Annotated in this window: 51 protein-coding genes (1 of these 51 running past the window's edge); 28 read left to right on the forward strand and 23 right to left on the reverse strand. The window is 63.1% G+C overall.

From position 1 onward, the window contains the following. Positions 1-13 precede the first annotated feature (13 nt). On the reverse strand, positions 14-313 hold the full coding sequence (locus tag AC0L2K_RS14885; protein ID WP_473531681.1) for a hypothetical protein: 300 nt from the start codon (positions 311-313) through the stop codon (positions 14-16). Between the two features lie 55 nt (positions 314-368). On the opposite strand from AC0L2K_RS14885, the gene AC0L2K_RS14890 reads away from it, so the two are divergent. Further along, entirely contained in the window at positions 369-1,067 is a 699-nt protein-coding gene (locus AC0L2K_RS14890; RefSeq protein ID WP_287062186.1) for a HisA/HisF-related TIM barrel protein, read from the forward strand. Between the two features lie 267 nt (positions 1,068-1,334). Here AC0L2K_RS14890 and fae read toward each other — a convergent pair whose 3' ends face one another. The 7 genes from fae to AC0L2K_RS14925 form a co-directional block, all read right to left on the reverse strand. Then, positions 1,335-1,841, reverse strand: a complete 507-nt coding sequence (fae, locus tag AC0L2K_RS14895) for a formaldehyde-activating enzyme (protein ID WP_023797737.1) — start codon at positions 1,839-1,841, stop codon at positions 1,335-1,337. A 168-nt stretch (positions 1,842-2,009) separates the two neighbouring features. Continuing rightward, on the reverse strand, positions 2,010-2,894 hold the full coding sequence (locus AC0L2K_RS14900) for a triphosphoribosyl-dephospho-CoA synthase (RefSeq protein WP_473531682.1): 885 nt from the start codon (positions 2,892-2,894) through the stop codon (positions 2,010-2,012). Further along, a complete protein-coding gene (locus tag AC0L2K_RS14905) occupies positions 2,891-3,859 on the reverse strand; it encodes an ATP-grasp domain-containing protein (RefSeq protein WP_287062185.1) in 969 nt (322 codons plus the stop codon). Before AC0L2K_RS14905 ends, AC0L2K_RS14900 begins: the two co-directional genes overlap by 4 nt. 86 nt (positions 3,860-3,945) lie before the next feature. After that, positions 3,946-4,902, reverse strand: coding sequence for a methenyltetrahydromethanopterin cyclohydrolase (mch, locus tag AC0L2K_RS14910; RefSeq protein WP_023797740.1), 957 nt, complete (start codon positions 4,900-4,902; stop codon positions 3,946-3,948). Beyond that, the gene (locus tag AC0L2K_RS14915; RefSeq protein ID WP_473522851.1) at positions 4,899-6,047 is read right to left on the reverse strand and encodes an ATP-grasp domain-containing protein; all 1,149 of its coding nucleotides are present in this window, start codon (positions 6,045-6,047) and stop codon (positions 4,899-4,901) included. Before AC0L2K_RS14915 ends, mch begins: the two co-directional genes overlap by 4 nt. After that, positions 6,025-6,918, reverse strand: coding sequence for an NAD(P)-dependent methylenetetrahydromethanopterin dehydrogenase (locus AC0L2K_RS14920; RefSeq protein ID WP_287062181.1), 894 nt, complete (start codon positions 6,916-6,918; stop codon positions 6,025-6,027). Before AC0L2K_RS14920 ends, AC0L2K_RS14915 begins: the two co-directional genes overlap by 23 nt. Before the next feature lie 41 nt (positions 6,919-6,959). Next, on the reverse strand, positions 6,960-7,928 hold the full coding sequence (locus AC0L2K_RS14925; protein ID WP_287062180.1) for a beta-ribofuranosylaminobenzene 5'-phosphate synthase family protein: 969 nt from the start codon (positions 7,926-7,928) through the stop codon (positions 6,960-6,962). Positions 7,929-8,087: 159 nt separating this feature from the next. On the opposite strand from AC0L2K_RS14925, the gene AC0L2K_RS14930 reads away from it, so the two are divergent. The 5 genes from AC0L2K_RS14930 (at position 8,088) to AC0L2K_RS14950 (ending at position 13,020) form a co-directional block, all read left to right on the forward strand. Continuing rightward, positions 8,088-8,468, forward strand: a complete 381-nt coding sequence (locus tag AC0L2K_RS14930) for a 4a-hydroxytetrahydrobiopterin dehydratase (protein WP_287062177.1) — start codon at positions 8,088-8,090, stop codon at positions 8,466-8,468. Between the two features lie 118 nt (positions 8,469-8,586). Further along, positions 8,587-9,693: a molybdopterin-binding domain-containing protein gene (locus AC0L2K_RS14935; protein ID WP_287062176.1), complete on the forward strand. Its 1,107-nt coding sequence runs from the start codon at positions 8,587-8,589 to the stop codon at positions 9,691-9,693. Beyond that, a complete protein-coding gene (locus tag AC0L2K_RS14940; protein WP_287062174.1) occupies positions 9,687-11,318 on the forward strand; it encodes a formylmethanofuran dehydrogenase subunit A in 1,632 nt (543 codons plus the stop codon). Before AC0L2K_RS14935 ends, AC0L2K_RS14940 begins: the two co-directional genes overlap by 7 nt. Next, entirely contained in the window at positions 11,306-12,214 is a 909-nt protein-coding gene (fhcD, locus tag AC0L2K_RS14945) for a formylmethanofuran--tetrahydromethanopterin N-formyltransferase (protein WP_128173308.1), read from the forward strand. The genes AC0L2K_RS14940 and fhcD overlap by 13 nt, the downstream gene beginning before the upstream one ends. Next, a complete protein-coding gene (locus tag AC0L2K_RS14950) occupies positions 12,211-13,020 on the forward strand; it encodes a formylmethanofuran dehydrogenase subunit C (protein WP_128173307.1) in 810 nt (269 codons plus the stop codon). The genes fhcD and AC0L2K_RS14950 overlap by 4 nt, the downstream gene beginning before the upstream one ends. A gap of 61 nt (positions 13,021-13,081) precedes the next feature. Here AC0L2K_RS14950 and AC0L2K_RS14955 read toward each other — a convergent pair whose 3' ends face one another. Genes AC0L2K_RS14955 through AC0L2K_RS14965 form a run of 3 tightly spaced genes read right to left on the reverse strand, consistent with a single transcriptional unit; the run spans position 13,082 to position 16,650 of the window. Next, entirely contained in the window at positions 13,082-13,906 is an 825-nt protein-coding gene (locus AC0L2K_RS14955; protein ID WP_287225732.1) for an alpha/beta hydrolase, read from the reverse strand. A gap of 11 nt (positions 13,907-13,917) precedes the next feature. Next, positions 13,918-15,405 carry an NAD-dependent succinate-semialdehyde dehydrogenase gene (locus AC0L2K_RS14960; protein ID WP_473531683.1) on the reverse strand — a complete coding sequence of 496 codons (1,488 nt, stop codon included), beginning with the start codon at positions 15,403-15,405 and terminating at the stop codon, positions 13,918-13,920. Between the two features lie 18 nt (positions 15,406-15,423). Further along, the gene (locus AC0L2K_RS14965; RefSeq protein ID WP_287062167.1) at positions 15,424-16,650 is read right to left on the reverse strand and encodes an iron-containing alcohol dehydrogenase; all 1,227 of its coding nucleotides are present in this window, start codon (positions 16,648-16,650) and stop codon (positions 15,424-15,426) included. Positions 16,651-16,791: 141 nt separating this feature from the next. Here AC0L2K_RS14965 and AC0L2K_RS14970 point away from each other — a divergent pair, with 141 nt between their 5' ends. The 7 genes from AC0L2K_RS14970 to AC0L2K_RS15000 all read left to right on the forward strand — a co-directional run bounded on the left by AC0L2K_RS14970 (position 16,792) and on the right by AC0L2K_RS15000 (position 25,463). Further along, complete coding sequence (locus AC0L2K_RS14970; RefSeq protein ID WP_287062165.1) at positions 16,792-17,493, forward strand: GntR family transcriptional regulator; 702 nt, start codon at positions 16,792-16,794, stop codon at positions 17,491-17,493. A 137-nt stretch (positions 17,494-17,630) separates the two neighbouring features. Continuing rightward, entirely contained in the window at positions 17,631-18,224 is a 594-nt protein-coding gene (locus tag AC0L2K_RS14975; protein ID WP_287057360.1) for a DJ-1/PfpI family protein, read from the forward strand. 253 nt (positions 18,225-18,477) lie between these two features. After that, positions 18,478-19,374: a substrate-binding domain-containing protein gene (locus tag AC0L2K_RS14980; protein ID WP_473522848.1), complete on the forward strand. Its 897-nt coding sequence runs from the start codon at positions 18,478-18,480 to the stop codon at positions 19,372-19,374. Next, positions 19,371-20,828, forward strand: a complete 1,458-nt coding sequence (locus AC0L2K_RS14985) for a sensor histidine kinase (protein ID WP_473522847.1) — start codon at positions 19,371-19,373, stop codon at positions 20,826-20,828. Before AC0L2K_RS14980 ends, AC0L2K_RS14985 begins: the two co-directional genes overlap by 4 nt. Continuing rightward, complete coding sequence (locus tag AC0L2K_RS14990) at positions 20,818-22,161, forward strand: sigma-54-dependent transcriptional regulator (RefSeq protein ID WP_473522846.1); 1,344 nt, start codon at positions 20,818-20,820, stop codon at positions 22,159-22,161. Before AC0L2K_RS14985 ends, AC0L2K_RS14990 begins: the two co-directional genes overlap by 11 nt. A gap of 152 nt (positions 22,162-22,313) precedes the next feature. Next, the gene (locus AC0L2K_RS14995; RefSeq protein ID WP_236390977.1) at positions 22,314-22,841 is read left to right on the forward strand and encodes an arsenate reductase (azurin) small subunit; all 528 of its coding nucleotides are present in this window, start codon (positions 22,314-22,316) and stop codon (positions 22,839-22,841) included. 12 nt (positions 22,842-22,853) lie between these two features. Continuing rightward, entirely contained in the window at positions 22,854-25,463 is a 2,610-nt protein-coding gene (locus AC0L2K_RS15000; protein ID WP_473531684.1) for an arsenate reductase (azurin) large subunit, read from the forward strand. A gap of 153 nt (positions 25,464-25,616) precedes the next feature. Here AC0L2K_RS15000 and AC0L2K_RS15005 read toward each other — a convergent pair whose 3' ends face one another. From AC0L2K_RS15005 to AC0L2K_RS15015, 3 genes are all read right to left on the reverse strand, one after another. Beyond that, the gene (locus AC0L2K_RS15005; RefSeq protein WP_473496633.1) at positions 25,617-27,140 is read right to left on the reverse strand and encodes a xylulokinase; all 1,524 of its coding nucleotides are present in this window, start codon (positions 27,138-27,140) and stop codon (positions 25,617-25,619) included. Positions 27,141-27,222: 82 nt separating this feature from the next. Beyond that, a complete protein-coding gene (locus AC0L2K_RS15010; protein ID WP_473531685.1) occupies positions 27,223-28,191 on the reverse strand; it encodes a shikimate dehydrogenase family protein in 969 nt (322 codons plus the stop codon). Between the two features lie 34 nt (positions 28,192-28,225). Beyond that, positions 28,226-28,867 carry a glucose-6-phosphate isomerase gene (locus tag AC0L2K_RS15015; RefSeq protein ID WP_473496635.1) on the reverse strand — a complete coding sequence of 214 codons (642 nt, stop codon included), beginning with the start codon at positions 28,865-28,867 and terminating at the stop codon, positions 28,226-28,228. Positions 28,868-28,972: 105 nt separating this feature from the next. Between AC0L2K_RS15015 and AC0L2K_RS15020 the strand changes: the two genes are divergently transcribed. From AC0L2K_RS15020 to AC0L2K_RS15045, 6 genes are all read left to right on the forward strand, one after another. After that, positions 28,973-29,746, forward strand: a complete 774-nt coding sequence (locus AC0L2K_RS15020) for an orotidine 5'-phosphate decarboxylase / HUMPS family protein (protein WP_473531686.1) — start codon at positions 28,973-28,975, stop codon at positions 29,744-29,746. Next, positions 29,731-30,237, forward strand: coding sequence for an SIS domain-containing protein (locus AC0L2K_RS15025; RefSeq protein ID WP_473531687.1), 507 nt, complete (start codon positions 29,731-29,733; stop codon positions 30,235-30,237). The genes AC0L2K_RS15020 and AC0L2K_RS15025 overlap by 16 nt, the downstream gene beginning before the upstream one ends. A gap of 314 nt (positions 30,238-30,551) precedes the next feature. Beyond that, positions 30,552-32,024, forward strand: a complete 1,473-nt coding sequence (locus AC0L2K_RS15030; RefSeq protein WP_473531688.1) for an ABC transporter substrate-binding protein — start codon at positions 30,552-30,554, stop codon at positions 32,022-32,024. 74 nt (positions 32,025-32,098) lie between these two features. Further along, positions 32,099-33,235, forward strand: a complete 1,137-nt coding sequence (locus tag AC0L2K_RS15035; protein ID WP_473522840.1) for a carbohydrate ABC transporter permease — start codon at positions 32,099-32,101, stop codon at positions 33,233-33,235. Then, positions 33,232-34,278, forward strand: a complete 1,047-nt coding sequence (locus tag AC0L2K_RS15040) for a carbohydrate ABC transporter permease (RefSeq protein ID WP_473522839.1) — start codon at positions 33,232-33,234, stop codon at positions 34,276-34,278. The genes AC0L2K_RS15035 and AC0L2K_RS15040 overlap by 4 nt, the downstream gene beginning before the upstream one ends. Positions 34,279-34,283: 5 nt before the next feature. Next, positions 34,284-35,360, forward strand: coding sequence for an ABC transporter ATP-binding protein (locus tag AC0L2K_RS15045; RefSeq protein WP_128184032.1), 1,077 nt, complete (start codon positions 34,284-34,286; stop codon positions 35,358-35,360). A gap of 90 nt (positions 35,361-35,450) precedes the next feature. Here AC0L2K_RS15045 and AC0L2K_RS15050 read toward each other — a convergent pair whose 3' ends face one another. The 6 genes from AC0L2K_RS15050 to AC0L2K_RS15075 form a co-directional block, all read right to left on the reverse strand. Next, positions 35,451-36,959, reverse strand: a complete 1,509-nt coding sequence (locus AC0L2K_RS15050) for a tripartite tricarboxylate transporter permease (protein ID WP_236390992.1) — start codon at positions 36,957-36,959, stop codon at positions 35,451-35,453. Positions 36,960-36,969: 10 nt separating this feature from the next. Beyond that, positions 36,970-37,431, reverse strand: coding sequence for a tripartite tricarboxylate transporter TctB family protein (locus AC0L2K_RS15055; protein WP_023797766.1), 462 nt, complete (start codon positions 37,429-37,431; stop codon positions 36,970-36,972). 100 nt (positions 37,432-37,531) lie between these two features. Continuing rightward, positions 37,532-38,506, reverse strand: coding sequence for a tripartite tricarboxylate transporter substrate-binding protein (locus AC0L2K_RS15060; protein WP_128246209.1), 975 nt, complete (start codon positions 38,504-38,506; stop codon positions 37,532-37,534). A gap of 260 nt (positions 38,507-38,766) precedes the next feature. Beyond that, positions 38,767-39,999 carry a mannonate dehydratase gene (uxuA, locus tag AC0L2K_RS15065; protein WP_128246208.1) on the reverse strand — a complete coding sequence of 411 codons (1,233 nt, stop codon included), beginning with the start codon at positions 39,997-39,999 and terminating at the stop codon, positions 38,767-38,769. Between the two features lie 251 nt (positions 40,000-40,250). Next, complete coding sequence (locus tag AC0L2K_RS15070; RefSeq protein ID WP_128246207.1) at positions 40,251-41,357, reverse strand: glycosyltransferase; 1,107 nt, start codon at positions 41,355-41,357, stop codon at positions 40,251-40,253. Positions 41,358-41,365: 8 nt separating this feature from the next. Continuing rightward, positions 41,366-42,811 carry a GumC family protein gene (locus AC0L2K_RS15075; RefSeq protein ID WP_473531689.1) on the reverse strand — a complete coding sequence of 482 codons (1,446 nt, stop codon included), beginning with the start codon at positions 42,809-42,811 and terminating at the stop codon, positions 41,366-41,368. Here AC0L2K_RS15075 and AC0L2K_RS15080 point away from each other — a divergent pair. Beyond that, positions 42,810-43,106: a hypothetical protein gene (locus AC0L2K_RS15080; protein WP_473522834.1), complete on the forward strand. Its 297-nt coding sequence runs from the start codon at positions 42,810-42,812 to the stop codon at positions 43,104-43,106. The two genes, AC0L2K_RS15075 and AC0L2K_RS15080, sit on opposite strands and share 2 nt — an antisense overlap. Then, positions 43,103-44,410, forward strand: coding sequence for a VpsF family polysaccharide biosynthesis protein (locus AC0L2K_RS15085; RefSeq protein ID WP_473522833.1), 1,308 nt, complete (start codon positions 43,103-43,105; stop codon positions 44,408-44,410). Before AC0L2K_RS15080 ends, AC0L2K_RS15085 begins: the two co-directional genes overlap by 4 nt. Before the next feature lie 17 nt (positions 44,411-44,427). Here AC0L2K_RS15085 and AC0L2K_RS15090 read toward each other — a convergent pair whose 3' ends face one another. After that, the gene (locus tag AC0L2K_RS15090) at positions 44,428-45,870 is read right to left on the reverse strand and encodes a glucosamine inositolphosphorylceramide transferase family protein (protein ID WP_473522832.1); all 1,443 of its coding nucleotides are present in this window, start codon (positions 45,868-45,870) and stop codon (positions 44,428-44,430) included. A 198-nt stretch (positions 45,871-46,068) separates the two neighbouring features. Here AC0L2K_RS15090 and wecB point away from each other — a divergent pair, with 198 nt between their 5' ends. Genes wecB through AC0L2K_RS15105 form a run of 3 tightly spaced genes read left to right on the forward strand, consistent with a single transcriptional unit; the run spans position 46,069 to position 49,347 of the window. Further along, positions 46,069-47,223 carry a non-hydrolyzing UDP-N-acetylglucosamine 2-epimerase gene (gene wecB, locus AC0L2K_RS15095; protein WP_473522831.1) on the forward strand — a complete coding sequence of 385 codons (1,155 nt, stop codon included), beginning with the start codon at positions 46,069-46,071 and terminating at the stop codon, positions 47,221-47,223. Next, positions 47,216-48,547 carry a UDP-N-acetyl-D-mannosamine dehydrogenase gene (wecC, locus tag AC0L2K_RS15100; protein ID WP_128173288.1) on the forward strand — a complete coding sequence of 444 codons (1,332 nt, stop codon included), beginning with the start codon at positions 47,216-47,218 and terminating at the stop codon, positions 48,545-48,547. Before wecB ends, wecC begins: the two co-directional genes overlap by 8 nt. Next, positions 48,544-49,347: a WecB/TagA/CpsF family glycosyltransferase gene (locus AC0L2K_RS15105; RefSeq protein WP_473531690.1), complete on the forward strand. Its 804-nt coding sequence runs from the start codon at positions 48,544-48,546 to the stop codon at positions 49,345-49,347. Before wecC ends, AC0L2K_RS15105 begins: the two co-directional genes overlap by 4 nt. Positions 49,348-49,450: 103 nt before the next feature. Here AC0L2K_RS15105 and AC0L2K_RS15110 read toward each other — a convergent pair whose 3' ends face one another. Beyond that, positions 49,451-50,890 carry a lipopolysaccharide biosynthesis protein gene (locus AC0L2K_RS15110; protein WP_473531691.1) on the reverse strand — a complete coding sequence of 480 codons (1,440 nt, stop codon included), beginning with the start codon at positions 50,888-50,890 and terminating at the stop codon, positions 49,451-49,453. Between the two features lie 165 nt (positions 50,891-51,055). Here AC0L2K_RS15110 and AC0L2K_RS15115 point away from each other — a divergent pair, with 165 nt between their 5' ends. Beyond that, positions 51,056-52,183, forward strand: a complete 1,128-nt coding sequence (locus AC0L2K_RS15115; protein ID WP_473522829.1) for a glycosyltransferase family 4 protein — start codon at positions 51,056-51,058, stop codon at positions 52,181-52,183. After that, positions 52,170-53,588: a phenylacetate--CoA ligase family protein gene (locus tag AC0L2K_RS15120; RefSeq protein WP_473522828.1), complete on the forward strand. Its 1,419-nt coding sequence runs from the start codon at positions 52,170-52,172 to the stop codon at positions 53,586-53,588. Before AC0L2K_RS15115 ends, AC0L2K_RS15120 begins: the two co-directional genes overlap by 14 nt. On the opposite strand, the gene AC0L2K_RS15125 is transcribed toward AC0L2K_RS15120, so the two are convergent. After that, positions 53,582-54,826: a glycoside hydrolase family 5 protein gene (locus AC0L2K_RS15125; protein WP_031254412.1), complete on the reverse strand. Its 1,245-nt coding sequence runs from the start codon at positions 54,824-54,826 to the stop codon at positions 53,582-53,584. The genes AC0L2K_RS15120 and AC0L2K_RS15125 overlap by 7 nt on opposite strands. A gap of 116 nt (positions 54,827-54,942) precedes the next feature. Between AC0L2K_RS15125 and AC0L2K_RS15130 the strand changes: the two genes are divergently transcribed. Together AC0L2K_RS15130 and AC0L2K_RS15135 are read left to right on the forward strand one after the other, a co-directional pair. Then, entirely contained in the window at positions 54,943-56,847 is a 1,905-nt protein-coding gene (locus tag AC0L2K_RS15130) for a heparinase II/III family protein (protein ID WP_473522827.1), read from the forward strand. Between the two features lie 240 nt (positions 56,848-57,087). After that, positions 57,088-57,253, forward strand: the 5' end (the start) of a protein-coding gene (locus AC0L2K_RS15135; RefSeq protein WP_473531692.1) for a sterol desaturase family protein. The gene runs 821 nt beyond the window's last position; the window shows 166 of its 987 coding nt (coding positions 1-166); its start codon is at positions 57,088-57,090; its stop codon lies beyond the right edge, outside the window.

A 57,253-nucleotide genomic window follows, 5' to 3' on the forward strand; every position in this document is an offset into this window, starting at 1 on the left:
CCCGGGCCTGCGCCTAATAATTGTGTTTTGCGGGGGGCCCGGGCCTTAAACTCTCTCCCCGGGGGGCCGCGCCGGGGGGGCCGCGGGAGGGAAAGACGTCCGCCAGTTCGCCGGTCATGGTGAATGCGTTGAGATCGGCGCCGGCATAGATCGGAGCGGTTTCCTCGAATGCCGAGGTCAGGGTATGGAGCCCTAGCCAAAGCGGCGTGGCGATCGTTACAGCCTCGACGATGCGGCCGTCTTGCGCACGCGTCACCTTCAGATGGGCGCCGCCAATATCGAAGCCGGCAACGATGCTCTTTCTTTTTTCCACACTTCAAGCTTTCATCATAGTTGTCAGGGGCAGTTGGTCACCGAGAAAAAGAGCGTTGCGTATCATTCCGGTTCTTGACCTGAAAGGCGGCGAAGTGGTGCGCGCCCAGCAAGGAAAACGCGATCGCTACAGGCCGATCGTCACGCCGCTCAGCCAAACTTCCGACGTCATCGCGGTCGCTGAAGGCCTGCGCCGGCTTTACCCCTTTCCGACCTTCTATATCGCCGATCTCGATGCCATCGAAGGCGGAACGCCAAACAGCGGCGCGCTTGCCCGGCTGAAGGCGATGGCGGAGCCGCCGGAGCTTTGGGTCGACGCCGGTTTCGCCGATGAGAATACCCTCTCGGCAGCACTTGCCGAGCCCTGGCTTTGCCCGGTCCTGGGTTCCGAATCGCAGCAGGACGACGCGCTGTTGCGGCGTTTTTGCGCTCATCCGGAGCTTATCCTGTCGCTGGATTTCTTCGACGATGGGTTTCGCGGTCCGGCATCATTTCTCGACGAGCCGGCGCTTTGGCCGCAAAAGCTGATCGTCATGACATTGGCCAAGGTCGGTTCCGCCTCCGGTCCCGATTTCACGCGGCTCGAGGCGATCAAGGCGAAGGCTGGAAGCCGCTCCGTCATCGCGGCCGGCGGGGTGCGCAACGAGGCTGACATTCGCGCCCTTTCGTCACTCGGTATCGCCGCGGCGCTGGTTGCGACCTCGCTGCATGACGGCACGCTCACGCCGGGGCACCTCGCAGCGCTTGTCACATGACAAACGCTGGGCACCTGACATTCGTGTGGCCTCGAACTTCGGCCGCGGAAACAGGGCCTTGTAGAGCGGCGGGCCGTCAAGTCGATCGTCTCGCCGCTCTATCTCTTTGCTGGAGCATCGGATTCCCAAATACCGGTTCTCAACCCTCGGATCAGGCCCGAGGGCAGTTTTTGGTCCGGTGCTCTAAAGGCCCAGAAGCTTTTTCAGGCGACGCAACAGACCATCCGGCTCCGCGGAGGGTTTTGCCTGTGCGGGGCTGTCTCTTGTCTAAGCCGCGAACGGATGCTTCACCTGGTCCCGCTTATCCGTGGCTTCGGCGGCCGTCGGCGTTCCTGCAACGGCGCGTTGGATGGCTTCCTTCGTCGCTTCGTAATTGTACTTCTGGATCTTGGCGTCGTCGGCGGCGTCCCAATGGATGAAAACGCCGACGCAGATGAACAGGTCGTCCGCCTCATTGGCAGGAATGGTCCCATCGGCGACGCTGTCCTGCACGGCCTTTGCGACCGCATGCTGGGCCGGGCCGAACATCTGCACGGCCTGCTTGGCGCCCTTGATCGTGACCTTGTTGAACATCACGGTGTTGGGCTTGCACTGAAGATTGGGCGCGATCACCGCCAAAAGGGAGGTAAAGCCGTCCTTGTTGTTGGTCAGCGCGTTGCAAAATGCTGTTTCGACTGCGCTCCCCCGTGGGCCGATGAGCAGGTCGACATGCGCCACTTCGTTGCCGTCTCCTACGAGCGATTCACCGACCATTACTTTCGAGATCTTTGCCATGCCAATTTTCCTCCAAGACACAGTTATGGTGTCCAAAGACGCCGCAAACCGAGCGAGCGCTCGATGGACAGCTATCCTTGTTGGCAGCGCCCGGGGATCCGGACCGGTTGGCTGGATAGCCGCGGAAGCCCAGCTTCCGCTCCTGAAAGTCAACCACCAACGTTGCGATTATGCAAGCTGAACGCCGAGGGTGTGGACTAAAAGAGTAGCCACGGTCAGGTCGGCCGAGGTGCCGGGGTTGACGTTGTCCGCTTTCAGCCGGCGGTCGAGCTCCATGAGCAGACGAATGCGTGACGTCTGGTCGTCATTGCCATGCAGCGCCGCTTCAACGGCAAGAGCTTCTTGCCGCGCCTGATTTGCGACTTCAGCGCCATGGTTGCGCACCACATGACTGTCAGGGAAGCCGGCGAGAAACGCCATATAGGCGAACACCGTTGGCCACATGCCGCCTTCGCCGCGCGCCAAGGCGGCCTGCAGAGCGGCAAGCCCGACGCCGAACACGTCGCCGAAACCGGTAACATACTGGCGGGCGATCATGTCGCGTTCGGCCGCCTCCCGCATGGCTTCGAGCAGATGAACCTTCGGCTCCTGCCGCACATCGTTCGCCGCCTCTCCGAGGCCGCCCGGCGCGGCGGCGACGATCGCCTCGAACACCGCCCTGGTATCGTCCATGCTCATCGCGCGCAGCACCTCGTCGAGATTGTCGTGCAGTCGATTGTCGTGGAGTCGATTGTCGTGCAGTTGGGCGCCCGCCATTTCGGCGGCGCATAGCAGAGGCCCTGCCAGAAGGATGATACCGAGATTGGTATTGGTCGCGACCGCCTGGCGTGTCGCGCGGACCGCTTCCAGCATGCGCTGTCCGACCGGCAGGCGAGAATCGGTCAGCGGGACGGACGAGACCTCGGCGCTGGTCATGAACTGGGCAGCGGACATGCCGTGCCCGTCGGCGAACAGATGGACGTTGCCCGGTTTCAGCGCCTCGATCTCCATCCGGCAGGCGTCCTTGTAGGCAGCCCGGAGGCGTTCTCGCGAAAGCGCCATGCCGTCGGTCACGAATTCGCCGGCGCGGTGAGGCGGTAGGGTCGCGCCGCCGCCGCCTCTGCGCGATCAGCTGGGCGATCAGCCAGGAATTTCAGCAGGGCGTCGGCAATCGCATCGGCGATGTTGACCGCGACCACCGATTGAAGCCCGGACCAGGCGGGCATGCTGTTGACCTCCAGCACCAACAGCTTGCCGTCGGCCGCCGGCACGATATCGACGCCGGCGAAATCCGCTGACATAGCGGCGGCGGCGGCCCTTGCCAGCGCCGCCAGTTCGGTTTCGCCATGCAGCGAAAGCTGCCCCGAAACCAGTTCGGGCACCGCCCCGCGATTGACGTTGGTGATCCAGTCGTCGCCGCGGCGGCTCATCATCGCCAAAACCTCGCCGGCGCAGACGAAAACGCGAAAATCGCGGAAAGGCGGGCCGGGTCGCGGCACGTAATGCTGGAGATAGTAGACGCCGTCCACCTCTTCGTCGGCGGGGAGGTCGGACAGTGTTTCGATCAGCCGGATGCCGCGGCCCTGGGCGCCGAAAAGCGGTTTTAGCACCAGCGACGTGGACGGCAGTTCGCGTCTGGCGACCGCTTCGGCCATGGCAAGACCCTCGACCGCGAATGTCGACGGCGTCGGCAGGCCGGCATTCTTCAACAGGAAGGTGGTCATCGACTTGTCGACGCAGCGTTCTATCGCCTGCGCGGAATTCCATACCGGAATGGAAAGCTTGCCGAATGCGTGCAGCACGCCGAGACGCCGGGTGACCGCTTCGAACGATCCGGCGGCGATCGAACGGACCAGCACGGCGTCGGGCAGCGCGCCGTCGAAACCGGGGATCGACAGTCCGCTCGGGCTGCCGGTGTCGAACGCGATCGCCGCCAGCGGCACGGTTGCGACCACGGCGCCGCGCCGCTCCAGCCTTGCCGCCAGGCCCTTGGAGCGGGCGTCCGAGACGTCGCTGACGATCAGGATGCGAGGGATCATGTCACGCCTTGGATACCGGTATACGGAAAGCCGGAACGAATGCCCCGGCAGGCGGATGACAGACCGATCCATTGCAGCGCCATGGTCTAACCGAGGCTCCGTTCGAGCATCTGCAGATCACGCTCGCCGGCGCGGAACGTATCGCCGGTCTCGATCGCCGTGACGATCACTTCGGCCGGGCTGAACAGCAGCGGATCGATGGCATAGAAATCTCCCTTGAACCGCTTGAAGACTTCGGCGAAGGGGTGGCCGTGGTCGCGCGAGGCGCGGCTCGGCAATCGCTCCGCGAGTTCGCTGGCGTCTTTCGCCGAGCCTTTTACGAAGAGCTGGACGCTGCCGCCATAGATGATGGCGTCGTTGGTTCTGCCCATGGCGGTCAGAAAATCCGGATGCGGGGCGGGGATGGGCGCCGTGCCGATGCCGTCGACAACGTTCTCCAGCGGAAATTTGAGATCGTTGGTCTTGTGCAGGGCAACCTCGAGCGCGCGCGCAACGATCTGCACGCCGCCCGCCAGGCTTTGTGTCGGCGCATAGAGGAAGGTGAGCTTTTCGGGTGCCAGTCCGGTTGCCCTGCCGACCTTCTCGACGATCGCCTGGGGCGGCGGTTTTGCCGTCTCCAGGATCAGCACGGCGGACGACGCGGTGTCGCGATAGGAGAGTGTTTCGAACAGCGGTTCGACGCGGGCGAGCGCCCGCGCCGGTCCCGATCCCATGGCAAAATAATCCTGGCTCGACAGGTTCCAGCCCGCATACTGGCTGCCCAGGCAGGCAAGCACCGGCTGCGACGACCGCACTTCGATGGTGAACGGCCATTTTGGCGACGCACGGTCCATGCACACCGAAATGCTGCCGAGGCCGCCCATCGCGGCTTCCGCCATGCGCAGCCCGGCCTCGACGCCGCCGGCGGCCTTGGCGCCGGCGTCGATCAGGCACTCGCCCAATGGCCCGGTGGAAACGCCGATACGCAGGCGTTCGGCGTCGCCGATCATGCCGTCGATGATGCGCTGCGCATTGTCGTTGAGGAATGCCGAACCGTCTTTCATGTCCGGTCTCCTTCCCATTGGTGTTGCAATCGGCTGGCTTGTCCCTTGATCAGCCGCCTGGTCAGATCGGCGCTCGGACCGCGCGCGAAGATGGTGCAGACCGGATCGCCGGCGATCAGTCGGGTGCCGGGCGACTGATGGTCGGCAGTCCATTCAGGCCAGGCAATCGATGGAAAGCGGGCGATCGGCGCCGCCGCATAGGTCACCATCGATGCCATCGAATCGACGAAGCGCGGCAGACGGTATTTCTTGCCCGCCGCGGCGCGCAGATGCGCTTCGATCAATGGCGCGTCGGCATCGTCGAAAATGTCGAGCGTGGCGCCGGGCCGCGGATTGATCTCGATGAGCTTGTAGCCATCCGGCCCGCGAATGAGATCGGCGCTGCACAATCCAACCAGGCCGGCGCGACGCGCCAGACCTGAAAGCCAGCCGCGGATCATCGCCGCCCGTCTGCGATCGAAGCGCCTCAACCGCACGGCGCCGCCATAGCGATAGGGCGCTGCCGGGGCAGGCGACGCCCATTGTTGGCTGAAGCCGACGATGTCAGCGCTTTGGCCGTCGCTGACGAACAGGGCCGAGACACTGCGGCCGGCAATGAAACGCTGGAAATAGCGGCCGCCAGGAGCCTGACACTGTAATATCGGGGTTTCTCCAGCGGCCCGTCTGATATGCGCGCCGCCGGCGCCGCCCGCGGTCTTGACCACCCAGTTCTCCGGATCGGGCGGCGGGTCCCATCGGAATTCCGGATGCGGGATGCCGAGTTCGGCGCAATCGACTGCCAGCAATTGGGGGTCCTTGATCCTGCGGATCGCGACGCCGCTGTTGCCGGCGAGCGGAAAATGGCGCGCGATCTCGTCGACGGTCTCCGTCATCCGCTCGAAGCCCGAGCCCAGGACAATGGCGACCGGCTGGTCGTCTCCGGCCAGTTGCCGAAGCGTCTCGATGATGCGCAGGCCGTCGATGCCGCCTTGCAGGTCGCCCGGCAGCATCGTCGCGCGCTCGGCAAGCGCGACCGTGTCGGTATCGCAAAAGAAATCGGCGACCAGCGGACGATAGCCGGCGCGGCGCGCAGCGGCAGCCAGCGCCCGGCCTGAAATCGCCGCGATCAGCAGAGATCCGGCGTTATTTGGCAGTCTCGCGTGCAAGGGAAAATGCTTCCTGAAAATCGAGGGTGATGGTTTTTTCGGATTCGATCATTCTTTTGAAGAGGCCGAATTCGACCTTGTATTTCACGTTGCCGATGGCGAGCGGACCAATGCCGACAGCTTTTGCCGCTTCGAGCGGATCGCCATTGGCATCGACGGCCACGCCTTCGATGCCGGCCGGCGGGACCGCATTGACGTCGGCGGCAATGAGCAGGCCGTCGCCTTTCAACTGGGCTTTCGAGACCACCTGGACGCCGGCCTTGGCGCACGCCAGGATCACCTCGCTCGCCTCGACCAGCTTCGTCTTGCGGCCGTCGCTCGATCCGTCGGCCGCATCGACGGCGATGTTGAACCGGCTTTTGATCTCGGCCGCGATCTGCTTGACCCTTTCGATGCCGTCATGGCCGACAAGCGTGACCCGGGCGCCTTCCCTGGCGGCGATGACGGCGGTGCAGAACCCGACGACGCCGGTGGCGCCGAAAACAGCGATCCTGGTATCTTTCAGCCCGCGCTCGAATTTCTTCTCCAGCGCTTTTTCGACCTTGGCCACCATCGCCGCGGCCGTGGTGAACGAGCCGGCCGGATCGGCGAATACCGAAACCTGGAAAGGCGGCACCATCGCTTTTCGCGCTGCGTCGAACATGTCGAGCGCCAGCGAGGCGTCCTTGCCGGCGATAAAAATGCCGGTGTCGACGCCCGCATCGGGCGGGCGCGAAAAGATCGCGTCCTGCACGAGGCCTGTCACCTCTGCCAGGCTTACATCGACATAGGGGACGACGGCGTCGAAACCTGCATCGAGCGCCATATTCACGTCGAAAGGGCTCATATGCTTCAACGGCGTCAGCATGTGCAGGATGTGTTTGCGGGCCATTTCTCGCCTTTCTTCTTGAACCTGATCGTGTTGGCCAGCCGTCAGCTGCCGACGAGATCAAGTCTGGTCGAACTGATCTTCGCGCCGGAATTCCTGCCCTTGACGATCCTGATCTCGACGCCGTCTTCAACTGCCTGCTGAACCGCACTGACGAAGCTGACTGCAGCGTCTTGCGATGAGGCGAAGGCAAACCCTGTCGGCCCCCACGAACTCTGGCCGATGCCGACCGCGCCTGCTTCGTTGAGAGCGTGGGCAACACTCTCGACCCGCCTGGAGGTGAACACGCCGCCTTGCGCCGGGGCGAAATGGGTGCCGATCAGCATCTGGATCGCGGCGACGGCGGCGCCGAAGGCTGGCAGGTCGTGCTCGACTAGAGCCGGCATGATGCCCATCAGCACCCGCCGGCAGATCTCACCGCTGCCGGAGGCCGGGAAGGGCGGCAGCGAACGAAACGCCGCGATCTCGGCATCGCCATGCAGTCCATGCCCGCCATGGTCGAGGATCAGGATGACGCGCCACTCTTCCGGGAACGGCAGTCGCGCCACGACCGGCGGCGGCCTGCCGCTGTCGTCCTTGCCGGCGTCGACAATGACGCCACCGTTTTCGAAGCTGGCGATGCCGATGCCGGATCGTCCGCCGCGATCGAGCAGGGTCGCATCGCTGCCGATATCGAGAGGCAGTTTGTGGAGCGTGCGCAGCGCCGCGGCGACGGCAAGGGCGATCTGCGTGCCGGAGCCCAGGCCGGCATGGCTCGGGATCGACTGTTCGACCACCAGACGGTGCTGACCGCGAATGCCGAGATGGCTGCAGAGCGTCGCCAGATGTTCGCCGGCGCGACGGCTTTCGGCGCCTTCGACGATGGTCTCGCTGGACCGTGACAGGGTGACGACGGTTTCGGGTTCGCTCAGCGGCAGCCCGACGCTGCCAAAGCGACGCCCGGTATCGCCGTTGAGATCGAGGAAGCCAAGATGCAGGCGGGCGGGCACTTGTAAGGTAACAGAATTCGACATCTACCCCCCGATGGGTGCATCATAGACGCATCATGGAAGTTTAGGTGCCCGTCGCCATGATAGCTGTTTTCGTCGAAGGGGCAAGCCGCAGAGAGTGCATTCGTTTTATCTTCTTTTGGCTCGGCGCGAGAACGGACCGGGCAATTCGCGGAGGTCGAGATGAACGAGACGCCCAAGGAAAAGGTCTATTCGGAAGCCGAGATTGCCGACCGGCTCGAGAAGGAACTGCCGAAATGGCATTACGAGAACGGCTGGATCCGGCGCAAATATAAGACCCACAGCTGGAAATCGACACTGATGGTCATCAACACGGTCGGCCATCTCGCCGAGGCGGCATGGCACCATCCCGACATCACGGCTTCCTATGCCTGGGTCGAGGTGCGCCTGATGAACCATGCGGCCAAGGGCATCACCGACAAGGACTTCGAGCTGGCCAAAAAGATCGAGGAGGTCGTCCAGTGGCAGCCGGCCCGGGAAGGCGGCGCGCTGGAAGGCACTCCGCCGACCGATCAGCGCTTCGCTTACATCAAATATGATTAAGCGCGGTCGGAATTTGTTGATGGCGTAAGAAAACATTCGCTAATCTGCTGACAGGCGGGGTTCACGGCCAATCCAGTTTCGTCTAGGATCGGGCCGGCACCAGAAAGTAGCGTAGTGAATGGCGGTTGCTTGGATCGGCAACCGGGAAACGCTGGTCGAGCGCGCGGCCGCACATGCCGCCGCGCTGTTGGGGTCAAGCCGGTGCCCGGTTTTCAGCCTGGATACGGATATACACGGCACCAGGGCGGCGATCGCTCTGGCTGAGCGGGTTGGCGCGGCATATGATCATGCCGATGGCGCGGCAGTTTCCCGAGACGCCGCGCTTTTTACCGACAAAGGCGCGATGACCGTCGCGCCCGGCGAGACGCGCCGGCGCGCCGATGTCGTGGTGATCGTCGGCGAACTCCCGCAGATCCATCATCAATTTGTCGGCGAGCTTGCCGAGACGGTTCCCGATCTCTCGGCCCCCGATCTCTCGGCCAAGAATCAGCGCGAGATCTTTCTGGTCGGGTCGAATGAAACGTCTGCGCCGCGGTTGAGCAACGGGCGGACGGCGACGCTGCTGTCCTGCGGCGAGGCAGGCCTCGGCGCGACGCTGGCGGCACTGAGGGCGCAGTGGAGGGGGCGCCAGACATCGCAGCCGGTGTCGAATTTCAACGATTTCGCCAAAGCCCTGGAGGCTGCGCATTTTCCCGTCTTCCTGTTTTCAGGCGACGCAACCGACGGGCTGGCGCTGGAGATGCTGCAAGGGCTGATCACCGATCTCAACCGCAAGTCACGCGCATCCGGCCTGCATCTGCCGGCGAGCGAGAACGGATGGGGAAGCGCGCTCGCCTCGACCTGGATGACCGGTTTTCCGCTGCGCACCGGCTTTGCGCGCGGCTTCCCGGAGTTCGATCCCTGGCGTTACGATGTCGCGCGCATGATCGCTGCCGGCGAAGCCGACCTGCACCTGCGGATCTCGTCCTCGATTGTCCAGCCGAAGAAGAAAAGGAACCGCATGGCGCTGATCGCCCTGGCGAATACGCATGAGCCGGTCGCGGGTGCTGCGGTCACCATCGCCATCGGCGAAGCGGGCGTCGATCATCAGGCGGTGGTCTATTCCAGCCGCACCGGATCGCTGCGGTCGGTCGACGCGCGCGCGGCGTCCGAACTGCCCTCCGCTGCGACCGTTGTCCGGTTGGTTGCCAGTCATGTCTCCGCCGAGGCGGCGTTGCCATGCTGACGAAAATCGCCGGCGGCGACATCATCGATCCGGTCAACAGCCGTCTCGGCAAGGGCGACCTGTGGATCAGCGACGACAAGATCGTTGCGGCGCCGGCGGGTGGCGCTGCCGACCGGACCATCGACGCTGACGGCTGCATCGTCATGGCGGGCGCCATCGACATCCATTCCCACATCGGCGGCGGCAACGTGAATACGGCACGGCTGCTGTTGCCGGAGCAGCACGCCGCGCACCAGGCGCGGCCGGCGACGACGCCGCTCTCCAATGCCGGCTGGTCGACTTTCCAGACCGGCTGCCTCTACGCCAAGATGGGTTTCACCACGGTGGTCGAGCCGGCGATGTCGCCGGGAGCCGCGCTTCACACCCATCTCGAACTGGCCGACATCCCGATCATCGACAAGGCGACGCTCGCCATTCTCGGCAACGACGATTTCCTGCTGTCGATGATCCGCGACGACGCCTCCTCGCAAATGATCGAGGACTATGTCGCCTGGACGGTCGCCTCGACGCGGGCGCTTGGGGTCAAGGTGATCAATGCCGGCGCGGCGGCCGCCTTCAAGGAAAACGTCCGCACCTTCTCGCTGGACGACGTGGTGCCTTCCTATGGCGTCAGCTCGCGCAAGATCGTCAAGACGCTGCAGGCGGCCGTCGCCAGCCTTGGCGTCCCGCATCCTCTGCATGTCCATTGCAACAATCTGGGCAGCCCCGGATCGGCGGACACGGCGGCCGCGACGATCGCGGCGGCGGAAGGATTGCCGCTGCACCTCGCCCATCTCCAGTTCTATGGCTACGGCACGGAAGGCAAGCGCAGGTTTTCCTCGGCCGCGGCGCGCCTTGCCGAACTGGTCAATGCGACGCCGGAAGTCACCATCGATATCGGCCAGGTGATGTTCGGCCAGACGGTCACCATCTCCTCCGACGTCATGCGGCAGTTTTCGGCGCGTGGCAGTGCGCAACCGAAGAAATCCGTCATTCATGACGGCGACGGCAATGGCGGCGGCATCGTGCCCTACCGCTATGGCAAGGATTTCTATGGCACGATGCAGTGGGCGATCGGGCTCGAGCTTTTTCTCCTGATCGACGATCCGTGGCGTGTCTTCTTCACCACCGATCATCCCAACGGCGCGCCCTTTACCGCCTATCCGGCCCTGTTCGAGCTGCTGATGAGCCGGGAAGCGCGCACCGAAATGATTGCCGGACTTCCAAAATCCGCCATAGCGCTCTCCACCCTGGCCGCAATCGACCGCGAATACACGTTCGAGGAAATCGCCATCATGACGCGTGCTGCCCCGGCCAAGCTGCTCGGGCTGACGGATCGAGGCCATCTCGGCGCCGGCGCTATCGCCGATATCGCTGTCTACCGCAGGGAGGACAATATCGCGAAAATGCTGGGGCAGGCGGCGTATGTCTTCAAGGATGGCGATCTCGTCGTGCAGGACGGAGAGATCACCCATTACCGCTGGGGCAAGGCGCTCAGGCTCAATCCGCCGCCGGACAAGGCGATGCTGCGGCGCTTGGAGGATTATCACCAGCAGCGCTACGGCCTGTCGCTGGACTGGTTCAATTTCCCGGAATCGGCGATCGCGCGAGAACAGCCATTCGGCGAGGTTGCATGCCGAACGTGAGCGTAAATGGCATAGTGATCGACGATACCTTTGCCGAGGCCTTCGGCATGCGCGCGACCGCCATCATCATCACCGCGCCGAACCGGAAATGGGCGCGCCAGGCGGCGATCACCATGACCGGCTTTGCCACCTCGGTGATCGGCTGCGGCTGCGAAGCGGCAATCGATGTCGAACTGGCGCCATCGGCCACACCGGATGGCCGGCCCGGCTGCCGCGTGATGATCTTTGCGATGGGAACAGACGAACTGCAGAAACAACTGCTCAATCGCGTCGGCCAGTGTGTCTTGACCTCGCCGGGTTCCGCCTGCTTCGCCGGACTGCAGGGCAGCGCCGAGCTGAAGCTCGGTTCGGCGCTGCGTTATTTTGGCGACGGCTGGCAGATCTCCAAGAAAATCGGCGGCAGGCATTTTTGGCGCGTTCCCGTCATGGACGGCGAATTCCTGTGCGAAGCGACGACCGGGCTGACGAAGGGCGCCGTCGGCGGCGGCAATTTCTTCGTCATGGCTGAAAGCAGCGCCAGGGCCTTGGCTGCCGCCGAGGCCGCGGTTGCCGCGATCGGCCTGGTGCCGGGCGCGATCGTGCCGTTTCCGGGCGGCATCGCTCGTTCGGGTTCCAAGATCGGCGGTAAATACAAAGGCATGATCGCCTCGGCCAACGAAGCCTATGCGCCGACACTGCGCGGTGTCGTCAGGAGTGAGCTCGGTGCCGACATCAACGCCGTCCTGGAAATCGTCATCGACGGCGAGACCAACGATGCCGTTGCCGCCGCGATGAAGGCCGGCATCAAGGCCGTCATCGAGCTTGGGCCGAAGCGAGGCGCGGTTCGCATAAGCGCCGGCAATTACGGCGGCAAGCTCGGCAAGTTCATCTATTCGCTGAAGGATATGCTGCCGTGAAAGCGCTGACCTTCACCCTTGTCGCCGAGCCGCCCGAGCGCCTTGACCTGTCGGCGCTGACGCCGGAGCGGCTTGCCGGGATCGAAAGGCGCGATATCGAAAAGATCCAGATCGGCACGTCGAAGCATGGCTCGAAGGTCGGCGATATCTTTCGCGTCGCCGGCAACGATCCGCTGGACATCGTCTTCGAAGGCGGCAGCGCGCGCCTCGACCGTGTGGCGGAAGCCATGCGGGGCGGTTCGGTTCGCGTCGTCGGCAATGCCGGCGCCCAGGCCGGGCACGCCATGCGCGGCGGCATGCTCACGATCGAAGGCAATGCAGGCCCGCATGCCGGCTCCGGCATGCGCGGCGGCAGGCTTGAAATAACCGGCAACGCCGGTGATCACCTTGGGGCGCCGCTCGCCGGGGAACTGGCCGGCATGAATGGCGGCGTGCTGATCGTCAGGGGCAAAGCCGGCGCTTTTGCCGCCGACCGCATGCGGCGCGGCCTGATCGCGGTGCTGAAAGGCTCGGGCGACAATGCCGGCAGCCGCATGATCGCCGGCACGCTGGTGGTGGCCGGCGGCACCGGCGAGATGCCCGGCTATCTGATGCGTCGCGGTTCGATCCTGCTCGATCGCGCGCCGAAAAGCCTGTCGCCGAGCTTCGTCGAATGCGGCGCGCCGGAGAGCGTCTTCGCCGCCGTCATCGATCGCCATCTGATCGCAAGTGGTATTTTGAAACGGCCGCTGCTGGGCAACGCGCCGCAGAAATACGGCGGTGACAACGCGGTGCTTGGCATGGGTGAGGTTCTTTTCCCCCGCTGAGGCGTGCTGCTGACGCCCTTGCGGTAAGCCGCGATGGATGATGGCCGGCATGTCTGCTGGGTCAACGATCGTCGTTGGCAATCAGTTTCGTCAGGCAATCCCCCGCCTGGCTCTCCGGCAGGCCGAGATCTCTGACACTGTCCATGTGGTTGCGGTTGGCGAGAACAAGCGACGTTACCGGCAAACCCTGCTGCAGCAGGTGGACTTTGAATCGATCTGCTTGCTGATGGAAAGCCGGCGTCTCGTTGGCTCCGACCAGAACCATCGCCCTGGTTTGAGGGTCATGCCGATGGGCAAGCGGTGTAAACCTGGCGACTTCCTCATCGGTGATTGCAATCTCGTTGGCGAGAAAGGAGTTTTGGAGCGGTTTCAAATCGTAGAGCCCGCCGAGCAGAAGGGCAGCCCGCACATTCGAGGGGCTATGCTCGCTGTTGAACAGGAACGTTGCAAGATGGGCTCCAGCCGAATGACCGCTGACGGTGAGGTCTGCCGGGTTTCCGCCATGGTCGGCGATATGGGCCAGAACCCACTGCTTGGCGCGGCGCACCTGGTCGACGATCGTCGCCATCCTGACCTTGGGCATCAGAGCATAGTCGACGATGGCGGCAATCGCACCGGCCTGGGTAATCGTCGCCGCGACGTATGAGTAGTCGCGCTTGGAGAACATCCTCCAGTAGCCGCCATGGATAAACATGTGCACCGGCAGGCCGCTTGTTTTGCCCGGGGGAAAGAACAGGTCGATGGTTTCGGTCTGATCCGGCCCATAGGCAATGTCCGCTGTCATCGGGATGGTTGCGCGGACGGCCTGGCTGCGGTGAACGATGTCCTGGACGATTTTGTCAAAATCGGCGACATGGTTGCGGATGCGGAACGGATCGTTTTGCACTCTTCCTCCGCTCAGATGCTGATGGCGAGGTATTTCGCCTCCATGAACTCGGCAATGCCGTGATGCTGGCCGCCCTCGCGGCCGAGGCCGCTCTGCTTGACCCCGCCGAACGGTGCTGCCGGATCGGACATCAAGCCGCGGTTGAGAGCGACCATCCCAGCTTCGATCCTGGATGCCACCCGCATTCCACGCGCAAGATCGCGCGTGTAGATGTAGGCGGCAAGACCGTATTCGGTGTTGTTGGCACGCGCGATGATTTCGGCTTCCGTTTCGAAGCTCGAGATCGGCGCCACCGGCCCAAAAATTTCCTCGTGCGCCATCTCCGCCTCGGCCGGGACGTCGCAGAGCACGGTCGGCGGATAATAGTATCCCGTTCCGGAGCCTGCCTTGCCTCCGCACAGCACCCGCGCGCCACGGGCGACAGCATCGTTGACCAGGCGGTCGATCTTGTCGACTGCCTTCCTGGTGATCATCGGCCCGCACTCCGTGGCCGCGTCCGTGCCGGCGCCGATCGTGTGTGCCGACATCCGCCTGGTGAGGCTTTCGCAAAAGGCATCGTAAACGCCGGACTGGACATAGATGCGGTTTGCAGCCGTGCAGGCCTCGCCGGCGTTGCGCATCTTCGCTACCATCGCCCCATCGACCGCCGCGTCGAGATCCGCGTCATCGAACACCAGGAATGGCGCGTTGCCGCCAAGTTCCATCGAACACGAAACCACGTGCTTTGCGGCCTCGGCCAGCAGAACGCGCCCGACTCCGGTCGAGCCGGTGAAGGAGAGTTTGCGCACCCGCGGATCGGCCAGCATCGCGGCCGTCACCGGGCCGGGATTGGAGGTTGTCAGAACGTTGACAACCCCTGGCGGAACACCTGCTTCCTGGTAGAGCGCGGCGAGCGCGTAGGCGGTGAGCGGGGTCTCGCTGGCCGGCTTCAAAATCACCGTGCACCCGGCAGCCAGGGCGGGCGCGATCTTGCGCGTCGCCATGGCGGCAGGAAAATTCCAGGGTGTGACAAGGACGCAGATGCCGATCGGCTCGTAGTCGACGACGATGCGGTTGGTGCCGGAAGGCGCCATCCCGAATTCGCCGGTGATGCGAACGGCTTCCTCGGCATTCCAGCGAAAGAATTCCGCAGCATAGGCGATCTCGCCACGCGCGTCCCGCAGTGCCTTGCCGTTTTCCAGCGAGATCAGGGTGGCCAGCGTCTCGCAACGCTGCGTCATCAGCTCGAAGCAGCGTCTGAGGATTTCGGAGCGCTTGCGGGGCGCCGTCGTGCGCCAGCCATCGGCGGCCTTGGCTGCAGCCTCGACGGCGGCTGCGGCATCTTCGATCGTCGCATCGGGAACCGCAGCGATCACCGCTTCCGTGGAAGGGTCGACGACCTGGATTTCCCTGCCGTCGGCGGATTGCCGCCATTGGCCGCCAATATACAAGCCGTGGGAGAATCTATGGAAGCCGGCAGTGTCCTGCTCGTCCTCCAGCAGCTGATGAGATATGTTCATGGCCTGCTCCTCAATTGCTCACATGACACAGGCGGCGAGGTCGCCATCATAGGCGGCCTGGATCAGGCCGCGCATGGCTGCCGGATCGAAAGGACGCGGATTGTTCTTGATGAGACGGTCGATGCCGAGCGCCTGTTCTGCCGTCCAATCGAGCTTGTCGGCGGGAAGCCCGAGCCTGGCCAGCGTAGGCGTGATCCCGATCGCTGCAAACAGCCGGCCGATCTCGTCGATCGTCGCGTCGGCCATCTCGGCGGTGCTCCGGTCCTTGCCGTCGAGACCAAGGGCAAGGCCGATCTCGGTCATCTCGGCGGCCGCGGCGGCCCGGTTGTACTTCATGACATACGGCAGCATGGTGGCGACACCCAGCCCGTGAGCGGTGTGGGTAAGGGCGCCGACCGGATATTGCACCGCGTGCGCCGCCGCCGTTCCGGCCGTCCCGAACGCGCAGCCGGCTGCAAGCGCGCCCATCATCACATCGGCGCGAGCGTCCTCGTCGGCGGGGGCGCGGCAGGCCTTCTCGAGACTGCGGCCAAGCAGCTTGATCGCGAGCAGCGCAAAATGATCGGTCAGCGCGCTCTTGCCGATGAAGACATGCTGTTGCGGCAGGCTGGGGTCAGTGCCGCGCCTGGCGGCGGTAAAAGCCTCGACCGCATGGGTCAGCGCGTCTGCGCCGGCGATCGCCGTCAGTCCCGGGGGACATGTCATCGTCAGTTCCGGGTCGCAGATGGCGGCTGCCGCGATCAGATGCGGGCTGGAGATGCCTACCTTCATGGTGCGATCCGGATCGGAGATCACCGCGACAGGGGTCACTTCCGAGCCGGTGCCGGCTGTCGTTGGCACCGCGATCAGCGGCAGCGTCGGACCCGGCACCTTGAACTCGCCGTAGTAGTCCTGGAGCAGGCCGCCGTGGCTGATGAGCAGCGCGGCGCATTTGGCCATGTCGAGACAACTGCCGCCGCCGATGCCGATCACCATGTCGGGCGCAAACTCCCGCGCCTCCTCGACGCAGACGGCAACCGTATCGCGCGGCACATCGGGCTGCACACGGTCGTGCACCAGCACAGCGATCGATGCGCCCTCGAGCGCCGCCATGATCTCGGCGAAGGCGGCGGTTGCGGCAAAGCGCTCGTCCGTGCAGACGAGAGCGCGACGGCCGAGCCTGGCCGCAACGGTTGCAATGACATGGCGCTGACCCTTCCCGAAGAGGATTTCACGCGGCAGCCTTATGGCAGCGAAAAGGCTCATGGTCTTGCGTCCCTCGATGATGGTGGAAAGGCTAAAGGTCGCCGAACTCGGTCCTAAAGCATCCCCTATTAAATCGTATAGGATATAGGATTGTATTGAGCGAAGCATCGTGTTAGCCAGTGATCCTGTCAAGAGGCAAAGATGCAGGTCACGAACGCAAGCAGTGCCCGAGAAGTCGACCCCGCCAGCGGGCGCATCCAGCGATCCACCAGCCTGGTGGAGGACGTGTATGAAGCGATCTTCGCGCAACTCATGTCGCTGAAGATCGCGCCTGGCTCACGGATCACCGTCGACAGCCTGGTCAAGGAACTCGACGTATCCCACACGCCGATCCGTGAAGCGCTTGGCCGCCTCGAAGGCGAAGGCCTTGTGCTGAAGACACATTTGATCGGCTACCGCGCTGCGCCGCAGATAACCAGGCGCCGATTTGACGAACTCTATGAGCTCCGCCTGCTGCTCGAGCCGCATGCGGCGGCCAAAGCAGCCGCATTGATGGATGATACGAAACTTGCGGTGCTTGAGGAGTCCGCAGGCGGCATGGCGCGCCGCGAAGGCAAGGATGAACGCCTGCGTTACTCCAACTTCGCGCGGCAGGACGCCATTTTCCACGACCGGATCATGGAATTTGCAAACAATGGCCTCGTGCGCGAGACCCTCGCGTTCCAGCATACCCACTTCCACATCTTCCGCCTGATGTTCCATTCGCGCGTCACCGAGGAAGCGCTCGACGAGCATCAGGCCATCCTGGCCGCCTTCGCTGCCTCCGACCCCGCGGCGGCGGAACAGGCGATGCGCCGTCATATCGAGCATTCCCGTGATCGTTTGCTGCCGGCGTTCGATTGAGGCTGGCACGATGTTCGTCACCGTCGGGAGCCGCGCCGTCAAGCTGAACGCAGCGTCGTCCCGGATCCCCTTTTCTAAAACCCGCGCCGCCGGGCGCGTGCAATGCCCGCCTTCCATCCACAAAAGAGGAACCGACCATGCCAGGCAAGAAAATACTGATGTTGACCGGTGAGTTTACCGAGGAATACGAGATCTTCGTCTATCAGCAGGCGATGGAGGCGGTCGGCCACATCGTCCACGTTGTCTGTCCTGACAAGAACGCTGGCGACCTGATCAAGACGTCGCTTCACGATTTCGAAGGTGACCAGACCTACACCGAAAAACCCGGCCACTATGCTTTGCTGAACAAGACCTTTTCGGAGGCGGAAAGACAGCTCGACCAGTATCATGCCGTCTATTGCGCGGGCGGTCGTGGCCCCGAGTACATCCGCACGGATAAGCGCGTGCAGGCGATCGTCCGCCATTTCCATGAAAACGAGAAGCCGATCTTCACGATCTGCCATGGTGTCCAGATCCTGATCGCCGTCGACGGCGTCGTGCGTGGCAAGAAAGTCGGTGCACTGGCCGCCTGCGAGCCGGAAGTGACCCTCGCCGGTGGAACCTATATCGACCTGTCCCCGACCGAGGCCTATGTCGACGGAACGATGGTCTCGGCAAAGGGCTGGACCGCACTTGCCGCGTTCATCCGCGAGTGCCTGAAGGTGCTGGGAACGGAAATCCGCCACAACTGAAGCGCGCCACGTTTGACGGCCTCATGCGACGCGCTTTAGGTTGTTGTTTTTGCATGTCGTTATCGCAAAGCCGCTGCACACTTTTGCGCGACATGCAGTGAGTCAATCGTCCGATGCATCCCAGACGGGATGCGTCGGCTCGCTCCAAGATCCGGCCCAAAATCCGGCTTCGTTTTGCAGTTCCTGGACCTCTGCATTTTCGGATATGATCGGATCGACCGGGCGCGCTCTCGCTCCGGTCGGGAGGCGATTGTTGAGGAACCTAGGCAACCCGCACAGGGCCACCGACGGCGTTCCGATCACACGGCGTGATCTGATTGCGGCCGCCGTTTCGGGTGCGGTCTTCGCCCCCGTTGCGCTTGGCGCCGAAGAAGAGACTTTCAAATTCGGCCTGACGCCGGTCTTCCTCTCGAACGATCTCGAACTGCTTGGCCATCTGCGCAGTTATCTCAGCGCCAGGATCGGTGGCCGGATCGAGCTCGTGACGCGCCGCACCTATCAGGAGATCACCGCGCTGCTGGTTTCCGGCCAGATCCAGTCGGCATGGATCTGCGGCTATCCCTACGTGCAGTTCAAGGCCGATCTCGACCTTGTCGCAACCCCGGTCTGGCACGGCAAGCCGCTCTACCAGTCGTACCTGATCGCTTCGGCCGATCGTAAAGTGGATGACTGGGCCGGACTGAAAGGCGACGTCCATGCGTTCTCGGATCCTGACTCGAATTCGGGTTTTCTGGTGACGCGGGCGCTGCTTGCGGAGAACCGCCAGCTTGCCGGCAGCTTTTTCGCGCGCAGCTTTTTCACCTATGGCCACCGAAACGTCATCAGGGCCGTCGCCTCCGGCCTCGCTCAGTCGGGCAGCGTCGACGGCTATGTCTACGAGGTCATGCGTGAGACCGAGCCGAACCTGGTGAAGCAGACCAGGATCGTGCGCAAGTCGGAATGGCTGGGCTTTCCGCCAATAGCGTCGCCGAAGTCCGTCGCCAACGATCGACGCGTCAGGGCGTTGCAGCAGGCCTTGATTTCCATGCAGGACGATGCCGAGGGTCGCAAGGTCCTTGCCCTGCTTCGTCTGGACGGGTTCGTGGCAACCGGTCCGTCGCACTTCGACGCGATTGCGGCCAAGGTGGAAATCGTGAGGCAGTTCGGATGAAACTGTTTTGGCGTTTCCGATCGATTCCCGTCTCCTACCGCGTGCCGGTCCTTGTCGCTTTGCTCATGGTGGTCATCAGTGCGGCCATTTCCGAGCGCGTGCTCAGCCGGCTGTCGCGGACACAGGAAAGCTTCCTCAACGGTCTTGCCGAGACCTATCTGGACGGGCTTTCGTCAGCGGTCGTGCCGGCTGTGTTGCGGGCCGACGTCTGGGAGGTGTTCGACGCGCTCGACAGGTCCTCGGCGTCCTATAAATCGCTCGCTCCGATCGAGACCGTGGTGACCGGCTCAGACGGCAAGGTGCTGGCAGCCAGCGATCCGAACCGGATCGCGACCTATTCCGAATTGTCGGCCGATTACCGCAATCGCTATGGGCCGGATGTCGTCACCATCGACGAGGCCAGGTTGACCGGGTTCGCCCACCGCGATCTCGTCTATCAGGGTCAGCCGATCGGGACCATCCACGCGACATTCGATGTTTCGCATCTCTTTGCCGAGCGCCGTGAGATCCTGGTCACCCTGCTCATTACCAATGGCGTGCTTGCAGCGTTGTTCGCGCTGGGCGGCTTCGTGCTGGTGAGGCAGATGATCGGGCCGATGCGGATGCTGGAGGACCACATGCGCGCTGCCGCGCATGGCGCGGCCGAGCCGATCGCACCTCGGGAAATCCCGGCCGGGGACTCCGAGGTCGCCGGCCTGTTCCGCGGCTACAACGCCCTTGTCCATGCCGAGCGTGAGCGCGCGAACCTCGCCATGCAGCTCGCCGAGGAAGAGAAGCTGTCGAGCCTCGGGCGTCTCGCTTCCGGCATGGCGCACGAGATCAACAATCCGCTTGGCGGCCTGTTCAACGCACTGGATACGTTGAAGACCCATGGCGAAACCCCCGGTGTTCGCGACACATCCATCAGCCTGATCGAGCGCGGCCTTGCCGGCATTCGCGACGTGGTCGAGGCCGCGCTTGCGACTTATCGGCCGGAACGATCGCAGCGCCCGATGACGGCCGCCGATCTGGACGATGTCCGCCTGTTGCTCAAGCCGGAATTGCGCCGCAAGCGGCAGCGGCTGGATTGGAGCGTCGCATGGAATGGTGCGCGGGAATTGCCCATCCGAGGCGGTCCCGTCCGTCAGGCAGTCCTCAACCTCCTCCTCAATGCCAGCGCGGTCACTCCGGAAGACGGGACGGTTTCGCTGACGGCGATGAGCTGGGAAGACCGGTTGCACATCGAAATTGGCGACCAGGGCACCGGGATGCCGGCCGACATCGCGGGGATTCTCATCGACCAGGACCCCGGTCCGGCCGTACGCGCGGGGCGTGGCCTCGGCCTCTGGATGGTCCGCCGCGTGGTTGACGATCTCGGCGGACGTGCCAGTATCGCAGCCAAAAGAAGGGGAGGGACAGCGGTTACGCTGACAATTCCCTTCGACAGGGAGGATGTCAAAGCCCATGCCGCCTGAGCGCGCCCGAATAGGCCTCGTCGAGGACGATCCCGTCATGGGCGGGTCGATCGTCCAGCGCCTCGAACTCGAGGGCTGGCAGGTGACGTGGTGGCAGTCAGGGCGTGAGGCGATTTCTGACATCGCTGGCGAGTCTGACACGCTCGATCTTGTAATTTGCGACGTCTGCCTTCCCGATGTCTCTGGAGAGGTGGTGTTCAACGAACTCGCCAAACTGCCGAACATTCCGCCCTTCATGTTCGTCACTGGCCATGGCGAAATCGATCAGGCGGTCCGTCTAATGCGGTCAGGCGCGGTCGACTTCATGACCAAGCCGTTCGCGATGGACGAGTTCCTTCGCCGCATCGATGCCGGACGACGGACGACGCAAAGCCAACTCCGGCTGAACGGTTACTGTCTCGGAGAGTCTGCCGGCATTCAACGCGCCGAAGATCTGCTCCATCGTTACGCCGCGCATGACCTGCCGGTGCTGATCACTGGGGAAACCGGGTCCGGCAAGGAGGTGGCGGCCCGGCTGCTCCACCAGATTTCTCCGCGTGGTACCGAGCCGTTCATCGCGGTCAATTGCGCAGCGATTCCCGCAGAGCTCCTCGAGAGCGAGATATTCGGACATGAGAAGGGTGCATTCACGGGCGCTCAAGCTCGCCATCTCGGCTACGCTGAACGTGCAGGCAAGGGGACACTGTTTCTCGACGAGATCGGTGACATGCCTTTGCCCCTCCAGGCGAAACTTCTCAGGCTGATCGAGGATGGAAGTTTTCATCGCGTCGGTGGTGAAACGCCCGTCGTCTTCCGTGCGCGCATTGTGACCGCGACGCATCGTGATCTTGCCCAACGCGGCGGCCCCACAGGTTTCCGAGAGGACCTCTACTTCCGACTGGCTGTCCTGCCGATCCATATTCCGCCGCTCAGAGAACGTTCTGAAGACATCGACTGGCTGATGGATCGGTTTCTTCAGAATGCCGCCGCCCGCTCGGACACCCGCATCCGTGGATTTAGCGCGCTGGCCAAGGAAGCAGCACTCATCCACCCTTGGCCAGGGAACGTTCGGGAACTCAGAAACCGCGTCGACCGGGCGGTGGCACTGGCGACCAACGAATGGATCATGCCCGGCGACCTGTTTCCAGAACACGCGTCCAAGCCTTGCGGCGCCGCATTCGTGCCGCTCGCCGACGTCCGCGATGCTGCCGAGCGCCGCCAGATTGAGCGTGCGCTTGAAGAAACTGGAGGCCAGATCGCCAAGGCAGCAGCGCTTCTATCCATTTCGAGAACGACCCTGTGGGAGAAGATGACGCGCTTCGGTCTTGCCGAGCGAGCGCGTTCGGAAACCTGAACCTTCGGCGCTGCAGCATGTTGGGATTTCCGAACATGCAGGTCCCTTTGGCGCTGGCTCTCCAGCAGTTTCTCGAGTGAAATCGACGGCTTTTCCGTTTGGCACAGGCGTTGCAAGGCCGCTTGCGACGATTTCGCCAATGGGAGGAATGCATGGATCGCTGCAACAGACTGGTCGACGTCGGCCGCCGTCAATTCTTGAGGGGAGGAGCGTTCGCCGCCGCCGGCATGGCCACTGCAGTGGCGCTGCCGGCGCAAGCCCAGACCAAGGCTGCACCCGGTCTGGCGCTGGTCGAATACCCGTCGAACAAGTTGGCCAATATAGCCGATTTGAAGCCGAATGAGCCTTTCGATGTCGGCTACCCCGATGAGAACGCGCCCGGTGTGCTGCTGAAACTTGGAATGAAGGTGGAAGGTGGCGCCGGTCCTGACGGCGACATCGTCGGCTTCTCCACCATCTGCCCGCACAAGGGCTTTCCGCTGAACTACAACGCCGAGGACCGCACGCTGAACTGTCCGGGGCATTATTCCCGCTTCGACTGCGAGGCGGGAGGCCAGCAGATCTGGGGGCAGGCGACGCAGAACCTGCCGCAGTACCTGCTTCGCGTGGATGACAAAGGCGATGTGTTCGCGGAGGGGCTCGACGAGCTCATCTACGGCCGCCTGTCGAACGTGCTCTAGAGGAGACCTGTCATGGCCTACAAACGTCAAATCGGCCGCCTGCCGATTATCCCGGCGGACGCGAAGGTTCACAACGTCGTCTGCCACTACTGCATCGTCGGCTGCGGCTATCACGCCTATACCTGGGACACGAATCACCAGGGCGGCACAGCGCCCGACCAAAACGTCTTTGGCGTGGACCTATCCCAGCAGCAGGAGGCGGAGACGCCAGCCTGGTATTCCCCTTCGATGTACAACATCGTCAAGCAGGACGGCAAAGACGTCCATATCGTCATCAAACCGGACAGAGACTGCGTCGTGAATTCCGGGCTCGGCTCGATCCGCGGCGCCCGCATGGCCGAAATGAGCTTCAGTCGGCAACGCAACACGCAGCTTCAGCGCCTGACCGACCCAATGGTTTGGCGCTACGGCCAGATGCAGCCGACCTCCTGGGACGATGCGCTGGACTTGGTGGCCCGCGTCACTGCCGCAGTGATTAAGGAACAGGGCGACGACGGCGTATTCGTCTCGGCCTTCGACCACGGCGGCGCCGGGGGCGGCTACGAGAACACCTGGGGTACTGGGAAGCTCTATTTCGGGGCCATGAAGGTCAAGAACATCCGGATCCATAACCGTCCCGCCTACAATTCCGAGGTCCACGCGACACGCGACATGGGCGTCGGCGAACTCAATAACTGCTATGAGGATGCAGAGCTTGCCGACACGATCATGGTGGTCGGCGCAAATCCCCTGGAGACGCAGACAAACTATTTCCTGAACCATTGGATTCCGAACCTGCGCGGGACCTCCACGGAAAAGAAGAACAAGGAGTTGCCGGGCGAGCCGCACGAGCCAGTTCGCGTCATCATCGTCGATCCGCGGCGAACGGTCACCGTGAACGCGTGCGAAGTCGAGGCGGGCAAGGAGCGCGTCCTGCACTTGGCGATCAACTCCGGTACGGATCTGGCGCTGTTCAACGCCCTGGTGACCCACATCGCCGATCAGGGCTGGACGGACAAGGATTTCATCGCGGCGTCAACCAATGGCTTCGACAAGGCGCTGGCCGCCAACCGGACGACGCTGGAACAAGCCGCTGAGATCACCGGCCTCACCGTCGACCAGATTAAGCAGGCGGCGACCTGGATCGCCGAGCCGAAAGACGGCAAGCGTCGACGCACCATGTTCGCCTACGAAAAAGGCCTGATCTGGGGCAACGACAACTACCGAACCAATGGCTCGCTCGTGAACCTCGCGCTGGCGACCGGAAACATTGGCCGCCCCGGCGGCGGCTGTGTCCGCCTGGGCGGCCACCAGGAGGGCTATTCCCGGCCGTCGGACGCTCATGTCGGTCGACCAGCGGCTTACGTCGACCAGTTGTTGATCGAGGGCAAGGGTGGCGTCCATCACATCTGGGGATGCGATCACTACAAGACCACGCTCAACGCACACCAGTTCAAGCGGCGGTACAAGGAGCGCACCGATATGGTGAAGGACGCCATGTCCTCCGTCCCCTACGGCGACCGGCAGGCGACTGTCGATGCGATTGTCGGTGCGGTTGCTAAAGGCGGCCTGTTCTCAGTCGATGTCGACATCATCCCGACCAAGATCGGTCAGGCGAGCCATGTCTGGCTGCCTGCCGCGACATCCGGCGAGATGAACCTCACCTCGATGAACGGCGAACGGCGCATGCGGCTGACGGAGCGCTACATGGACCCGCCCGGCCAGTCGATGCCCGACTGTCTGATCGCCGCGCGCTTGGCCAATCATCTGGAACGGGTTTTCCGCGAAGCAGGCGACAACGCTGTCGCGGACCAGTTCAAGGGATTCGACTGGCAGACCGAAGAAGACGCCTTCATGGACGGCTACCACCAGCACGAAAAGGGGGGAGAATTCGTCACCTACGCCCGGCTGCGCGCGATGGGGACCAACGGTTTCCAGGAGCCGGCAACCGGCCTTGGGGAGACCGAGCCGCTGGCAGCTGGAACTTCGACGGGTGAACCCGGTGAGGTTCTCGGCGGCCCGGCCATCGAGGGTGCGCGCGGCAAGGAGCCTGTGCAGAAGACAGCGCCGACCAATGCGGGATCGCCCCCCGAACCGGCTGCGGGGACCGAGCGCATCATTGGAACCAAGCGCCTTTACGCCGACGGCAAATTTAACAAGGAGGACGGCAAGGCCGTTTTTGCCGAGACGCAGTGGAGGGGCCTCCAAGCTGCTGGCAAGCAGGAGGAGAAGGACAAGTTCAGGTTCCTCATCAACAATGGCCGCACCAACCACGTCTGGCAGAGTGCCTACCTCGACCAGCAGAACGAGCTGGTCATGGACCGCTGGCCCTATCCCTTCATCGAGATGAATCCTGCCGACATGGCAGAATTATCGCTGAACCAGGGGGATCTGGTTGAAGTCTACAATGACAACGGCGCGACCCAGGCGGCCGTGTATCCGACACCCACGGCAAAACGGAAGGAGACATTCATGCTGTTCGCGTTTCCCACTGGGGTGCAGGGCAACGTTGTGTCGCCAGGGGTGAACGAGTTCATCATTCCGAACTACAAGCAGACCTGGGCGAACATCCGGAAAATCTCGGATGCCCCGGAAGGCGTGAAGCACCTGTCGTTCAAGTCGCAGGAGTATCGACCCGTCTGAGATGGCTCCTCCCAAGTCCCGTCTGGCTGTCGAGGCCGCCGACCAATGCCATCAGGCAGCGGCGGCCTCGAGCTTCTCCTCGGAATTGCCGAGCGCTACGACCGAGTCTCCGATGCACGCAAGCCCTATGCGATCGCCAGGCGATCGCAGAGGTCACGGCTGCGTCTGGCGCGTGGCGGCCGCCAGTGCGTCAATGTCGTCGTAGAGCGCCTGGCTGTGGTGGTAGAGCTGCTCGAAAACCGGTTGAGTGCGGCTGTAGATTTCGGCCCATCCGGGGTTCGGCAGGATTTCGGCGCCGTAGCTCACGAAGCGCTCGGCCGCCTGTTCGACGCGCGAGAAGCGGCCTGTCGCCGTCGCGGCCATCGCGGCACAGCCGACAATGCCGCATTCGGGCTCCCGCGGGACCAGGATCGGAATGTTGAAGGCACTGGCCTTGATCTTCAGCCAGAGTTCGGTGCGCGCCCCGCCACCCGCAGCGATAACGCGCTCCAGCGGCCTGTTCGACGCGTGTTCCATGATGCGGATGTGGCGGGTCATGGCAAAGGCGATGCCTTCCAGGATCGAGCGGTGCAGATGCTCCATGCCATGCCCGGCGCCCAATCCGAAGAACTGCGCGCGGGCGTTGCGATGGCGCCCTAGGCGTTCGCCGGTGAGAAAGGGCATGAACAGCAGCGCGTCGCAACCGGCCGGCGCCTCGGCGGCGCGGGCGACGATCTCGTCATAGGACAGCGCGTTGCCGTGGAAGGCACGGCGTGCCCAGCGCATGCCGTCGCCGCCGGTCTCCAGCAGCACGAATTGCGCCCAGTTGCCTTCGACCGTCGCAACGTTCGAGATTTCCGGGTCAAGCAGCGGCGTCTCCGCGATAACCGTGATGATGGCGCCCGTGCCAGTGCTGTCGGAACCCAGTCCCGGGCGACAGGCGCCTGAGCCGAGCAGTGCCACCGGATAGTCGGCGCCACCGACCAGCACCGGGGTTCCAGAGCGCAGGCCGCTGTCGAGCGCCGCCTGTTCGGTGACGTGGCCGACGACATCCAGCGGGTTGCGGATCGGCGGCAGCTTGGCGGCGTCCAGACCCATACGCTCGATCATCTTCGGCGACCAGTCGAGCCGCTGTGGGTTCATCAGGAAGCTGCAGGACGCGTCGCCTGTATCCATGGCGATCTCGCCGGTCAGCCGGTAGTTGATGTAATCCTTCGGCATGATGGCGACTGCGCTGCGGGCGTATGCGGCGGGATCGTTGTCTCGGACCCATTGCAGTTTGAAGCCCGGCCATGCGGGGGTCGGCGTGTTACCGCTTTCGGGCAGGTAGCTGTCCGGCTGGTTCGCTTGCTCGAAGCGACGGACGAGATCGACGGTGCGCTTGTCGTTCCACAGCGGTGCCGTCTCGCGCGTCAGCGCTCCGTGCGCGTCGAGCAGGACCAGCCCGTGCATCTGCCCGCAGACGCAGATGGCGGAGATGTTTTCGCGGGCGCCATCGACGCGGTCCAGCACCGCCTTGACGCTCGCTAGCGCACCCTCCCACCAGTCGACCGGCCGCTGTTCGGCCCAGCCGAATTCCGGCACGATCTGGTCGTGCTCTCGCGACGCAAGCTCGAGGATCTTGCCGGCGACATCGATCAGTGCGGCGCGGACGCTGCCGGTGCCGACATCGATGGCGAGGAAAAGCTCGCCGCTCATTTCGGGAGAGTCCTGAGATGGGCAAACATGTGACCCTCCGTCTATCGGTTAGAGCGAGCGCGGCGTGACGAGACCCACGGCATCAGCCTTTCGCCGCTTCGATGGCGATGCGCGACATCTCGTCGAAATCCGGCCCGGACACCGGGATCGCGATGTCGAAGACCTCTGCGATCACCTGCGTCCAGCCATGCAGGAAATATGTCCAACCATCCTCGATCTGCAACTGCTGTCGGGCCTGCTGCCGCCTTGCCTGGTCGAGGAAGATCAGGTCGCCGCGATAGTTGAGATCCCAGGCAATGCCGCGCTTGGGGAACACGCCGTCATCGGTAATCGGCGAGCCGGGCGCGTCCTTGCCAAGTCCGGTCGCGTTGATCACCAGCGAGCCTGGCTTCAGCGCCGCCAACGTCTCGTCATTGATCTCTGGTCGGTCCGCCAGGACATATTCGAGCTCGACCGCCGACGTCATGTCTCTGTGGATGCGATCGATTTCATCGAGACGCGGCTGCGAACGGTCGCTGACAATGATGCGCGAAGGCAAATCGGCGCCACGTTGCTTGCGCATCAGGTGCCAGGTGATCGCTATCGTCGATCCGCCGGCGCCCATCGACAGGACCTCCGCGCCGGTGTCCGCAAAATATCCCGCCGGAATGAAACCGTCTATCGCAAGGCCCGAAGAGATCGGATCCTTGGCATGGCATACGAGTTTTCCGCCCCGCTTCGACAGGCAACTGGTCTCGTGCATCAGGCGGGCGTGCGGATCGATCACATCGAACAGGTCGCGCGCTGCGTTGAAAAGATCGATCTTGTGCGTGGTGACCAGCGCGCCAAGCGACTGCGGGTCGGATTTTATGAAGGAGACGACCTCACGGTAGGCCTCCGGATCGGCATGGAGTGGAAAGTCGATGCCCCTGAGAACCGCATCTTTGAGAACCGCTTCCTTCAGCCCGAGGTGGCGCGCCCATGCCGGGAAAACCCGCATGATCGAGCTGCTCGTCGTCGTGACGCCGATAAAATAGAATGTCGGCTGGGTGGCCGGCAGATAGCGGCTCATTTGCCATTCTCCCGGATTTTCTCCGCGCGCATCTTCATGGCGGCACCGTGACGGATTGCTGCCCATAGAGGGCAGAGATCAGCTTTGCGTCACGCGGTCGCCAATCCGGATTGTCGACTTGCCTCCAGCCTCCATCGCCGGCGACCACGCGCGAGCGCATGCCTCCCGATCTCGCGATGATCTCGTAGTCCTGCCCTGAATCGGCGGGGTAGCAGAACAGCATCACCAGATCGCCTTCCCCGACATTGATCGAGCGGTGGATCCAGAACGGCGGAACATAACAGACGGTCTGGGCGTCGATCGGCAGGATGCGAACCTCGCCCTCTGGCGACTCCATCAGCATGAGACCGTGCCCTTTCTGGCCATAGTAGATCTCGGGCCGGTCGGCCTGCCTGTGGATGTGACCGCGCGTCATGAAATATTCGTCGCCGACCTTGCCTGGCGCCATGTGCGTGACGCCGAAAATCAGATCGCCCGACTGCTCGGTCGGTCGGAACTCGGAGACCTCGTAGACGATGCGCTCACCCCATGTCACGCGCATGGCTTCGAACGCCGCGGCGTCGGCATAGAGCCCGTCCAGATCGCGGAAACGCTTCTGGTAGCTGCCGGTTGCATTTCCCATCGCACCAGTCGACAGGTCGACCTTGCATCCAATGGGCTCAAACAGTCTCGTCAAAGGACTACCTCATATTGCATCGCCGGGGGCGTCGGCGCTGATCTGGCCCGCACCTCCTGCTTTCGACAAGACCACTTGCTTTGCAGGGTACGATTTGCTCTGCCTATGCAGACCAGCATGGAGGTTGCTGGATTATGGCAGATTTCGACCACGAAGCACACGACAGTGGGTTGGGCGGCATGCCGCATCCGCTGTCTTAAGCAATCCAGGAGACCCGCCTTGCTCCTCCAGGTCGCCTTCGACAAGCCTGAGCACCTGGCTCTGCTCGCGCAGATGAAGGAATTTGCCGACATTATCGAGATCGGCACGCCGTTGCTGAAACGCCTCGGCCTCTCGGCCATCACCACAGCGCGCGAGCTCTGCCCTGAAGTCATGGTGTTGGCTGATACCAAAACCGTCGACGCCGGCCGGTTCGAGGCTGATATGGTATTCGGCGCCGGCGCCGCATTCATGACGGTGCTGTCATGTGCTTCGTCCGCCACGCATGAGGCGGTGGGAAGACGTGCCGCCGCCTTCGGCGCGACGGTCGTCGTCGACACCATCACCGAGGCGGGCAAGGCAGAATTGCTTCCCTTGAATGCTGTCTTCCCCGAAAGCTTCGGCTATGTCGCGGTCCACTCGCCAACCGATGCGCGACTGGCAGGCAACACCTCCACCTCACATATCGACGCCGTGAGAAAGATGCATGATCGCGGCTTTCTGGTTTCGCTCGCCGGCGGGATCGGCCCCGACACGCTGGAAGCGGTGATCGCAGTCGAGCCTGAAATCCTCGTGGTTGGCAGCGCCATCACAGAATCCGCAAGTCCGAAAGAGGTAGCCCGATGGATTCGCGACAGATTGCCCAATCCAGGCCGTGGCTGGCCGTGGGACAGGAGATAACCGAAGTTCTTGGCCGGATCGACGCCGACGCCTTTGCAAGACTGGTGCAGGCGTTCGATGACCCCGATCAGCGATGGTTCTTTTCCGGGCAGGGACGCTCCGGCCTTGTCGCGCAGATGGGTGCGATGCGCTTCATGCATGTTGGCCGAGCGGTGCATTTCGTCGGTGAGGCATCGGCGCCATCGATCCGCGAGGGCGATGCGCTGCTGATCATCTCCGGCTCCGGGGAAACGCCGGTCAGTACAGGCTTTGCCCGCATCGCCAAGGCGGAGGGCGCCAAGGTCGTTACGCTGACGCATAAGCCAGCCGGTAGCCTGGCCGGCATTGCCGATGTCACACTGCATGTCCCTGTCGAGAAATCGAAACAGTTTGGCGGCAGCCTGTTCGAGCAGTCCTGCCTCATCCTGCTCGACAGCATTGTGCTCGGCTTGGCGCAGCAGATCCGCGACGCGCACAAGCTGATGTTGTACCGCCACACCAACTTGCAGTGACGCCCGTGCCGACGGTGGTGTGCACCGGAGACGGGTATTGTCGATGCGGTGGAATATTCCCCAGGCAAGATCGAGCGGTTTTCCGGCGGCTCCGCGCTCAAACCGCTGCGCGCTTTTTGGGCGACATGCATTAGCCGGGAAGCCCCGCTGGGCAGCTCACCTTCCGTGGCGGCAAGGCACTGGACTCGCTGCGCGATGCCGATATTGTGCTTGAGGAGCGTTGGTGCCGTGCTCTGGCGACGGCAGCCGACGGGGAGATACCGGCGGCTTGGTTTTCGCAGGAACAAGTCCCGGTCAACACGGGAGGAAGTCTGATGAGAATTGGGGTCTTTCTGGCCGGCTTTTCGGCTTTTGCCGCGCTGGTTGGCGCGCCTGCCTTCGCGCAGGACAAACCGTTTGCGGGCGTTACCGTGAACGTCATTACGCAGACCGGTGCGATTCAGGAGCCGCTGCAGCGGCGCGCGCCCGAGTTCGAAGCGCTCACCGGCGCCAAGATCAATGTCATCGCGGTGCCATTCTCGGATCTCTATCAGAAGATTCTCACCGACTGGGCGAGCGGCACCAACTCGGTCGATGCCGGCGTGTTCGCCCCGCAATGGATGGTCGACTACATTGCCGGCGGCTATCTCGAGGACCTGACGCCGCGAGTGGAGGCCGACAAGGACATCCAGCAGGACGATGTGGGCGCGTTCTTCCGTGACTTCTCCGAGAAGTACAGCGGCAAGACCTACATGATCACGCTCGATGGCGACTTCCACATGATGTACTACCGCAAGGACGTGCTCGAAGCGGCCGGCCTGGCGGTGCCAAAAACCTGGGACGAGTATCTCGAGGTCGCCAAGGCCACGCATGGCAAGGACATGAGCGGCGATGGCACGCCGGATTTCGGCTCCTGCATCGCCAAGAAGCGCAACGCGCAGAGCTATTGGTTCGTCACCGATGTGGTCGGCTCGATGACCCAGTCCAAGGGAACCAGCCAGGGCACCTTCTTCAACACCAAGGACATGACGCCGCTCGTCAACAACGACGCCTTCCGCAAGGCGCTCGACTTCCTGTCTGAATCGACCAAGTACGGCCCGCCGGACGAGCTGAACCTCGACGTCAGCGATACGCGGCCGCTCTTCGCTTCCGGCCGCTGCGCGCTGAACCTCGACTGGGGTGATGTAGGCACGATCTCGATCGATCCGAAGCAGTCCAAGGTGATGGGCAAATGGGGCGCGGCGATCATGCCCGGATCCAAGGAGGTCCTGAACTGGGACACCGGCAAGCTAGAGGCCTGCACGACGGAAAACTGCCCGCACGCGATCGACGGCGTGAACCATGCGCCATTCGCCGCCTTTGGCGGCTGGGGCGGCGGCATCAACGCGGCGGCCGATCCGAAGGTAAAGGACGCCGCCTATGCCTACTTCTCGTTCATGACGCAGCCGGCACAGTCGAATGCCGACGTCACCGTCGGCGGCACCGGCTTCAACCCGTATCGCACCTCACAGCTCAGCTACAGCGACCTTTGGAGGAAGGCCGGCATGAGCGAGGAGGAGGCCAAAGTCTACCTGGGCGCGATCAATGACAGCATGAGCAGCCCGAACATGATCCTCGACCTGCGCATCCCACAAAATCAGAAATACCAGCAGGTGGTGCTCGACGAAGCGGTCTCGCGCTTCCTCGCCGGCGAAATCGACAAGGAAGCGACCGTCGCGGCGGTCGAGGAAGGCTGGAATGAGCTGAACGAAGAGGTTGGCAAAGACCAGCAGCTCGAACTTTACAAGGCGACCATCGGCGCCAAATAGGCAGCCAAGCAAACGACCCGGCGTGGCATCGGTCCGCGCCGGGCCTGATGCCTGCCCCACTTTCTCAGGGTATGATGACCGCAACCGACACGATGCCAGACGCTGCCGACCGCCGCAGCTGGGCCGAATGGCTGGACGGTCACTCCGGCCGGATCATGGTGCTGCCAGCCGTCATCGTGCTTCTCTGCTTCGCAATTTTTCCGCTCATCATCTCGGCCTACCTCGCGCTTTCGCGCTTTGCGCTCGCGCCGGGCGGATTCACCCTGAAATTCATCGGACTTTTGAACTTCCGCAAGCTGCTGGTCGGCTCGCAGCAGTATCACCTGCTCGGCAAGTTTGGCACGTTCGGCTTTGTCCAATCCGCTTTGCTGGCCTTGATCGCGGCAGGGCTGTTTTTCCTCCTCGCCCGCTACTTGTTGCGTGGCAGGCCGACCATCGTCGGCACGGTTGGTCGGCTTCTCGCGACGGCGATGGCCATGGGTCTGGCGGTTCTTGCGCTGGCCACCATGGCGCCGGGCGGCGTGCCGGGGACTGTCGTCAACACGCTTCTCTACGTGTTCGTCGGCGTGTCCGTGCAGTTCGCACTGGGGCTCGGCCTCGCGCTGCTGTGCGGCCAGCCGATCCGCGGCCGGAATTTCTTTCGCGTCCTCTTCTTCATCCCGCTGATGGTAACCCCGGTCGGTATCGCCTACACGTTCCGAATGCTCGCCGACATGCAGAAGGGGCCTTTCGCCCCACTCGTGCGCGCTTTCGGCATCAGCGAGTGGTCGTGGGCGACAGAGGCCTGGTCGGCGCGGCTGATGGTGTTGGTCGGCGACACCTGGCAGTGGACGCCGTTCATGTTTATCGTGCTGCTGGCGGCCATCGAGAACCAGCCGCGCGATCAGGTCGAGGCGGCGCGGCTCGACGGAGCCAACGGCTTCCAGATTTTTCGCGACATTACCTGGCCAGCGATCGCGCCGATTGCCGCTACCGTCGTGCTGATCCGGCTCATCGAGGCTTTCAAGATCATCGACCTGCCGAACGTGCTCACCGGCGGCGGTCCCGGCCTGGCGACGGAATCGATGACGCTCCATTCCTTCATTTCCTGGCGCACCCAGGATCTCGGCGGCTCGGCCGCTATCGGCTACATGCTGCTCTTCATCTCGACCATCGTATGCGTCTGGTTCTTCAACTTCGTGGTCCGGCCGGCGCGCCGGTTCGAAGCATGAGCACCGAGCCGCGCTCGCTGGCGCGCCGGCTGTTCGAGCCGGCCTCGATCGACAGCCAGGCGCCGGTCGCCAGGGTGCTGACCTATTTGCTGTTGTCCCTGTGGACGCTGGTTGTGGTGATTCCACTCTACTGGGTGTTCATCACGTCCTTCAAGGGGCCTGGGGAGGTCGACAACGGGCCGTTCTATCTCCCGTTCGTCGACTTTGCCCCTTCGCTTCAGGCATGGGACTTCATGCTGGTGCAGAATTACACGCTGCGCCCTTACATGAATTCGGTCGTTGTCGCGGTCGCCAGCACACTGCTCGCAGTCCTGATCGGCTCGCTGGCGGCCTACGCGCTCGTGCGTATCCGCTTCCAGGTGAAGCTCGCCGCTGTTGCAATCTTCTTGATCCTGCTCACCGCAATCATCGTGGCGGTGGCCACTTTCGGCGTGCGGTGGGAGATCGCCATTGTCGTGGCGGCAGCTCTCTTCGTCATTGCGCTGTTCACGCTCGTTGGACGCACGAAGCTTGCGGTCGGCAACAGCGACATTGAGTTCTGGATCATCTCGAACCGTATCATGCCGCCGATCGTCGCCGTGTTGCCGATCTACGTGATGTTCCAGCAGATGCGCCTGCTTGACACGCAGGTGGCGCTGATCGCCACCTACACCGCTATCAACCTGCCGATCGTCGTATGGCTGACGCGCGATTTCTTCGCCGGCATCCCGCTCGACCTCGAGGAGAGCGCACAAATAGACGGGGCCTCCAAGTTCCGCGTTTTCTTCACCATCGCGCTGCCGCTGGTGCGGTCCGGCCTGGTCGCGACCTTCCTGCTGGTGCTGATCCTTGCCTGGAACGAGTATCTGCTGGCCCTCTTCCTCTCCAATGCCGATGCGCAGACCATGCCGGTGCTGGTATCAGCACAGAACACGACCCGCGGGCCGCAATGGTGGAACATGTCGGTGTTGATCACCGTGATGATCGCCCCCGTGATCATCATCTCCAGCATCCTGCAGAAGCATATCGCGCGCGGACTGCTGGTCGGCGCAGTGAAGGGCTAGTCATTATGCGGGTCACCCTGTCCGATATCTACAAGTCCTTCGGCGCGGTCGAGGTGGTCAAAGGGCTCGACCTGGAGATCGAGGACGGCGAGTTCCTGGTGCTGCTCGGCCCTTCAGGCTGCGGCAAGACGACAGCGCTGCGCATGGTGGCCGGGCTTGAATCGGTGAGTTCCGGCCGCGTCCTCATCGGCGACCGCGACGTCACCCACGTGCTGCCCAAATATCGCGACGTGGCGATGGTGTTCCAGTCCTACGCGCTCTATCCGCACATGACGGTTGCGGAGAACATCGCATATCCGCTGAAGCTGCGTGGCATGCCGCGCACTGAGCGCGACGCCGCCGTGCGCAGTGCCGCCGTCAAGGTGCATCTCGAGGAGTTCCTCGACCGCTATCCACGGCAGCTTTCCGGCGGTCAGCGGCAACGCATCGCGCTCGCCCGCGCCATGGTGCGGCGGCCGAGCGTCTTCCTGATGGACGAGCCGCTCTCCAACCTCGACGCCAAGCTGCGCGGCCACATGCGCTCGGAACTGAAGCGCCTGCAGGCCGATCTAGGCGTGACGACGATCTACGTCACCCACGATCAGATCGAGGCCATGACCCTGGCGCACCGTGTTGCCATCATGAACCGCGGCGTCGTGCAGCAGATCGCGACGCCCCGTCAGATCTACGACGATCCGGCGAACCTGTTCGTCGCCGGATTCATCGGCTCGCCGCCGATGAATTTTCTTAGGGGCGAGCTGGTCGAGGGTAGCTTCGCCTGGGCGGAAGGGCGATTTGCGACCAGCGTTGCCGAAAGCCGTAAGAAGGTCACTGCCGGCCTCCGGCCCGAGGATTGCCGGGTCACGGCGCCATCGGAGGGCAAGATTGCGGCGCGAGTCTATGCCGTGGAACTGATCGGTGATCATACCTTGATCACCTGCCAGTTCGGTGGGGCCACAGTAACCGTCAAGGCCGACAAATCGGCGCACTACGACATGGATGAGCCGATCGGCATCACCTTCCAGGATACCGCCGTCTTTCTGTTCGATGCGGAAACCGGAGCCCGCATCGGCGGCCGCGCCGGCAGACAGGCGGCCGCGTGACTTAAGTTCTTGTTTTTATGGATGTCGTTATCGCAAAACCGCTGCGCACCCTCGGGTCAGGCCCAAGGGCATGCTTTTGCGCGACATATATTAATTCTCCTCCACGAACACCTCTTCCCGCTTCTTCTTGACCGCCGGCAGGAAGACGACGACGAGGACGGCGAAGGCGATGAAGAGCAGGCCGGCGCTGATCGGCCTCGTCACGAAGGTGGTCGGATCGCCGCGCGCGAGAATCATGGCGCGGCGCAGGTTTTCCTCGAGCAGCGGGCCGAGCACGAAGCCGAGCAGCAGCGGCGCCGGTTCGCAGCGCAGCTTTGTCAGGAGATAGCCGAGCAAGCCGAAGAAGGCGACGGCGTAGAGGTCGTAGATGTTGGTGTTGACGCTGTAAACGCCGATCGAGCAGAACGCCATGATGATCGGGAAGAGCACGTAGTAGGGGATCGTCAGGAGTTTCACCCAAAGCCCGATCAGCGGAAGGTTCAAGATGATCAGCATCAGATTGCCGATCCACATCGAGGCGATGATGCCCCAGAACAGCGCCGGCTGTTCGATCGCGACATTGGGGCCGGGCACGATGCCCTGGATGATCATCGCGCCGATCATCAGCGCCATGACCGGGTTGGCCGGAATGCCGAGCGTCAGCATCGGGATGAACGAGGTCTGCGCACCGGCATTGTTGGCCGATTCCGGTCCGGCGACGCCTTCGACGGCGCCCTTGCCGAATTCCCCGGGGTTTTTCGAGATGCGTTTTTCGACCGTGTAGGAGGCAAAGGCTGCAAGGATCGCGCCGCCTCCCGGCAGGATGCCTAGCGCCGAACCGATGATGGTTCCGCGCACGATCGGCGCCGCCATGCGGCGAAAGTCGTCGCGGGTCGGCATCAGGCCGGAGACGCTTCGGATCATTACCGAGCGCTCGTGCTCGTTTTCGAGGTTGCGCAGGATCTCGGCGACGCCGAAGACGCCGACCGCCACCGCGACGAAATTCAGCCCGTCGGCATATTCGCGGATGCCGAGCGTGAAGCGCGGCGTGCCGGTGTAGATGTCGGTGCCGACGATGCCGAGCAGCAGGCCAAGCACGACCATCGCCAGCGCCTTGACGATCGAGCCGTGGGCGAGCGCGACGGACGAGACGAGGCCGACGATCATCAGCGAAAAATACTCGGCCGCGCCGAATTCCAGCGCGATCGCCGTCAGCGGCGGGGCAAAGACGGCGACGAGGAAGGTCGACACCGTGCCAGCGAAGAACGAGCCTATCGCCGCGATGGCGAGTGCCGCCCCGGCGCGGCCGTTCTTGGCCATCTGGTAGCCGTCGATGGCGGTGACGGCCGACGAGGATTCGCCAGGCATGTTGATGAGGATGGCGGTGGTCGAGCCGCCATATTGCGCGCCGTAATAGATGCCGGCGAGCATGATAAGGGAGGAAACCGGGTCGCCGATCTGGAAGGTGATCGGTAACAGCATGGCGATGGTGGCGGTGGCGCCGATACCGGGCAAAACGCCGATCAGCGTGCCGAGAAGGACGCCGATCAGGCAGAAACCGAGATTTGCCAGCGACGAGGCCGTCGAAAAACCAAGCGCGAGGTTGTCGAGGAGTTCCATGTTCATCCCCTCAAAACTGCAGCCACGGGCCGAAGCGCCGGAACGGCAGGCCGAGCGCATAGCTGAAGACGAGGAACGCAAACAGCGTCAGGCCGGCGGAGAGCACGAGCGCGGTCAGCGGCCTCATGCGACCGCTGGCAAAGGATGCGATCAGCGCCGTCAGGAAGATCGAGGGGAGGAAGCCGAGGCCGCGCACGGTCAGGCCGAAGAAGATCGGGGCAGGCAGGATGAACAGCATGCCGCGCCAGGCTACATGGCCGATCGGCTCGCTCTCGAAGCGCACCGCTTCGACGAGGATGACGGCGCCAAGCAGGATCAAAACGATTGCCAGGACCAGCGGGAAATAGCCCGGTCCCATGCGGAAGGCGGTGCCGATTTCGAGGTCGAGCGACTGCAGCGCGAAAAATCCGCCGAGAAAGATGAACAGCGCGGCGCATATGCCGTTGGTCGTGTCGATTGTGAAGGGTTTCATGACGTCCTCCCAGGCCCGCGCCGCGGGCGCGCCGATGCCGGTGTGAAAATGGGGCCGGTGTGAAAAAAACGGGGCGCTGGTGGGCGCCCCGTTCAAAATCTCAGTCGGCGTACTGGCCGGCGGCTTCGATGATCGGCTTCCAGCGCGCGATCTCGCCCTCCAGCTTGGCCTTCAGCGCGGCCGGAGTCGCATCAGCTTCAGGCGATGGCTTGGTGCCGAGTTCGGCGAAGCGGGCGACGACATTCGGGTCCTTCAGCGCGACCTGAAGCGACTTCGACAGGCGTTCGGTGACCTCGGCCGGCGTGCCCTTGGGCGCGTAGAGGCCGTGCCAGATGCCGACCTGCACCTCCGGGAGACCGGCTTCCGTCGTCGTCGGGACGTCCGGCAGAACATCGAGGCGTTCAGCCGAGGTGACGGCGTAGACCTTGATCGTGCCGCCCTGGATCTGCTTGGTGGTGTTGGTCGACTGATCGCACATGATGTCGACCTGGCCGCCGAGAAGGTCGGTCATGGCCGGTCCGGTGCCTTTGTAGGGCACGGTGACCAGCGGCGTGCCGATCGCGCTCATGAACAGCATGCCGCACAGATGCGAGGCCGCGCCTATGCCGGCATTGGCGACGGTGACGGTATCCTTGTTGGCCTTGGCGTAGTCGACCAGCCCCTTCAGGTCGGTCGGCTCGAGGTCCTTGCGGCCGACGACGGTCATCGGCACCTCGGTGACGAGGCCGACATATTCGAAGCTGTTCAGCGTGTCGTATGCGAGCTTTCTGTACAGCGTGGCGCTTGTCGCCATGCCGATATGATGGAGGAGAAGCGTATAGCCGTCGGGCTCGGCGCTCGCGACGCGACCGGCGCCCAGCGTGCCGCCGGCGCCGCCGACATTCTCGACGATGATCTGCTGGCCGAGATCCTTCGACATGGCTTCCGCGACGAGGCGCGTGACCGTGTCGGTCGGGCCGCCGGCCGAAAACGGCACCACCACGGTGATGGTGCGTTCGGGATAGGTTTGCGCGCCCGCGGCGAACGAATACAGCGTGACGGCGGCGGCGGCCAGAGCGGCGGCGAATCTTCTCATCTCAACTTCCTCCCAGGATATGAATTCCCAACCGCCTCCTGGAGTTCTTCTCAACACCGGCTGCGGGTGGACCAATAACTAGCGTAACCTAGCGGATTGCAATCGGACTCAAGCCGCATGGTGCTATTATACACAAGTCCGCGCAAATGGGTGAAAAGGTGCCGTCAGGCCGGAGGCGGACTGCCGGACGCCCAGCGGTCGAAGATGGCATGTTTAACGAGCACAGGTCGCGGAACCGGCCTGTGGCATTTCCCTCTGGATTATGCGGTGTAAGTGGAGATCGGCTCTCCTGATGTCGACCTGCGAATGGCATGTTCGACGCCGCGGAGCTCGGCCAATCCCTTGAGCCGACCGATGGCCGGATAGCCGGGCTGCGCCCCGCGCGTCAGGTCATCGAGGATATCCTGGCCGTGGTCGGGGCGCATCGGGATGATGGCGTCCGGGCGGCCCTCCACTTTGCGCCGCGCTTCCTCGTGAAGCAGCGCCGCCACCACCGCCACCATGTCGGTGTCGCCGGCAAGGTGCTCGTCCTCGTGGAACGAGCAGGGGGTGCCGGCCGCTTCCTTGCGCACATTGCGCAGATGGGCGAAATGGATTTTTGGCCCCATCCGCTCGATCATGCCGGGCAGATCATTATCGGGTCTTGCGCCGAGCGATCCGGTGCACAGCGTCGCGCCGTTGGCCGGGCTGTCGACTGCGTCCAGAACGTAGCTGTAGTCGGCCTCGGTCGACATGATGCGCGGCAGGCCGAGCAGCGGAAACGGCGGATCATCGGGGTGACAGCAGAGTCGCAGGCCGAGGCGTTCGGCCGTGGGCACGACCTCCGCCAGGAAATCGACGAAATGCCGGCGCAGGGCGGTTGCGTCGATGCGGTCATAATTTGACAGTTGAGCCGCGAGACCGTCGAGAGACGTGTCTTCGGTCGAGCCGGGCAGGCCGGAATTGACGCTTCTTGCCAGAATCTTGCGCGCACGGTCATCCATTTGCGCGTATCGGCGCTCCGCCTCGGCGGCGATCTCCGGTGTGTAGTCGCCGAGCGCCGCTTGGCGTTTCAGGATATGGATGTCGAATGCGGCGAAGTCGATCAGATCGAAGCGCATGGTGGTGCCGCCATGCGGCAGGCGCCAGGCAAGATCGGTGCGGGTCCAATCGAGCACGGGCATGAAATTGTAGCAGATGACCGAAATGCCGGCTCGCGCCAGGTTTTCCAGCGATGTCCTGTAGTTGGCTAGATGGCTGCGCCATTCGCCGACCTGCGTCTTGATCGCTTCGGAAACCGGCAGGCTTTCGACAATCTCCCAGCTCAGTTCGCTTGCGCTGCCATCCGGCAAGGATGCGACTTCGCGCTGACGCCTTTCGATTTCGGCGGGCAGCCAGACGGCGCCGTGAGGAACGTGGTGAAGGGCCGTGACGATGCCTTGCGCCCCGGCTTGACGCGCGTCCGCAATCGTCACCTTGTCGACCGGGCCGAACCAACGCCACACATGTCTCATTCGAACACTCCCGTATTAAGAATTTCCGCGCGGCCCGCCCGCGCTCCTGCCGCGGTGACCGACCTGCTGCCTTTCTTCATCCGCTGCTATCAGATTTCGATGTCGGCGCGAATGGCGATAGCGGCTGGCGTCAATCAGCGCCAGCGCGAAATTCCTTGGCTAAAGCGCGTCGCGTCTGCGACGCGCTTTAGCCTTTTGTTTTTGTGCATGTCGTTGACCCAAAACCACTGCGCACTTTTGGGCGACATGCATTAGAGCAGCGCTTCGTACAGATCCCCGATCTTTTCAACTTCGAAATCCGCTGCCCTGCTTTTCAGGGTGGTGGCAGAAGTGGGGTTGTCCAGCATATCAGCAATCGCCTTTGCCATAGCCGCGGCATTGCCGACCGGCACCAGGGCGCCGAAACGACCGTCACCGAGAATCTCGCGCGGGCCATGTGGCGCATCCGTGGAGACTACCGGGACGCCCGCAGCCATGGCCTCGACCAGCACATTGCCAAAGCCTTCGCTCGTCGAGGAAAGCACGAACAGATCGGCTGCGGCATAACAGGCGGCTGGGTCGTTGACGTAGCCAGCAAAGAGCACGTCCGCGCCGATACCGGTTTCCTCGGCATAGGCGCGCAACTCGGCAGCCAGCGGGCCTTCGCCGAAGATGACAAGTCGAGCGCGGCGGCCGGCGCGCAGGATAGCGAAAGCCCGCAGCAAGGTCCGATGGTCCTTGACCGGCACCAGGCGCCCGGCGGTGGCGATGACCGGGCCATCGCCCATCCTCGCCAGCTGTGGCTGCCATGCATGGGGATCCTGCTGGAGCGCCGCAACCGGCGGCAGCGGATTGTTGATGACGACAATCTTGGATTTGGGAAAGCCGCGGGCCGCAAGGTCGCGGCCGACACCCGCTGAGACGGCGATGGCTTTGGTTGCGCGCGCTGCAACCAGCGCGGAAAGCCAGACCGCTATTCTCGCGCCGAGGCTGCTGGAAGGCAGTGAGGCGGCTGCGTGGAAGCTTGGAAAGAACCGCGCCCGGCTTCGCGCCAGGAGAAGCGCCAGCGCCACGACCAGATTGGCAAATTCCGGGGCGCTGTAGACCGCATGCGGAGCAAGGCGGCTGAACAAACCTGCGCTTCGCACGATGCCTTTCAGCGTCTCCCACTTGCCGTAACCCTCGCCCTGGATGGGAAGGTCGAAATCGACCAGATGCACGGCGGGGGAGCGCAGCGCGGCGTTGGGTCCTTGCGCGTTCCAGGTAAAAAGGGTGACATCGTGCCCACGCGATGCCAATTCATTTGCAATGAGGACGAAGACACGCTCGGCGCCGCCGCCCCTGAGACTGGCGATGTGAAAGACAATGCGCTTCGCCATGCCTGGATTCAGGCTCGGCTGACGCCGATGCCTGATCGGTTCGGCGGCTGGCGCATGTCGCGAACGATACCCATGGCAATGGCCAGCAGCATGCCCAGAGCAAAGCCGGCGAAAGCTCCCAGGCCTGCCGTCACAGGGGTGCGGGGCGGCCACGAGCGACCCGGTGGCGGCACGGCGGTGGAAATCACCTGCACATTGGTGGTGTCGATCTGCTCGCGCTCGGTGATTTGGCGCGCGCGAGACAGGAAGCTTTCATAGACCGCCCTTCTCGAGGCGGCGTCGCGTTCAAGCTCACGCAGGGCGACCTGGGACTCGCTGTCGGTGAAAACGTTGTTCTTCAGAGCGTTCATCCTGGCGGTGAGAGAAGCCAACGAGGCGTTGGCCTTGTCCAGGTTGGCTTTTGCCGTGCCGACCGTGCGGGAGAACTCCGCCCTGAGTTGAGAACTGACGGTTTCGAATTCTGTCCTGAGCCGGACGATCGTCGGGTGGCGCGGACCAAAGGTCATGGACTGAGAATCGATCTGCTGCCGCAAGCCATTCGCCTTGTCGCGCAGCACTGAGAGTGCTGCCGAAACCGCGGGGTCAGGATTGGCCCCATTGACACCGGAAGCAACCAAGGCGTCGTAACTTGCCTGCGCCGCGATGACGCGCGATTGCGCCTCGCCAATTTCGCTATTGAGCTGCGTCATCGTCTGCGAACTGACAAGCTGGCCATTGCTGGCCGACAAATCGTGGCTGCGCCTGTAGCTCTCGACCTTCTCTTCGGCTGCCTGCACGTCGCGCTTGAGTTGGCCGAGCCGGCCCTCAAGAGCAGCTGCGGCACGGCCGGCGCCAGCAGCTTCGGCCGTGGCCAGTTCTTCCTGGAAAGCCTTCACCATGGCTTGCGAGATCAGGATCGCCTTGCCGGTGGTTTCTGCCGATACCGCGAGGGTTGTGACGAACGAGGTTTCATCTGCAGCGACGCTGACCCGCTGCGCCAGGCTTTTCTGGGCGACAAGCTTCGGATCGGACTTGCCGCCACTCACTGCAGCACCAGAGGTGGAAGCGGTCTGGTCCGGATCGAAAAACTCCGGATCGTTGGCGAGACCGAGTTCGTCCACCACACGTGCAAGCACGTTGCCGGAGGTCAAGATGCGCTGCTTGCTGCGCGCGTTCAGTATTTGGCTGTCGACCTGGCCCGGTTGCGAGTAGACATCGTTTTCCACAACCTGCAAATTGGCAGGATTGATGAGGATTTCCGTCGTGACGGTATAACGCTGTTTGCTCAGCAATCCGTAGGCGGCGCCGATGACGCCGCCGGCCACCGCCAGCATCAATGCCAGGACGAGCCCGGCACGCAGCCAGACAAAAAGGCGTCGAAAATCGAGCTCGAGGAAATCGCCGATCTTGTCGAGCGTCACCGTCGGGACAGGCTCGGGCGTGGGCGGAGTGACAGGGGCGGAGGGCCGTGCCATGACCGGAGCATCCTGTTGCAGCCTTGCCCTGCTGGCCCGCCGCGCATTGGCGATCCGCTCGAACGCGCTGACGTCGGAACCCGCTGCAGAGGGAGGGGTTGTGCCGGAAGCGGCGGACATGGTGCTAACTCTGGTTATTCGCTACGCGGACCAGCACTACAGAAAGATCGTTAACATGTCATTTTTCAAGTTGGCATATTTTGCCGAGTCACGCACCGCGCCCGTTCAGCGGTCCGTTGAATGGATCTCGTTGGCCAGAATGCCGTTTGAATACTTTCACTTGGATCGGCCATGAGCTATCCAGCTGCCGTATCGGAACGATCCAGCCAGGCGCGCCGTCAGAACGCGCTGTCGCTTCTGTTTTTCCTGTGCGCTGCGTTGGCGTTCCTGCTCCGCTTCACGGTCTCACCGCAGATCATGAACATGGTCGTCGACTATACCGCCGACGGCGGTTCGTTCTACGAGAAACTGCATGTCGGCACCTATGCTATCTTCCTGCTGCTTCCTATCGTCCTTTTCAGCCGACCATTTCTGCTGCAGGGCGACGAAATTGGAATATTCAAGGCTCTGCTGCTATATTCTGCGGTGATTTTTGCGCTGGTGCCGTATCTGTTCATCACCGGCCGTGCCGGCTCATCCGGGTTTATCATCGATACCTATCTTGTGGCGGGCGCCGCAGGCCTGTTGATGCTGGCCCTGAACGCGCAAGTGCGGCGTGCCTTGGGCGACCTCGTGCTTGGGATGGTGGTCCTCAGCGCTGTGATGGGCACGATCGAAGCGGTGACTCAACATCGATTTCTGCCCTACGGTCTCAACGAACTGCAGTTCAGGCCGATCGGCCTATCGGCGCACCCGCTGGCCCTGGGCGCGCTCTGCGCCACAGTCATCGGGTTCGTACCGCTGACGAACTGGCGCATATGGGTGCGGGTGCTGGCGATCTTCGTATTGCTCGTCGGCTGTGCTGCATCAGGCGCCCGCGCCGCCCTGTTGCTCGCTGCCGCAGAAACCCTCATCCTGCTGATGTTCGTGCCCTGGCCGCGCCTGTCGCTCAAGCATCAGCGGCAGGCCAAGTCTGTCGTGCTGCTGTTCGCCGTGGCGGGCGGCGCAGTGCTGGTGGCCATACTGTTTTCGGGCGGGCTGCTGAACCGATTCGGCAACACGATCTTTGACGAAAACTTCATGGCGCGGGTGACGATCTACCAGGTGTTCGGACTGGTCAGCTGGAAAGACATCCTGTTCGGCATGAACGTCGACGACCTCTTGGCAATCGTCAACGAGAAGTTGCATCTACCCTATATCGAGAGCGCGCCGGTGGTCATCATCATGCTGTTCGGCTTGCCGATAGCCGTGCTCTTCATCGGGCTGGTGTTCTGGTTCATTTTCCGGTTGTTGCGCGGGGCGCCGCTGCCGGCATGGATCGGCACCATGACGTTCCTACTTGCTGCGCTGTCGAACAACGCGCTCTCGTCAAAATCGCCGGAGATCACCATTATCGTGGTGTTGCTGCTTGCCTATAGAAACGATCCGTTTCGAAACCGGCAGGGGAGCATACTGTCGGCCGCGGCGGCATCCGAGCCGACACTGGATCGGCCTGGATAGCGCAGACTGCAGACGCGTCAGCCGGCGCTATCCACAACCTCGAGATTGCCCGCGCGGTTGAGCGTGTGAATGCCCGCGCGGGCCCATGCCGGCCCCGGACCGATCGGCCGGGGCGGCGCAAAACGGACATCTAGTTCGTCAAGCCGGTCCAGCCGCATCAACCCGAGACCGCCGCCATAGGCTCTCGAGCCGTTTTGCACCGGCAGCACCAGGGCGTCACCGTGGCGGATAAAGGCGCCGCCGGGCCGAGCGGCCGAGTGATCGACGGCGATGGGATTGAACGCGTGCGCAACCCACGGCCCGCGCAGCGAGGGCGCGGAATAGACCGCCATCGTGTCCGACGCGCTGCCATAACCGAACCGCTCCGTCCCCAACAGCCAGAAGCGGCCGTCCGATTCGAGCAGCGTGGCGTCATTGAAATCCTTGTCCGTCAACAGCACGGTGTCGCGTACCCAGCGATCTGGAAACTGCGCGGCGCGGTAGAGCACAAGCTCGCGCGCCGCCGCACTTTCAGGAATCATGAAAATCTCGCCGGCCTGTGCGAACACCTGCGGATACGACAGGTGGTGCTTTTCCTCCAGCACCACTCTCGGCACGCCGAAGCTGCCGTCGTCACCCAGTTCGGCGACAGAAATCACGCCGCGACCCGTAGCGTAGGGAAATTCCTCGACAAACAGATAGTGGCGGCCATCCCGCTCGAGGACGAACGGATCGGCATAGAATCGCTGGCCATCGTCCGGCAGGACGGTGAACGGCTTACCGTCGAGCTGCCCGGTTTCGGCGACACCTGGCCCGTCGATCAGCCGATAGGCAACCTGCCAATAGAAGGGACGCCGTCCAAGCCTGAGTTTTTGCACGACGCGATCGAGCAACCCGCGGCAGAAAAAGGGCAGATAGTGCCGGACAAAACCGGCGTTCCTCAGCATCGGCGCCGGACTATCGGCAATTGGCGCAAGTTCGCCCGCGGCAAAACGGGCGACGCTTTGCGCAACCAGCGAGATGGCCCCAGCGAGCAGGTCATTGCAGCTGCGAGACAGCCAGAGCCGGTCGCCGAGCATCGGTCGGCCCCGGGCGACTGTGACGCCGTCGAGGCGCACGGCAAGTTCGGGCAATCGCCCGCTCGCCAGCGTCTCGGCCACACCGGCAGGGAAGCTGCTGCGCCCGCAAAATTCGAGCGTCAGAACCGGCGTGCCTCGCCGTGCGAAAGTGCCGGTAAGATCGACCACGAGTTCGGCCGGACCAGAACCGCCAGACGGCAACGGCTCGGAGCGGCTTGCCAATGAGGGACCGAAGCGCCGGCTCTCGATCGCCAGCACATTATCCAGGCCGCGTGCGATCGGCGCAGGCGTCGGCGCGCGGCCGCTCGAAACCACGTGACCGCCTGCGCTCAACCGCACCAGAAGCGCATTTTCCCAGCGCCGAGATCCGACCGTGTGGCCGATAATTAAAATATTAGTCAATCGAATATATTCTTTTTCAAGACTACTCTGCCAGGATACCTATCGGTTCAGGCTTTCATAAGAGTTACCGGGGCGAACGTGGGCTTGGCTGTTAATCATATATTAAGATTTAAGGTCACGGAGGCGGCTTCTGCCGCTATTATAGCTCGTGGCGAATAATCGGCAGGTCGCGACGCCTTCTGGCGACCAGGATCAGCAATGAACATCCTTTCACCTCCAAAACTGCCGTCCAGGCAAAAACTGCTGATCGTGTTCGGCACAAGGCCTGAGGCGCTCAAATGCTTTCCGGTGGTGCGTGCCGCGCTTGCCCATCCAGGTTTCATCACCGAGACATGCATCACCGGCCAGCATCGCGAGATGGTCGACCAGGTCATCGAACTGACCGGCCTACCGGTGCATCATGATCTCAACATCATGCAGCCCGGCCAGACATTGTTCGACGTGACCTCGCGCGTGCTGCTGGGCATGGCCGAAGTGCTGGAGCAGGCGAAGCCTGATATCGTCCTCGTGCAAGGCGACACGACCACGGCGATGACTGCGGCTTTGGCTGCCTTCTACAAGCGCATCCCGGTCGCCCATATCGAGGCCGGATTGCGCAGCCACAATATCAACTCTCCGTTTCCAGAGGAACTGAACCGCAAGATTGCCGGCGATATCGCGACCTGGCATTTCGCGCCGACCATCCAGGCGCGCGACAATCTCATCGCCGAAGGAAAGGCTGCGAGCACCATCTTCGTGACCGGCAACACGGTGATAGACACGCTGTTGCATTTTTCCGGCGCGATCGACGCCGACAGTCTGATGAGCGCAAAACTCGCCGCCGGTTTCCCGTTCCTCGATCCGGCCAAGAAAATGGTGCTCGTCACCGGTCATCGTCGTGAGAATTTCGACGGCGGCATCCATCGTATCTGCACGGCGCTGAAGGGGCTGGCAATGCGCGAGGACGTGCAGATCGTCTATCCGGTCCATCCCAACCCCAATGTGCGCTCGGTGGTGAACGCAGAACTGGGCGGCGTGCCGAACATCCACCTGGTCGACCCGCAGGACTATCTGCCGTTCCTGTTCCTCCAAAAGCAGAGCTATCTGGTGCTGACCGATAGCGGCGGCGTGCAGGAAGAAGCGCCTTCGCTCGGCAAGCCGGTGCTGGTGATGCGTGAGAATACCGAGCGGCCCGAGGGGATCGCGGCGGGCACCGCCCGTCTCGTCGGCACCGATATCCAAAAGATCCTGTTGAATGCCAACAGCCTGCTCGACGACCAGGCGGCCTATCGCGGCATGGCGGAACGACACAACCCCTATGGCGATGGCCGGGCCAGTAACCGGATCGTTGAGGAACTGCTGCATCATGGCTGAGATCAAGACCGTTTCCGTTATCGGCATGGGCTATATCGGCCTGCCGACCTGTGCCATCTTCGCCAGTCGCGGGCTCGACGTCATCGGCGTCGACGTCAACGAAGCGGTGGTCGAGAAGGTCAATCGCGGCGAGATCCACATCGTCGAGCCGGACCTCGACGGTCTGATCCAGAAGGTTGTAGCCAACGGCAAGCTCAGGGCTTTCAGCACGCCGCAGCCGGCGGACGCCTTTGTCATCGCCGTGCCGACCCCGATGACCGAGGACCACAAGCCTGACGTGAGCTATGTGCTCGCGGCGGCACGAAGCATCGCCTCGGTGCTGAAGCGGGGAGACCTTGTGGTGCTGGAATCGACATCGCCGGTCGGCACGACGCGCATCATGACCGGACTGCTTGCCGAGTTGCGGCCCGATCTCAAATTTCCTCTCGCGCATGGCGAACAGGCCGATGTCCTGGTCGCCTACTCGCCCGAGCGGGTGTTGCCGGGAAAGGTCCTAACCGAGCTGATCAACAACGATCGCTCGATCGGCGGACTGTCGCGCAAGTCGTCGGAACGCACCGCGGCACTCTATTCAACCTTTGTTGCCGGCGACCTGTTCACGACCCAGGCCGAAAGCGCGGAACTGGTGAAGCTGACCGAAAACGCGTTCCGCGACGTCAACATCGCTTTTGCCAACGAGCTTGCGGCGGTGTGCCAGGATCTGTCGCTCAACGTCTGGGAGGTGATCGATCTCGCCAACCGGCACCCCCGCGTGAACATCCTGCAGCCGAGCCCGGGCGTCGGCGGCCACTGCATTGCCGTCGATCCGTATTTTATCATCGATGCCGCGCCCAACAGCACGCGGCTGATGGCTTCGGCACGCCGGATCAATTCCGAGCGTCCGTTGTCGGTGGTCAGGGATATACAAGCCTTGCTCGACCCATCCCGCAAGCAGACGATCGCTTGCCTTGGCCTCAGCTTCAAACCCAATATCGACGATATGCGCGAGAGCCCGGCTGTCGAGGTGGTGAAGCTTTTGTCGGATATCCCCAACCTGAAGATCATTGCGGCTGAACCCAACGCACGCAGGCTGCCGCATGAGCTCGAGGGCAAGGGCATCGTCTTCACCGATGCGCTTTCCGCCATCGACCAGTGCGATATCGTCGTCCTGCTGGTCGACCATCGGCAGTTCAATCTGGTTGATCCCGAAGCGCTCAAGGACAAGAAGCTCATCGACACCAGGGGTTTGTGGACCTGGCGCAAGGCACGCAAGCCCGACGCCCGCATCGAAGGCAAGAAATCAGCGCTCGAGGCGCTTGCTGCAAGTGCAGAGGAGGCCGCATGAACGCGCACGACCCAGCCTGGGCGCAGCATCGCCTGTTGGCATCGCGGCGCCGGGAATTCCTCGGCGCGCCGATCCATGCGCTGACCATGGCCGAGACACTGGCCATCGCCGATGAGGCGATGACCCTGCGGCGGCCGCTGCATCATGTGGTGGTGAATGTCGCCAAGCTTGTGAACATGCGCAACAATAGCGAGCTGCGGGAGGATGTCGCGACGGCGGATGTGATCAACGTCGACGGCATCGGCGTGCTTTGGGGGGCGCGTCTTTGCGGCGTCGCGCTGCCGGAGCGGGTGGCCGGCGTCGACATCATGATCAATCTGCTGAGCCTCTGCGCGAAGCGTGGCTTCAGGCCCTTCCTCCTGGGCGCCGAACAATCCGTTCTCGATGCCCTTGGAATGCGACTTGCCAAGGATCATCCGGGTCTCGTCGTCGCCGGCATGCGCAATGGCTATTTCAAGCCGGAAGACGAGGCCGGCATCGTCGAGGCGATCAACGCCTCGGGGGCCAACTGCCTGTTGGTGGCGATGCCGACGCCGCGCAAGGAGCGCTTTATCAAGCGCTATCGTGACGAACTCACCCCGAGTTTCGTCATGGGCGTGGGCGGCAGTTTCGATGTCTATGGCGGCAAGGTTGCGCGGGCGCCAAAACTGGTTCAAGCGGCCGGTCTGGAGTGGTTGTTTCGCGTGGCACAGGAGCCGCGACGCTTGTGGCGCCGCTACTATGACACCAACACCGCCTACGCGGCACTGCTGTGCGGGGAGTTATGGGGCCGTCGGGGACGCCGGAAGGTCGATCCATAAATAGCTTTACCAGGGCGCCGACCCTGGGCTGCTGCATCAGTCCGAAGTCGGAGCCGCTTTTTCCTGGACTATGGAACGACAATTCGGCAAATGCCGTTGCGGCCTATGCGAGCCGCAGCCGCGCCCTCAGCTTGGCTACGAATTGCATCGCGGCGGCGGGATAAAACAGCCAGGTCAGCCCGAAGAAAACCACTGCGCCAGCGGCACCGCCGGCAACGAGCGAGAAGATGGCCGGCATATTGCCGAGCAGAGCGCTGGCAAGGCTGGCGGCCAGCCCGGTGCTGAGCGAGATGACGACCGACATGCCGATGTCGCGCCATGGCACCGGCACCGGCGTCAGCCGTTCGCTGATGATGATGCAGGCTAAAAGGCCTGCCAGCGATCCGCCCGCCAGCGCCAAAGCAGCGCCGACCTCCGCCATCGGCGGGATCAACAGCACGGACAATGCGACTGTCGCCACCGAGCCGAAGGAATTGGCGATGATCAGCAGCCATGGCCGCTTGTGCGCGTGCACCACGGTGCCATAGACGAAGCTGGCGAGATTGGCACACAGCACACTGAAGGCGATGATCGGAAAGAGCAGGCCGAAACGGCCGTGATACTCGGCGGGCAGCAGGAGCTGCGTGATATCGCTGCTGAGTGCGACCAGCATCGCTGCAACCGGCAGGCAAAGGCGCATCATCAAGGCCATCAATTGCGACAGCAGCCGGCCCGATGCCGCAGGCCCGTCGTCGTCGAACCGACTGACCACCTCGGGAAAGGCGCCCATGTTGATGGAATTGGCGACCATATCGATCGGCTGGCGGGCCAGTGCATAGGCTGCAGCGAAGATCGCCACTGCGCCGGCATCGTAATAGATCTTGAGGAACACACGCTCGGCGCTGTGCAGGCCGAAGCCCACCAGCGCCATGATGACCAGGGGCACGCCGAGGACGAAGAACTCCTTTTGGGTGAAGCGTGGCGGACCGGCAACGACGCGTCGGGATGCCATGATGCCCGCCACGATGCCGGCGACCAAAACACCAAGGCTCGAGCCGAGCGATACCGTCAGAAAGGAATCTTGAAACATGACGATGGCGCCGATCGGCAGCGCGAGCTGCAGCACGGCGCGCAGGAACTCGAGCATCGAATAGACCGAATGACGCTGCTGCATCTGCAGCACCGTCAACGCGTAGCGGCCGATGGAACCGGCGATCAGGTAGCTGCAGACGGCGATCGCGAACTCGACCCAGCGCTCCGGCACGATCACTGCAGAGGCGATCACGGATATGATCAGCGCCAGCGCCGTGCTGGCAAGCAACACCCGCCCGGCCAGCATCAGGCTGCCGCGGCTGACGTCGCCTTTTCCGCCAAGCCTGAGCAAAGCGATGCGCAGCCAGTTGGTGACCGCAATGTCGGTCATTTCGCCGACGGTCACCACCAGGGTCAGCAGCCCATACTCGGTCTGGTCGATCAACCGCGTCACGATGACCAGCAGGAGCAGCGCGGAAATCCGCGTCAGCAGGATCGCCGGGGCATAGATGAGCGTGGAGCGCAGCAGCAAAGGGTTGTCCCCGGAAAATTCCGCCTCGACTAACCGTCGACCGGCGGAAAATCCAGCGCGACAGCGGCGAAGGGTGAACAGATTCAGTTTGAACTAAAAGATTTGCCGTAAACTTACCGGGAACGTTTGCTTTGTGGTTACGCGGTCCGTGCTATCGAGAATACCATGCTGCAGAGTCTCTTACTCGATCGAAAAATACATGTCCTGGTCGCGACCCCGTCGGGTGTGTCGGGGCAGGGGGGCATCGACCGCATCATGGCGGCGCTCGACCGCGAACTCCAACGGCAGGGAGACGGAAAGATCGAGGCGCGCTTCCTTCCCAGTCGCGGTTCAGGCTCGGTCGCGCTGTCGGTCTTCTACATGATTGGCTTTTGCCTTCGGATGTTGGTCGCGCGTATTGCCGGCCGTGCCGACGTCGTTCACATCAACGTATCGAGCTTTGGCAGTACCTACCGCAAGATGGTCATCGCGAGGTGCGCGCGATTGCTCGGCATCCCCTATGTGTTGCATTTGCATGGAGCTCAATACCAGACGTTCTGGAAGGAAAAGCGCAGCTTCATGAGCCGCCGCATCCGGCATATGTTCGAGCATGCCGATCGGATCGTGGTTCTGGGCCGTATCTGGCGCGACTTCGTCACTGCACGGGCGCCAGGCGCGGCCGCGAACATAGTGATTGTGCCCAATGCTACCGAAGTGCCGTCCCTGGCCCATGTCGGTGGTGGAGATAGCGTTCACATCCTATTCCTGGGCCGTATCGGCGACCGCAAGGGCGTGCCGCAATTGTTGGACGCACTGCATCGCATGAAGCCTGTCAAGCAGTGGCGCGCCACAATCGCCGGCGATGGTGACGTCGAGGCCGTACGGGCAAGATCGGCCGGACTGGGGCTTGCCGGATGTATTGCCTTTCCAGGCTGGGTGGGTCCGAACGAGGTTGCATCACTGATCGCTTCGGCCGACATTCTGGCGCTCCCCTCATTCGCCGAAAACCTCCCGGTCTCGGTCATCGAGGGAATGGCCTCCGGCCTCGCGGTGGTCACCACGCCTGTCGGCGCGGTAGAGGACATCATCGTGCACAAGAAAACCGGGTTGCTGGTGCCGCCCGGCGATGTGGCGGCGCTGACCGAGGCACTGACAGAACTGGTTGACGACACGGCGTTGCGCGCCCGTCTTGGCTCGGCTGCCATGGCGGTGCACCGGGAACGGCTTGAGCTTTCATCGTTTGCGGCATCGATATGCCGTGTGTGGCATGAGGCGGCAAACGGCAGGCCGGAGCAAAATCATGAATTTTCTTGACGTAGCGCGCGGTGCCTATGTGCGAAGCCCGCCAGCGGTCAGGCGGCTGCTGGCGCCCATGCTGGCGCTGGCGCCAACGCGGGTGAAATTTGGTGCGACCTATCGGTCATGGCGGAGCCGGATCGCCATGGCCGCCGAGGATCCTGTCTATGCCGGGCAATTTCATCTGGCCGCGCTGCGCGCGCTGTTGCAGAAAGCCCATGCCGGCAGTCCGTTCTATCGCGAGTCGATCGACCAGGCCCTCGGTCCTGGCTTCGATCTGTCGAGGCTGGGACTTGCCGACCTGCGCCGCCTCCCGGTCCTGTCCAAGGACATCCTGCGGACGGCTGGAACTGCAGCGTTGGCGGTGCCGATTGCCCAACTGGATGAGGCCGCCGGCAACGGCTCCAGCACCGACAAGCCATTTCGCTTCTATCTCGACAAGGATCGGAGCGCCCGCGAGATGGCGTTCGTCTACCACGTCTGGTCGCGGATCGGTTATGATGAAGACACGGCGCGCGTCTGCTTCCGCGGGTTCAGCCTCGATGCCACCGGCAAGCGACTGCATGAATGGGACCCGGCACTTAGCGAGCTAAGGCTCTCTGTCTTTCCAATGACGGTCGACGACGCCGATGCCTATCTCGACCTGATCGACGCACGGGGCATCACGTATTTTTATGGCTATCCCTCGGCCATAGAGCTGTTTTGCCGGCATATGCGCGTGCTTGACCGAGTACCAAAACGGCCCGTCAAGGGCATGATGATGATCTCGGAGACAGTCCATCCCCATCAACGGGAGATCATCCGAAGCGTTCTTGGCAGCGTACCGCTGTCCTGCTTCTATGGACTCAGCGAAAAGGTGCTGTTCGCCGAAGAAACGCCCGGAGCCCCCGGCAGCTACGCGTTCAATCCTCTCTACGGCCTCGCCGAATTGGTCGATGCGGCGGGCGAGCCGGTAACGGAGACAGGCAAGGAGGGAAGGCTCGTCGGCACTGGCTTCCTGTCGACCGGCATGCCTTTCATCCGCTACGATACTGGCGACTCTGCCCGGTTGGTGGAATTGCCGAATGAGGCAAACGGCCAGCGGCTTAGAGTCGAGGCTGTCATGCCGCGCCGAAACGTCGACTATCTGGTGACCGCCGACGGCGGCCGGGTGGTGACGACGCACCTGGTGCCCGACGGTCCCGGATTCTTCGACGGCATAGAGGAGCTGCAATTCTACCAGGACCAGCCCGGCGAGGCATTGATTCGCTATATCCCGACCGCCGGGGCGGCACCTGCCTGCGCCGCGCGACTCGTCGAGACGTTGGTCAACCGCACAAACGGTCGTATCCGGTTTTGCCTGAAAGCGGTGGACCGCATTGCCGCCGGGCGGGGCGGCAAGCGGGCGCTCATCAACCAGCAGCTCGACATGTCGCGTTACTGAGACGCAAGACCCAGCGCTCGCACCAGTCCGGCATCGGCTACGGGCGGTCCGTCGGGGAGGATCAGCGACATCCCATGCGGATTGGCGAATTCCCAGACAGACCAAGGTATCGCGAAGCGTTCCGCCTGCTGGCGCACCGCCTCGAGATAGCGCAGACGGTCAGCGTCGAACGCGCCCATGCGGCCGTCCGCAGACATGAGGATGACGCCGAATTCGCCCATGAACAGCCGCCGGCCTGGAATGCCATGCGCCTCGGCCCAGTCGACCGCTTGACGGAAGCTCGCCTCGAGTTGGCTCGGCCCCCAATTCTGCTCGAAATACCGGGCGATTGCTTCACGCCCCGCGACCATGTTCATCACCTGCTCGACCGGGCTCAAGCCGGCGGCGTCCATCCGGGCCTTAAGGGTTTCGGTCACCTTTTCGGGCGTGCTGCTGTCGGCCGGCCAGGGCAGCCCCGAGGCGAAAGCGCCTGTCCCGTCAGACCGCTGGTGGGTGAAACTGTGCGGCTCGTACATATGGAAGCTGTAGTAGAGGTTCGGATCGTCAAAGCCGGGGGCGAGATTGACCAGTCCGGCAATGCTGCCGCCACAGGCGCCTGTTGCGACGATGGTGAGTTCACTGCTGACTGCGCGAATAGCGCGGACCGTGTCTGCCATGATCCGCTGCCAGTCATCGCTGCCGCTCGAATCACAGGGGTAGTATGCCGGCTCGTTGTAAGGCTCGAGGGCTACCTTGTCGGTGCCAACCCTGGTCAGCATGGCGGCGACCGCCACAACCATTTCGCGATAGCTGGCAACGCCTTCGCTGTCGGCGCCGTCATAGATCATCTCCATGCTGTAGGCCGGAACCTGGGTGACGCCGTGCAGGTCGAAAACCACCTTGAGGCCGGCCGACGTGACCCGCTCGACCGCGGCGGCAAGTATGTCGAGCGCCTGCTGGCGCTTGGCGCCCCGGCTGGCAAGCAGAGGGCCGGGGTCGACACTCAGCCGGACGAAGTCGAAGCCCATCGACCGAATGTGCGTAAACGCGTCGCCGGGCCAATCGGTGAGCGGCCTATGTCCAGCGCGCCACTCCTGCTCGCTGCGATAGGGCGGCCAACGGTAGGATCCATCCTCCTCCACCGGCGACCAGTTGAGCCATTCATGCACGCCAACGCCGCGCTGCAGCGGGATCGGCGCAGCGCTGGCGGCTATCGCCATGCCGAGCATCCACGCTGCAACAAACGCCGTCCTTCTCATCGCCACTCTTCCGTTTCATGGTTGGAGATATTAACCGCAGGATCGGAAAAGAGGATTGCGGTCGCTCGGCTTTTCGACAGCATGGTATACAAGAATCGAAACCCTGGCGGGGCGGTATGAGAATCGGCTGGTACATTAACCGGTTGCGCAGCATGGAGCCGGCTGAGGTGTTGCACCGGCTGGGCGAGCAGCGTCGAAGGATCGCTTCGCGCCGCCGCGACGGCGGCTGGCAGCGTTATGCTTCGCCCCGGTTGCATCCGGTGCTGCGTGGATTGCGCGATGCTGTGCTGGCTGCGACACCGGCACAACGGCAAGCCATAGCGGCGGCGGCGCAAAACACGCTTGGCGGCGAGTTTTCCGCACTTGGGCGGACATGGCCGCGGCGCGATCCCTATCGGCTGTTTCCTCCCGAGCTTTGGCGCCTTGATCCGGTGACCGGCAGGCTTTGGCCGGGTGCCGAGGCCCATACTTTCGATATCGATTTTCGCCATGGCGGCGGCCGCGGCGATGTAAAATACGTGTGGGAGATCAACCGGCTGCAGCGGTTGCCGCCACTGGCCGCCCACCTGCTTCTCGCCGGCGACGACCAGTCCCGGAGGGCCATACAGGCGGCGATCGACAGCTGGCATTCAGCCAACCCGCCGTTTCGGGGGGTTGGCTGGGCCTCCGGCATCGAAGTCGCGCTGCGGGCCATCAGCCTGATTGTCACCATGGACCTCGTCGGCGACCGACTGGGCGCGGCGACACGGCAGCAAGTGGGCGAAATACTGGCGGCAAGCGCCTATTGGCTGCCGCGGTTCCCCTCCCGGTTTTCCTCCGCCAACAATCATCTCGTCGCAGAACTGGCTGGCGAGTATCTGATCGGCCTGGCGTTGGGGGCTGCAGCCGACGCTGCACGCGGCGCCCTCCAGGCTGAGGCGGGCAAGCAGATTCTCGCCGATGGCGCCGGTGCCGAGCAGACCCCGACATACGCGGCCTTCACCGCCGAACTCATCTTGCTGTGCGCCGCTGCGGCACGCCAGGCCGGAACGCCGTTTGCCTCGCCCGTCGAAGCGCGCCTGGCCGCTTTTGCCAATTTCGTCGCCTGGCTGCCACCAGCCGCCGGCTTTGGCGACAATGACGAAGGTCGCGTGCTGACGCTCGGGGACGAGCCGGACTATCTCCGATCCGTCGCCGCCGCCATCCATGGCTTTCTACAGATGCCGGGCAAGGCAGCGGGACCCGACGATTTTCGGGCGCTTGTCTTTGGCACGCCGTTGGAGCCGGCACCGGTGTCGCGTGGGCTGCAAACGTTCACGCAGGGCGGGCTCTCGGTCTGGCGCGGCGAGATGAACGGCCGCAGCATCGATCTGACATTCGACCACGGCCCGCTCGGCTATCTCTCGATAGCGGCTCACGGCCATGCCGACGCGCTGTCGCTCACCTTGTGCATCGATGGCGAGCCGGTGCTGGTCGATCCCGGCACCTGGCTCTACGGTTCGGGAGGCGTCTGGCGCAACTGGTTTCGCTCGACACCGGCGCATAACACGCTGAATATCGAGGGCAAAAGCCAAAGCATCATCGCCGGGATGTTCAACTGGTCGCACAAGGCGATTGCGGAGTTGGTGGAGAGCGAGCCGGGAACGCACTGGAAGCTGCGCGCCCGCCATGACGGGTATAAAAGCCGCTTCGGCGTCGTGCATCAGCGCACCGTGACGCACCGGGCCGACGGCATCGTCGTGAGCGACCAACTGCTCGGCGGCAGGCGTGTGGCCGAAATCGTCTTTCAACTCGCAGCCGGCCTCGGCACTGACCGGGACGAAAATACGGTCACGGTGCAGCGCGGCGATGAGCCGCTGATAGCCATGCGCTTTCCGGACGCTGCGGTCGACATCCGTGCCGGCGGCGACGCACCGGGGCAGGGCGGCTGGGTTTCACCGCGTTTTGGCGTCAGGCAGCCGGCCGAACGCGTCGCCTGGCGTGGCGAAGTGGGCGAAGACGGAATTGAGATACACCTCGCGGCAATCCGCCGGCCGCTATGATAGCGACCGGCGCTGCAGCAGAGCGGCCTCTCCGGTGTTTCGGCCATGTTCGAGATTAATTGCTTTCGAACTTTTAGCGTTTTGTTACGGTTGAACTGCTAGTCTGGCGCAAATCCGGCATGCTTTTGCTTGTTGCAGCCGCAATAGCCATTTGGTTGCCGGCACATGCAGTGGGTTTGGCAAGTTTCTTGCTCGCAATTCGCCGGACGGCCATTTTACGGCCCAGGAGCCACCGCACCGATGTTTTCTGAATTCGCCGGATTGATTGTGGAAAAGCTTTCGAACGTCGATCTGGTGACGCTCGGCCTCCTGCTTTTCACGGCACTGGGGAGCGCGGTGGTCGCTTACTGGCGGACTGTCGAGCATAAATCCCTCAGGGACTTTTTCGATTTCGCTTTCCCGGCGG

This window comes from Mesorhizobium sp. WSM4817 (assembly GCF_055811135.1).

Bases quoted from the DNA above. Each gene is read 5' to 3' on its own strand.
- fae (WP_023797737.1), bottom strand. From the start codon at position 1,841: ATGGCAAAGATCTCGAAAGTAATGGTCGGTGAATCGCTCGTAGGAGAC.
- AC0L2K_RS14905 (WP_287062185.1), bottom strand. From the start codon at position 3,859: ATGATCCCTCGCATCCTGATCGTCAGCGACGTCTCGGACGCCCGCTCC.
- mch (WP_023797740.1), bottom strand. From the start codon at position 4,902: ATGAAAGACGGTTCGGCATTCCTCAACGACAATGCGCAGCGCATCATC.
- AC0L2K_RS14920 (WP_287062181.1), bottom strand. From the start codon at position 6,918: ATGGCCCGCAAACACATCCTGCACATGCTGACGCCGTTGAAGCATATG.
- AC0L2K_RS14925 (WP_287062180.1), bottom strand. From the start codon at position 7,928: ATGTCGAATTCTGTTACCTTACAAGTGCCCGCCCGCCTGCATCTTGGC.
- AC0L2K_RS14930 (WP_287062177.1), top strand. From the start codon at position 8,088: ATGAACGAGACGCCCAAGGAAAAGGTCTATTCGGAAGCCGAGATTGCC.
- AC0L2K_RS14935 (WP_287062176.1), top strand. From the start codon at position 8,587: ATGGCGGTTGCTTGGATCGGCAACCGGGAAACGCTGGTCGAGCGCGCG.
- AC0L2K_RS14940 (WP_287062174.1), top strand. From the start codon at position 9,687: ATGCTGACGAAAATCGCCGGCGGCGACATCATCGATCCGGTCAACAGC.
- fhcD (WP_128173308.1), top strand. From the start codon at position 11,306: ATGCCGAACGTGAGCGTAAATGGCATAGTGATCGACGATACCTTTGCC.
- AC0L2K_RS14960 (WP_473531683.1), bottom strand. From the start codon at position 15,405: ATGAACATATCTCATCAGCTGCTGGAGGACGAGCAGGACACTGCCGGC.
- AC0L2K_RS14965 (WP_287062167.1), bottom strand. From the start codon at position 16,650: ATGAGCCTTTTCGCTGCCATAAGGCTGCCGCGTGAAATCCTCTTCGGG.
- AC0L2K_RS14970 (WP_287062165.1), top strand. From the start codon at position 16,792: ATGCAGGTCACGAACGCAAGCAGTGCCCGAGAAGTCGACCCCGCCAGC.
- AC0L2K_RS14975 (WP_287057360.1), top strand. From the start codon at position 17,631: ATGCCAGGCAAGAAAATACTGATGTTGACCGGTGAGTTTACCGAGGAA.
- AC0L2K_RS14985 (WP_473522847.1), top strand. From the start codon at position 19,371: ATGAAACTGTTTTGGCGTTTCCGATCGATTCCCGTCTCCTACCGCGTG.
- AC0L2K_RS14990 (WP_473522846.1), top strand. From the start codon at position 20,818: ATGCCGCCTGAGCGCGCCCGAATAGGCCTCGTCGAGGACGATCCCGTC.
- AC0L2K_RS14995 (WP_236390977.1), top strand. From the start codon at position 22,314: ATGGATCGCTGCAACAGACTGGTCGACGTCGGCCGCCGTCAATTCTTG.
- AC0L2K_RS15000 (WP_473531684.1), top strand. From the start codon at position 22,854: ATGGCCTACAAACGTCAAATCGGCCGCCTGCCGATTATCCCGGCGGAC.
- AC0L2K_RS15005 (WP_473496633.1), bottom strand. From the start codon at position 27,140: ATGAGCGGCGAGCTTTTCCTCGCCATCGATGTCGGCACCGGCAGCGTC.
- AC0L2K_RS15010 (WP_473531685.1), bottom strand. From the start codon at position 28,191: ATGAGCCGCTATCTGCCGGCCACCCAGCCGACATTCTATTTTATCGGC.
- AC0L2K_RS15020 (WP_473531686.1), top strand. From the start codon at position 28,973: ATGCAGACCAGCATGGAGGTTGCTGGATTATGGCAGATTTCGACCACG.
- AC0L2K_RS15030 (WP_473531688.1), top strand. From the start codon at position 30,552: ATGAGAATTGGGGTCTTTCTGGCCGGCTTTTCGGCTTTTGCCGCGCTG.
- AC0L2K_RS15035 (WP_473522840.1), top strand. From the start codon at position 32,099: ATGACCGCAACCGACACGATGCCAGACGCTGCCGACCGCCGCAGCTGG.
- AC0L2K_RS15040 (WP_473522839.1), top strand. From the start codon at position 33,232: ATGAGCACCGAGCCGCGCTCGCTGGCGCGCCGGCTGTTCGAGCCGGCC.
- AC0L2K_RS15045 (WP_128184032.1), top strand. From the start codon at position 34,284: ATGCGGGTCACCCTGTCCGATATCTACAAGTCCTTCGGCGCGGTCGAG.
- AC0L2K_RS15050 (WP_236390992.1), bottom strand. From the start codon at position 36,959: ATGGAACTCCTCGACAACCTCGCGCTTGGTTTTTCGACGGCCTCGTCG.
- AC0L2K_RS15055 (WP_023797766.1), bottom strand. From the start codon at position 37,431: ATGAAACCCTTCACAATCGACACGACCAACGGCATATGCGCCGCGCTG.
- AC0L2K_RS15060 (WP_128246209.1), bottom strand. From the start codon at position 38,506: ATGAGAAGATTCGCCGCCGCTCTGGCCGCCGCCGCCGTCACGCTGTAT.
- uxuA (WP_128246208.1), bottom strand. From the start codon at position 39,999: ATGAGACATGTGTGGCGTTGGTTCGGCCCGGTCGACAAGGTGACGATT.
- AC0L2K_RS15070 (WP_128246207.1), bottom strand. From the start codon at position 41,357: ATGGCGAAGCGCATTGTCTTTCACATCGCCAGTCTCAGGGGCGGCGGC.
- AC0L2K_RS15080 (WP_473522834.1), top strand. From the start codon at position 42,810: ATGACCGGAGCATCCTGTTGCAGCCTTGCCCTGCTGGCCCGCCGCGCA.
- AC0L2K_RS15075 (WP_473531689.1), bottom strand. From the start codon at position 42,811: ATGGCACGGCCCTCCGCCCCTGTCACTCCGCCCACGCCCGAGCCTGTC.
- AC0L2K_RS15085 (WP_473522833.1), top strand. From the start codon at position 43,103: ATGAGCTATCCAGCTGCCGTATCGGAACGATCCAGCCAGGCGCGCCGT.
- wecB (WP_473522831.1), top strand. From the start codon at position 46,069: ATGAACATCCTTTCACCTCCAAAACTGCCGTCCAGGCAAAAACTGCTG.
- wecC (WP_128173288.1), top strand. From the start codon at position 47,216: ATGGCTGAGATCAAGACCGTTTCCGTTATCGGCATGGGCTATATCGGC.
- AC0L2K_RS15105 (WP_473531690.1), top strand. From the start codon at position 48,544: ATGAACGCGCACGACCCAGCCTGGGCGCAGCATCGCCTGTTGGCATCG.
- AC0L2K_RS15115 (WP_473522829.1), top strand. From the start codon at position 51,056: ATGCTGCAGAGTCTCTTACTCGATCGAAAAATACATGTCCTGGTCGCG.
- AC0L2K_RS15120 (WP_473522828.1), top strand. From the start codon at position 52,170: ATGAATTTTCTTGACGTAGCGCGCGGTGCCTATGTGCGAAGCCCGCCA.
- AC0L2K_RS15125 (WP_031254412.1), bottom strand. From the start codon at position 54,826: ATGAGAAGGACGGCGTTTGTTGCAGCGTGGATGCTCGGCATGGCGATA.
- AC0L2K_RS15130 (WP_473522827.1), top strand. From the start codon at position 54,943: ATGAGAATCGGCTGGTACATTAACCGGTTGCGCAGCATGGAGCCGGCT.